At 43.4% G+C, this 55664-nt stretch carries 66 protein-coding genes, 3 pseudogenes, 1 riboswitch and 1 other annotated feature (2 of these 71 only partly in view); of the genes and pseudogenes, 42 read left to right on the forward strand and 27 right to left on the reverse strand.

Annotation, left to right across the window (positions count from 1 at the left end; translation table 11 throughout):
• Together RB160_RS17495 and RB160_RS17500 are read right to left on the reverse strand one after the other, a co-directional pair.
• Nucleotides 1–177 carry the start of a cytochrome-c oxidase gene (locus RB160_RS17495; protein ID WP_316571719.1) on the reverse strand. Its footprint begins 240 nt before the window's first position, so the window shows 177 of its 417 coding nt (coding positions 1–177); it begins with the start codon at nt 175–177; the stop codon falls past the left edge of the window.
• A 404-nt stretch (nt 178–581) separates the two neighbouring features.
• Entirely contained in the window at nt 582–2003 is a 1422-nt protein-coding gene (locus RB160_RS17500) for a S8 family peptidase (RefSeq protein WP_316571720.1), read from the reverse strand.
• A 156-nt stretch (nt 2004–2159) separates the two neighbouring features.
• On the opposite strand from RB160_RS17500, the gene RB160_RS17505 reads away from it, so the two are divergent.
• From RB160_RS17505 to RB160_RS17520, 4 genes are all read left to right on the forward strand, one after another.
• The gene (locus RB160_RS17505; protein WP_316571721.1) at nt 2160–2693 is read left to right on the forward strand and encodes a GNAT family N-acetyltransferase; all 534 of its coding nucleotides are present in this window, start codon (nt 2160–2162) and stop codon (nt 2691–2693) included.
• Between the two features lie 44 nt (nt 2694–2737).
• Nucleotides 2738–2957 (forward strand) — a binding site (T-box leader).
• Between the two features lie 49 nt (nt 2958–3006).
• The gene (locus RB160_RS17510) at nt 3007–3465 is read left to right on the forward strand and encodes an HIT family protein (RefSeq protein ID WP_316571722.1); all 459 of its coding nucleotides are present in this window, start codon (nt 3007–3009) and stop codon (nt 3463–3465) included.
• A complete protein-coding gene (locus RB160_RS17515) occupies nt 3458–4276 on the forward strand; it encodes a protein phosphatase 2C domain-containing protein (RefSeq protein WP_316571723.1) in 819 nt (272 codons plus the stop codon). The genes RB160_RS17510 and RB160_RS17515 overlap by 8 nt, the downstream gene beginning before the upstream one ends.
• Entirely contained in the window at nt 4277–4918 is a 642-nt protein-coding gene (locus RB160_RS17520; protein WP_316571724.1) for an HAD family hydrolase, read from the forward strand.
• Between the two features lie 88 nt (nt 4919–5006).
• On the opposite strand, the gene RB160_RS17525 is transcribed toward RB160_RS17520, so the two are convergent.
• Together RB160_RS17525 and RB160_RS17530 are read right to left on the reverse strand one after the other, a co-directional pair.
• A complete protein-coding gene (locus tag RB160_RS17525) occupies nt 5007–5519 on the reverse strand; it encodes a DUF2199 domain-containing protein (protein ID WP_316571725.1) in 513 nt (170 codons plus the stop codon).
• 181 nt (nt 5520–5700) lie between these two features.
• The gene (locus RB160_RS17530) at nt 5701–6318 is read right to left on the reverse strand and encodes a DoxX family protein (RefSeq protein WP_316571726.1); all 618 of its coding nucleotides are present in this window, start codon (nt 6316–6318) and stop codon (nt 5701–5703) included.
• A gap of 321 nt (nt 6319–6639) precedes the next feature.
• Between RB160_RS17530 and RB160_RS17535 the strand changes: the two genes are divergently transcribed.
• Complete coding sequence (locus RB160_RS17535; RefSeq protein WP_316571819.1) at nt 6640–7092, forward strand: MarR family winged helix-turn-helix transcriptional regulator; 453 nt, start codon at nt 6640–6642, stop codon at nt 7090–7092.
• Between the two features lie 38 nt (nt 7093–7130).
• Here the strand turns inward: RB160_RS17535 and RB160_RS17540 are convergent, their stop codons facing one another.
• The 7 genes and pseudogenes from RB160_RS17540 to RB160_RS17575 all read right to left on the reverse strand — a co-directional run bounded on the left by RB160_RS17540 (nt 7131) and on the right by RB160_RS17575 (nt 12670).
• Nucleotides 7131–7652: a CarD family transcriptional regulator gene (locus RB160_RS17540; RefSeq protein ID WP_316571727.1), complete on the reverse strand. Its 522-nt coding sequence runs from the start codon at nt 7650–7652 to the stop codon at nt 7131–7133.
• A 736-nt stretch (nt 7653–8388) separates the two neighbouring features.
• Nucleotides 8389–8583 (reverse strand): annotated as a pseudogene (locus tag RB160_RS17550) (Crp/Fnr family transcriptional regulator); the annotation flags it as partial.
• A 10-nt stretch (nt 8584–8593) separates the two neighbouring features.
• Nucleotides 8594–9094 carry a DoxX family protein gene (locus RB160_RS17555; RefSeq protein ID WP_316571728.1) on the reverse strand — a complete coding sequence of 167 codons (501 nt, stop codon included), beginning with the start codon at nt 9092–9094 and terminating at the stop codon, nt 8594–8596.
• Nucleotides 9095–9418: 324 nt separating this feature from the next.
• Complete coding sequence (locus RB160_RS17560; protein WP_316571729.1) at nt 9419–9919, reverse strand: DoxX family protein; 501 nt, start codon at nt 9917–9919, stop codon at nt 9419–9421.
• Between the two features lie 324 nt (nt 9920–10243).
• Nucleotides 10244–10744: a DoxX family membrane protein gene (locus tag RB160_RS17565; protein WP_316571730.1), complete on the reverse strand. Its 501-nt coding sequence runs from the start codon at nt 10742–10744 to the stop codon at nt 10244–10246.
• Between the two features lie 324 nt (nt 10745–11068).
• Nucleotides 11069–11569, reverse strand: a complete 501-nt coding sequence (locus RB160_RS17570) for a DoxX family membrane protein (RefSeq protein WP_316571730.1) — start codon at nt 11567–11569, stop codon at nt 11069–11071.
• Nucleotides 11570–12163: 594 nt separating this feature from the next.
• On the reverse strand, nt 12164–12670 hold the full coding sequence (locus tag RB160_RS17575; protein ID WP_316571731.1) for a GNAT family N-acetyltransferase: 507 nt from the start codon (nt 12668–12670) through the stop codon (nt 12164–12166).
• A 346-nt stretch (nt 12671–13016) separates the two neighbouring features.
• On the opposite strand from RB160_RS17575, the gene RB160_RS17580 reads away from it, so the two are divergent.
• Complete coding sequence (locus tag RB160_RS17580) at nt 13017–13535, forward strand: AAA family ATPase (protein ID WP_316571732.1); 519 nt, start codon at nt 13017–13019, stop codon at nt 13533–13535.
• A gap of 211 nt (nt 13536–13746) precedes the next feature.
• On the opposite strand, the gene RB160_RS17585 is transcribed toward RB160_RS17580, so the two are convergent.
• The gene (locus RB160_RS17585; RefSeq protein ID WP_316571733.1) at nt 13747–14289 is read right to left on the reverse strand and encodes a ribonuclease FAU-1 family protein; all 543 of its coding nucleotides are present in this window, start codon (nt 14287–14289) and stop codon (nt 13747–13749) included.
• 105 nt (nt 14290–14394) lie between these two features.
• Between RB160_RS17585 and RB160_RS17590 the strand changes: the two genes are divergently transcribed.
• The 4 genes from RB160_RS17590 to RB160_RS17605 all read left to right on the forward strand — a co-directional run bounded on the left by RB160_RS17590 (nt 14395) and on the right by RB160_RS17605 (nt 17416).
• Entirely contained in the window at nt 14395–14874 is a 480-nt protein-coding gene (locus RB160_RS17590) for a GNAT family N-acetyltransferase (RefSeq protein WP_316571734.1), read from the forward strand.
• 12 nt (nt 14875–14886) lie between these two features.
• Entirely contained in the window at nt 14887–15915 is a 1029-nt protein-coding gene (locus RB160_RS17595) for a hypothetical protein (RefSeq protein WP_316571735.1), read from the forward strand.
• Nucleotides 15916–15976: 61 nt separating this feature from the next.
• Nucleotides 15977–16693, forward strand: coding sequence for a nucleotidyltransferase domain-containing protein (locus RB160_RS17600; protein ID WP_316571736.1), 717 nt, complete (start codon nt 15977–15979; stop codon nt 16691–16693).
• Between the two features lie 18 nt (nt 16694–16711).
• The gene (locus tag RB160_RS17605) at nt 16712–17416 is read left to right on the forward strand and encodes a class I SAM-dependent methyltransferase (RefSeq protein WP_316571737.1); all 705 of its coding nucleotides are present in this window, start codon (nt 16712–16714) and stop codon (nt 17414–17416) included.
• A 79-nt stretch (nt 17417–17495) separates the two neighbouring features.
• Here the strand turns inward: RB160_RS17605 and RB160_RS17610 are convergent, their stop codons facing one another.
• On the reverse strand, nt 17496–17981 hold the full coding sequence (locus RB160_RS17610) for an acyl-CoA thioesterase (protein WP_316571738.1): 486 nt from the start codon (nt 17979–17981) through the stop codon (nt 17496–17498).
• 226 nt (nt 17982–18207) lie between these two features.
• Between RB160_RS17610 and pnuC the strand changes: the two genes are divergently transcribed.
• From pnuC to RB160_RS17630, 4 genes are all read left to right on the forward strand, one after another.
• The gene (gene pnuC, locus RB160_RS17615; protein WP_316571739.1) at nt 18208–18897 is read left to right on the forward strand and encodes a nicotinamide riboside transporter PnuC; all 690 of its coding nucleotides are present in this window, start codon (nt 18208–18210) and stop codon (nt 18895–18897) included.
• Complete coding sequence (gene nadR / locus RB160_RS17620) at nt 18894–19919, forward strand: multifunctional transcriptional regulator/nicotinamide-nucleotide adenylyltransferase/ribosylnicotinamide kinase NadR (RefSeq protein ID WP_316571740.1); 1026 nt, start codon at nt 18894–18896, stop codon at nt 19917–19919. The genes pnuC and nadR overlap by 4 nt, the downstream gene beginning before the upstream one ends.
• Nucleotides 19920–20196: 277 nt before the next feature.
• A complete protein-coding gene (locus RB160_RS17625; RefSeq protein WP_316571741.1) occupies nt 20197–20352 on the forward strand; it encodes a hypothetical protein in 156 nt (51 codons plus the stop codon).
• Nucleotides 20353–20504: 152 nt separating this feature from the next.
• Nucleotides 20505–21098: an NUDIX hydrolase gene (locus RB160_RS17630; protein ID WP_316571742.1), complete on the forward strand. Its 594-nt coding sequence runs from the start codon at nt 20505–20507 to the stop codon at nt 21096–21098.
• A gap of 23 nt (nt 21099–21121) precedes the next feature.
• Here RB160_RS17630 and RB160_RS17635 read toward each other — a convergent pair whose 3' ends face one another.
• Complete coding sequence (locus RB160_RS17635; RefSeq protein ID WP_316571743.1) at nt 21122–21682, reverse strand: AAA family ATPase; 561 nt, start codon at nt 21680–21682, stop codon at nt 21122–21124.
• 110 nt (nt 21683–21792) lie between these two features.
• Between RB160_RS17635 and RB160_RS17640 the strand changes: the two genes are divergently transcribed.
• Nucleotides 21793–22221 carry a hypothetical protein gene (locus tag RB160_RS17640; protein ID WP_316571744.1) on the forward strand — a complete coding sequence of 143 codons (429 nt, stop codon included), beginning with the start codon at nt 21793–21795 and terminating at the stop codon, nt 22219–22221.
• Nucleotides 22222–22262: 41 nt separating this feature from the next.
• Here RB160_RS17640 and RB160_RS17645 read toward each other — a convergent pair whose 3' ends face one another.
• Genes RB160_RS17645 through RB160_RS17655 form a run of 3 tightly spaced genes read right to left on the reverse strand, consistent with a single transcriptional unit; the run spans nt 22263 to nt 26403 of the window.
• Complete coding sequence (locus tag RB160_RS17645) at nt 22263–22712, reverse strand: NUDIX hydrolase (protein ID WP_316571745.1); 450 nt, start codon at nt 22710–22712, stop codon at nt 22263–22265.
• 49 nt (nt 22713–22761) lie between these two features.
• A complete protein-coding gene (locus tag RB160_RS17650) occupies nt 22762–24570 on the reverse strand; it encodes a S41 family peptidase (protein WP_316571746.1) in 1809 nt (602 codons plus the stop codon).
• 21 nt (nt 24571–24591) lie between these two features.
• Nucleotides 24592–26403 carry a S41 family peptidase gene (locus RB160_RS17655; RefSeq protein ID WP_316571747.1) on the reverse strand — a complete coding sequence of 604 codons (1812 nt, stop codon included), beginning with the start codon at nt 26401–26403 and terminating at the stop codon, nt 24592–24594.
• Nucleotides 26404–26637: 234 nt separating this feature from the next.
• Between RB160_RS17655 and RB160_RS17660 the strand changes: the two genes are divergently transcribed.
• Nucleotides 26638–27789, forward strand: a complete 1152-nt coding sequence (locus RB160_RS17660) for a DUF4317 domain-containing protein (RefSeq protein ID WP_316571748.1) — start codon at nt 26638–26640, stop codon at nt 27787–27789.
• Nucleotides 27790–28167: 378 nt separating this feature from the next.
• On the opposite strand, the pseudogene RB160_RS17665 reads toward RB160_RS17660, so the two are convergent.
• Nucleotides 28168–28677: pseudogene (locus RB160_RS17665) on the reverse strand (GrpB family protein); the annotation flags it as partial.
• Nucleotides 28671–29528 carry a cobalamin-binding protein gene (locus tag RB160_RS17670; protein WP_316571749.1) on the reverse strand — a complete coding sequence of 286 codons (858 nt, stop codon included), beginning with the start codon at nt 29526–29528 and terminating at the stop codon, nt 28671–28673. The gene RB160_RS17670 and the pseudogene RB160_RS17665, both read right to left, overlap by 7 nt.
• A 216-nt stretch (nt 29529–29744) precedes the next feature.
• Here RB160_RS17670 and RB160_RS17675 point away from each other — a divergent pair, with 216 nt between their 5' ends.
• Nucleotides 29745–30605, forward strand: coding sequence for an AraC family transcriptional regulator (locus RB160_RS17675; protein WP_316571750.1), 861 nt, complete (start codon nt 29745–29747; stop codon nt 30603–30605).
• Between the two features lie 286 nt (nt 30606–30891).
• Here the strand turns inward: RB160_RS17675 and RB160_RS17680 are convergent, their stop codons facing one another.
• On the reverse strand, nt 30892–31050 hold the full coding sequence (locus RB160_RS17680; protein WP_316571751.1) for a hypothetical protein: 159 nt from the start codon (nt 31048–31050) through the stop codon (nt 30892–30894).
• 224 nt (nt 31051–31274) lie between these two features.
• Nucleotides 31275–31538, reverse strand: coding sequence for a hypothetical protein (locus tag RB160_RS17685; RefSeq protein WP_316571752.1), 264 nt, complete (start codon nt 31536–31538; stop codon nt 31275–31277).
• A gap of 188 nt (nt 31539–31726) precedes the next feature.
• On the opposite strand from RB160_RS17685, the gene RB160_RS17690 reads away from it, so the two are divergent.
• The 6 genes from RB160_RS17690 to RB160_RS17715 all read left to right on the forward strand — a co-directional run bounded on the left by RB160_RS17690 (nt 31727) and on the right by RB160_RS17715 (nt 36420).
• Nucleotides 31727–32380, forward strand: a complete 654-nt coding sequence (locus tag RB160_RS17690; RefSeq protein WP_316571820.1) for a DsbA family oxidoreductase — start codon at nt 31727–31729, stop codon at nt 32378–32380.
• Nucleotides 32381–32550: 170 nt separating this feature from the next.
• Nucleotides 32551–32658, forward strand: a riboswitch (TPP riboswitch).
• Nucleotides 32659–32829: 171 nt separating this feature from the next.
• A complete protein-coding gene (locus RB160_RS17695; protein WP_316571753.1) occupies nt 32830–33822 on the forward strand; it encodes an ABC transporter substrate-binding protein in 993 nt (330 codons plus the stop codon).
• Nucleotides 33823–33835: 13 nt separating this feature from the next.
• Nucleotides 33836–34126, forward strand: coding sequence for a thiamine-binding protein (locus tag RB160_RS17700; protein ID WP_316571821.1), 291 nt, complete (start codon nt 33836–33838; stop codon nt 34124–34126).
• Complete coding sequence (locus RB160_RS17705) at nt 34126–34887, forward strand: ABC transporter permease (RefSeq protein ID WP_316571754.1); 762 nt, start codon at nt 34126–34128, stop codon at nt 34885–34887. The genes RB160_RS17700 and RB160_RS17705 overlap by 1 nt, the downstream gene beginning before the upstream one ends.
• Entirely contained in the window at nt 34884–35645 is a 762-nt protein-coding gene (locus RB160_RS17710; protein WP_316571755.1) for an ABC transporter ATP-binding protein, read from the forward strand. The genes RB160_RS17705 and RB160_RS17710 overlap by 4 nt, the downstream gene beginning before the upstream one ends.
• Nucleotides 35632–36420: a TatD family hydrolase gene (locus tag RB160_RS17715; protein WP_316571756.1), complete on the forward strand. Its 789-nt coding sequence runs from the start codon at nt 35632–35634 to the stop codon at nt 36418–36420. The genes RB160_RS17710 and RB160_RS17715 overlap by 14 nt, the downstream gene beginning before the upstream one ends.
• Nucleotides 36421–36474: 54 nt before the next feature.
• Here RB160_RS17715 and RB160_RS17720 read toward each other — a convergent pair whose 3' ends face one another.
• Entirely contained in the window at nt 36475–36888 is a 414-nt protein-coding gene (locus RB160_RS17720; protein ID WP_316571757.1) for an ester cyclase, read from the reverse strand.
• Between the two features lie 196 nt (nt 36889–37084).
• On the opposite strand from RB160_RS17720, the gene RB160_RS17725 reads away from it, so the two are divergent.
• Nucleotides 37085–37540, forward strand: a complete 456-nt coding sequence (locus tag RB160_RS17725; RefSeq protein ID WP_316571758.1) for a GNAT family N-acetyltransferase — start codon at nt 37085–37087, stop codon at nt 37538–37540.
• Between the two features lie 77 nt (nt 37541–37617).
• Here the strand turns inward: RB160_RS17725 and RB160_RS17730 are convergent, their stop codons facing one another.
• Nucleotides 37618–38454 carry a DUF2268 domain-containing putative Zn-dependent protease gene (locus tag RB160_RS17730; RefSeq protein WP_316571759.1) on the reverse strand — a complete coding sequence of 279 codons (837 nt, stop codon included), beginning with the start codon at nt 38452–38454 and terminating at the stop codon, nt 37618–37620.
• A 140-nt stretch (nt 38455–38594) separates the two neighbouring features.
• On the opposite strand from RB160_RS17730, the gene RB160_RS17735 reads away from it, so the two are divergent.
• The 13 genes and pseudogenes from RB160_RS17735 to RB160_RS17790 all read left to right on the forward strand — a co-directional run bounded on the left by RB160_RS17735 (nt 38595) and on the right by RB160_RS17790 (nt 48328).
• On the forward strand, nt 38595–39035 hold the full coding sequence (locus tag RB160_RS17735; protein ID WP_316571760.1) for an SRPBCC family protein: 441 nt from the start codon (nt 38595–38597) through the stop codon (nt 39033–39035).
• A gap of 30 nt (nt 39036–39065) precedes the next feature.
• Nucleotides 39066–39551 carry a UPF0158 family protein gene (locus RB160_RS17740; protein WP_316571761.1) on the forward strand — a complete coding sequence of 162 codons (486 nt, stop codon included), beginning with the start codon at nt 39066–39068 and terminating at the stop codon, nt 39549–39551.
• Between the two features lie 118 nt (nt 39552–39669).
• Nucleotides 39670–40362, forward strand: a complete 693-nt coding sequence (locus RB160_RS17745) for a hypothetical protein (protein WP_316571762.1) — start codon at nt 39670–39672, stop codon at nt 40360–40362.
• Nucleotides 40363–40378: 16 nt separating this feature from the next.
• On the forward strand, nt 40379–40909 hold the full coding sequence (locus tag RB160_RS17750) for an HXXEE domain-containing protein (RefSeq protein ID WP_316571763.1): 531 nt from the start codon (nt 40379–40381) through the stop codon (nt 40907–40909).
• Between the two features lie 181 nt (nt 40910–41090).
• Nucleotides 41091–41939: an aminoglycoside adenylyltransferase domain-containing protein gene (locus tag RB160_RS17755; protein WP_316571764.1), complete on the forward strand. Its 849-nt coding sequence runs from the start codon at nt 41091–41093 to the stop codon at nt 41937–41939.
• Nucleotides 41917–42327 carry an NUDIX domain-containing protein gene (locus tag RB160_RS17760; RefSeq protein WP_316571765.1) on the forward strand — a complete coding sequence of 137 codons (411 nt, stop codon included), beginning with the start codon at nt 41917–41919 and terminating at the stop codon, nt 42325–42327. Before RB160_RS17755 ends, RB160_RS17760 begins: the two co-directional genes overlap by 23 nt.
• A gap of 132 nt (nt 42328–42459) precedes the next feature.
• On the forward strand, nt 42460–42708 hold the full coding sequence (locus tag RB160_RS17765; protein WP_316571766.1) for a DUF1871 family protein: 249 nt from the start codon (nt 42460–42462) through the stop codon (nt 42706–42708).
• Nucleotides 42709–42854: 146 nt separating this feature from the next.
• Nucleotides 42855–43604: a phosphotransferase family protein gene (locus RB160_RS17770; RefSeq protein ID WP_316571767.1), complete on the forward strand. Its 750-nt coding sequence runs from the start codon at nt 42855–42857 to the stop codon at nt 43602–43604.
• Nucleotides 43605–43693: 89 nt separating this feature from the next.
• Nucleotides 43694–44305, forward strand: coding sequence for an FMN-binding negative transcriptional regulator (locus RB160_RS17775; RefSeq protein ID WP_316571768.1), 612 nt, complete (start codon nt 43694–43696; stop codon nt 44303–44305).
• A 55-nt stretch (nt 44306–44360) separates the two neighbouring features.
• Nucleotides 44361–44579: pseudogene (locus tag RB160_RS24055) on the forward strand (GNAT family N-acetyltransferase); the annotation flags it as partial.
• 159 nt (nt 44580–44738) lie between these two features.
• The gene (locus RB160_RS17780; RefSeq protein WP_316571769.1) at nt 44739–45578 is read left to right on the forward strand and encodes a DUF2935 domain-containing protein; all 840 of its coding nucleotides are present in this window, start codon (nt 44739–44741) and stop codon (nt 45576–45578) included.
• A gap of 270 nt (nt 45579–45848) precedes the next feature.
• Entirely contained in the window at nt 45849–46361 is a 513-nt protein-coding gene (locus tag RB160_RS17785; RefSeq protein WP_316571770.1) for a DinB family protein, read from the forward strand.
• Nucleotides 46362–46666: 305 nt separating this feature from the next.
• The gene (locus tag RB160_RS17790; protein WP_316571771.1) at nt 46667–48328 is read left to right on the forward strand and encodes a right-handed parallel beta-helix repeat-containing protein; all 1662 of its coding nucleotides are present in this window, start codon (nt 46667–46669) and stop codon (nt 48326–48328) included.
• A 90-nt stretch (nt 48329–48418) separates the two neighbouring features.
• Here RB160_RS17790 and RB160_RS17795 read toward each other — a convergent pair whose 3' ends face one another.
• Genes RB160_RS17795 through RB160_RS17805 form a run of 3 tightly spaced genes read right to left on the reverse strand, consistent with a single transcriptional unit; the run spans nt 48419 to nt 50982 of the window.
• Nucleotides 48419–49015 carry an NADPH-dependent FMN reductase gene (locus tag RB160_RS17795; protein ID WP_316571772.1) on the reverse strand — a complete coding sequence of 199 codons (597 nt, stop codon included), beginning with the start codon at nt 49013–49015 and terminating at the stop codon, nt 48419–48421.
• Nucleotides 49016–49051: 36 nt separating this feature from the next.
• The gene (locus RB160_RS17800) at nt 49052–50098 is read right to left on the reverse strand and encodes an LLM class flavin-dependent oxidoreductase (RefSeq protein ID WP_316571822.1); all 1047 of its coding nucleotides are present in this window, start codon (nt 50096–50098) and stop codon (nt 49052–49054) included.
• Nucleotides 50099–50136: 38 nt separating this feature from the next.
• Nucleotides 50137–50982: a VOC family protein gene (locus RB160_RS17805; RefSeq protein ID WP_316571773.1), complete on the reverse strand. Its 846-nt coding sequence runs from the start codon at nt 50980–50982 to the stop codon at nt 50137–50139.
• A 152-nt stretch (nt 50983–51134) separates the two neighbouring features.
• Between RB160_RS17805 and RB160_RS17810 the strand changes: the two genes are divergently transcribed.
• Nucleotides 51135–51446 carry a winged helix-turn-helix transcriptional regulator gene (locus tag RB160_RS17810; RefSeq protein ID WP_316571774.1) on the forward strand — a complete coding sequence of 104 codons (312 nt, stop codon included), beginning with the start codon at nt 51135–51137 and terminating at the stop codon, nt 51444–51446.
• A gap of 239 nt (nt 51447–51685) precedes the next feature.
• On the opposite strand, the gene RB160_RS17815 is transcribed toward RB160_RS17810, so the two are convergent.
• Nucleotides 51686–52513 (reverse strand): STAS domain-containing protein, encoded by an 828-nt coding sequence (locus tag RB160_RS17815; RefSeq protein ID WP_316571775.1) that lies wholly within the window; start codon nt 52511–52513, stop codon nt 51686–51688.
• A 281-nt stretch (nt 52514–52794) separates the two neighbouring features.
• Here RB160_RS17815 and RB160_RS17820 point away from each other — a divergent pair, with 281 nt between their 5' ends.
• The 4 genes from RB160_RS17820 to RB160_RS17835 all read left to right on the forward strand — a co-directional run.
• Nucleotides 52795–53796, forward strand: a complete 1002-nt coding sequence (locus tag RB160_RS17820; RefSeq protein ID WP_316571776.1) for a VanW family protein — start codon at nt 52795–52797, stop codon at nt 53794–53796.
• Between the two features lie 368 nt (nt 53797–54164).
• The gene (locus RB160_RS17825) at nt 54165–54524 is read left to right on the forward strand and encodes a hypothetical protein (RefSeq protein WP_316571777.1); all 360 of its coding nucleotides are present in this window, start codon (nt 54165–54167) and stop codon (nt 54522–54524) included.
• Nucleotides 54525–54634: 110 nt separating this feature from the next.
• Entirely contained in the window at nt 54635–55063 is a 429-nt protein-coding gene (locus RB160_RS17830) for a hypothetical protein (protein WP_316571778.1), read from the forward strand.
• Between the two features lie 169 nt (nt 55064–55232).
• Nucleotides 55233–55664, forward strand: the 5' portion of a protein-coding gene (locus RB160_RS17835; RefSeq protein WP_316571779.1) for a hypothetical protein. Its footprint extends 120 nt past the window's final position; only the first 432 of its 552 coding nucleotides appear in the window; its start codon is at nt 55233–55235; its stop codon lies off the right edge, out of view.

Raw genomic sequence — 55664 nt, forward strand, 5'->3', positions numbered from 1 at the left:
TGGAAAAAGGACATAGATGACGCCGAACAAAGCCATGGATGCCCAGCCTACTAGGTTAATATGGGCATGCGCCCCCGCTAGCCTATGATCGCCGATAATTTCCATCGTAATCCCCATTCCAACGCCAATCAAAAAGTAAAGAGCCGCAACTTTCAGGAAGAGAGTGCCGAATTTCACAGAAACCACCTCCTTATTAAGAATTGTTTACAGTTATAGTATACAAGATGAAGATAGTAAATATGAATGGCGCATTTTGAATATTCAGGCAATTCGAATCGACATTTTATGCAAAAAGTAAAATTGGCATCGGTTTGGGAGGAACCTGACGAGCGAAAATGAATAATTGGGACATTCAGATACGCTGGTGGTTCATTTATAAAGCCGGATGAACTTCTGACTCAATAGGGGCAAAAACCCAGAAAGCTGTCTGAAGCGGGTTGAACTTCTGACTCGATAGGCGCATAATTCCTGAAAGCTGTCAGAAGTAAGGTGGCCTTCTGACTCGATAGGGGAAAAAACCCGAAAAGCTGTCAAAGTCCAGCTCCAAAAAGAAACGGCCCGCTGCTCTAGCGGGCGCGTTTCTATCTATTGAACAAATTGATTAGCCAGCTTTGCGTTTTTGGCCTGCTTGGGGCCTGTTGTTTGCTTTCGCGTGCAATCTGTAGGGCACGATTCACATCAATCATTCCGCTTCCATATTGCGCGTCCCTTCCACGGATCCCAAGGTCGGCCGCGGATTTTTTAATAATGCGGATGACTTCCTTGTTCGTCAGCTTCGGGTTTTCCGAGCGGACCAGGCCTGCCAGACCGGCGACATGCGGGGAGGCCATTGAGGTACCGGATAGCGCGGCATACTGTTTTTTGAAATACGTGCTTGGGATGTATACCCCCGGAGCGGCGACGTCCACGTAGGTTCCATGATTGGAAAATTCGGCGAGCCTGCTATCCTGGTCGACGGCGGAAACAGCAATCACTTCAGGATAGGAGGCTGGGTAGGTCGGCTGCCGTGTATTGTCGTTCCCTGCTGCAGCGACAATCACAACATCTTTTTTATTGGCATAATCAATCGCTTCCTTTAAAACCTGGGAATGCTGATAGTTGCCAAGGCTTAGATTAATCACCTTCGCTCCGTTGTCAACTGCCCAATAGACTCCCTTGGCGATGTCAGATGTCGTGCCATACCCTTTCTTGCCCATCGCCTTTACCGGCATGATTTTGTTGTACCACGTTATCCCTGCAACCCCCCGGCCGTTGTTTGTCTCAGAAGCAATGATACCGGCGACGTGGGTACCGTGGCCATTGTCATCATCGGGATTGCTATTATCGGCAAGGACATTGTAGCCTGCGACAAGCCTGTTTTTTAAATCGGGATGGTCCAAATCAACCCCCGTATCGACAATCGCGATTGTGACCTTTTTAGAGCCACGTGAAATCTCCCAGCCATTCTCAGTCCCAATTACAGGAAGATTCCATTGATATTGTTCACGGTAAAAAACATCGTTCGGAGTGGGGACGGCATTTTGCATGAGAATGTAATGATGTTCCGCGAACTCCACATCTTTTCTTTTTCCAAAATAATTAATTAGCTTTTCGGCGTTCATGGTCCTTGACTTGAAAATATAAGTTGAATTGAATTTTTTCACAAGTTCACCGTTAATTTCGGCATTGATTCGCGTAATTTCCTCCGGTGCCGGGTGGCCGGTAAAATCGACGACTACTTCATTGTCGACAAAATGGCTCGTATCCCGTTCGTTATGATAAATTTTCTGGATAGAAGGATTGGTATCAAGGTATCGTTTAGTCTCTCCGCCATTCCAGACGTTGTCATACTCGGTAATCCGCAGCCTGTGGCCGTCGCGCTGCTGAATCTGCTGTAGATTCTGGCTTAATTGGGGCCGGGATGCCCCTTGGCGGTTCGTGTCGCTTTTATCAAGAAATAACACGCCACCCGCCAGCACAGCTATCGCGACAACACCGCCTGCAAGAAGATATTTATTAAACATGGAACAATCACCCCAATTTTTCTTGTATATGTATAGGGTGCAATCAACCGGCAAATTTAACGAAGGAAATTAATGGGTTTTGAAGAGTTTTTTGAAAAAAGGATGTATGTTTTGGGGTATTCGGGTATGATTGTGGAAAGAAATGGGGGAAGTTACATGTTTCCGGTACTTGAGACAGACAGGCTTATTTTGCGTGAAATAGTCAAAGAAGATGCCGCGGCCATTTTTGCGTGCTTTTCAAACGAAGACGTTGTCCGGTTCTATGGGCAGGAGCGCCTTGAAACAGTTGAACAGGCAGAAGGATTCGTAGAGTTTTTTGCGAAAAATCTTCTCGAAAAAAGGGGCATCCGCTGGGGAATCGAGCTCAAAGGCGCGAATGGGTTGATTGGGACAATCGGCTTCAATGCCTGGAGCCCTAAGCACAAACGCGCGGAAATCGGCTATGAACTCCATCCCGGCCACTGGCGAAAAGGCTATGTGTCGGAAGCGTTGCAGAAGGTCATTTCCTACGGCTTTGAAGAGTTGGGATTAAACCGGATCGGAGCGGTTGTTTTCCTCGAAAATGAAGTATCAAGCAACCTGCTTCTGAAGGCCGGTTTCCAAAAAGAAGGGATATTGCGCGATTATATGATCCAAAATGGAACTTCCTATGATACATATGTGTATTCACTTTTAAAAAGAAATAGTTGACAGATTTTTCGGTTAACAGTAAGATAAGTAAAAGTTTTCCATAGTGAAACGCACTGATGAGGAGCAGTAGGGGATTTTTTATTGTCAGAGAGCTGCTGGCTGGTGAAAAGCAGTCAATTTGATTCCCGAACTCGCCTTTGAGCGGCCAGGCTGAATATCTTAGGCCTAGACGGTTAACTCCCGTAATCGAGTCTTGAGAAGGTTTGCATATATTTTGGCAAACCAAAAAGAGTGGTAACGCGGCAAAAGCTTGTCGTCTCTTTACGGGGCGGCGGGCTTTTTTTATTTTTCAAAAGAAAAAGGGGGAAGTGTGATGCAGGAGGATTGCTTCATTTGCAAAAAGCACAAGGGCCTTATTCAAACGGCCGGGGAAATGATTTATGAAGATGACTATGTGTACGTTGGCCATATCGATAGCGGCGGGAAGCCGAATTACCTTGGCCACATTATGATCGATTTAATAAGGCATGCGCAAACGCTTGCGGATATGGAGCCGGAAGAAGCGCAGGCGTTTGGGTTAATCATGTCGAGGGTGAGCAAGGGCTTGAAGGAGTGCGAAGGAGCCGAGCATATTTATGCGGTTGTTTCGGGAAATGCCGTACCGCATCTCCATATGCATCTTGTGCCAAGGTATCCCGGCACACCGGAAGAGTATTGGGGGCCATTTGCCGTGTATGACTCGCCAAACGCACGGATGGGGAACAACAACGATGTCATACGGGTTTGCCAGCGCATCCGGTCGTTTCTAGAAGATGGTGGCAAAAATGACTAGCGAAATCAGCTGGGTTGGTAGCGAGAAAGATTTTGTTGACGAAATCAGCGTTGAAACGGTTGGCCCGATTGTCCTCGGCCGGTTTGGCGGAAATTCTTCTGCGGGCCAGTATAAAAATGAGGATGGATGCATTGCTTGGACGGACGCGGAAAATGGCTATGAATTCGTTGTCCTTCTTGATGCACACAGCTCAGCCGACAGCGCGGAACTGGTTGTAAGTGAATTTGAAAAACGAAAGGAAGAGATAAAGGAGATTTTGCGGCTGCCGGTGAATAGGACTTTCAGGGATTTGGAAAAGCGGATTCTTACCATCTTTCAGGATAAGGATTTTAAAAAAAGATGCAGGGAGCTTCGGGGCGAAACAGCGTGCCTGATTGCAGTTCGTAAAGAGAATTTTCTTTTGTGGTTTTCAATTGGTGACTGCATCCTTTATTTGCATCATCCGCAACTGGCCGCGTTACAGGAGTTACAGCAGAACCATCGAAGTTTTTATGAGTGGGTAGGAAAAGTGAATTCGTTCGAGCTGCCTGTTCCTTGCTACAGCACAGGGTGCAAGGAACTTAGGAAAGGGACTAACCATATCCTTCTGACCACGGATGGACTGGTTGAATGCCAGGGCTCGGGATTTGATCAACCCGAAAATGTTTTTGTACCTTTCCGGAATGCTGCGAATGATGAAGGTGTGAGAAGGCTGTTAACGACAGTTCAGGAAAAAAATGTCCGCGACAGTACTACAATACTTTCCTGGCTGATTGAAAATGAGACAGATGCAAGCGAGCCAAGCGATTCAGTTAACAGAAGGGATGGTTAATTGATGAAAGCGATAATTTTTGATTTTGACGGAACCCTCGCCGATACACTGCCGATTTGCTATTTTGCATTTCAGTCGGTTTTCAAGGAATACGATGGCCTGGATTTAACTTCGGAGCAGATAAAGGCGATGTTCGGCCCATCTGAAACGGGCATCATCCGCGAAAACCTTCTGCACGGTAGACATGATGACGCAATCGAGTTATTTTACGAAAAATACAGAGAAAAACATGATGAGTTTGTTGAGAAGAATGAGGAGATAAGCAGCCTCTTAAAGCAGTTGAAGAGCGAAGGCTACAAATTGGGAATCGTGACCGGAAAGGCGAAGAGGAGCCTCGATATATCGCTTCAGTGCCTGGGGATGGAAGGAATGTTCGATGTGGAGATAACCGGGGATGATGTTGATATTCCCAAGCCCCATCCAGAGGGGATTCATAAGGCGTTGGCCGAACTTGGCGTTTCCCCGGCAGAAGCGATTTTCCTCGGGGACAGCGATGCCGACATCCTTGCTGGAAAGAAAGCGAACGTTCATACAATCGGTGTACAATGGCTTCCAAATTACCAATCGCTTGAGTTTTCAGTACAACCGGATGAGGTGTTTACGAGTTTTCGGGAATTGGTGAATTTATTAAAAAAGGGCTGATTGAATTGGGTGCTTTTAGAAAAGAGGGTAAGGTCTTAACACCTCCTTAATTGGCAAAAGAGAGCATTGAAATCACTTTAATGCTCTCTTAATTATGTTGGTTAACACAATAGTATTCAGCTATTTCCTTAACCCGATCCAAGGTAATTCCATTTCGGAATTCGACAGCTAAAGGATGATCGGTTGGTTCTAATTCAATGAATGGCCGAATGCCATCTGGCCTAAAATGGATCATTGCTTTTAAGTTTACCGTATCAGGGTAAATGGATAATTCGGTAGAAAGCCAACCAAACATTAGTTCCAATAGTTCTTGTTTATCCCAGTATTCTTTTACTCTATTGAAATTCGCTTCACTTAAGGAAACCCAAACACCCCAAATTAAATGTTCATCAGTCCCGAGGATAGGGACTTCTATACATCCACGAATAAAGAAATGTTCTTTCTCCATTACGCATAAGTCGTCGTCCAGTTCAAATTTATCTTCCCGTTCTTCAGGACCAAAATAATAGTAATAGACAGGAGCAGGATTTCCGTAACTTCGCGGAAGTTCTTCGTGATATTGACCGCAGCAACTACAAGTATATCCCTCAATTTTTGCCACTTAATTCACCACCATTATTTCTTCTTAGGAAAGATTATAGCATTTATTAGAATATCGGTGATTCAACAATAAAAATGACAGACCAAAATGTTTATTGGTCTGTCAATGGGATGGTTACTTATTTGTATTTTATCCTTAAGGAGTTTCTTTAGGTCTCTTTTGCTACAGTTTGAACTCTAGGTTAATTCTGTAGTTGATGTTTATTTTTCAAAACAGTTTTGTTAATGAAAGGAAGTACGTAGCGGTCAAGGCCGTATTTGCCAGCATTGGCGCCAGCGACAAGGATGATGAAGCCCATCAGGATGTCAGTAGGGTTGTGGCTTACTGTGCCTGCAAGCATGAAGCTAAAGTTCATCACAAGGCCGAAGAACATTGCCGCACTAGTGAGGCAGCCGAGGATCAGGCCAAGGCCGACAAGGAATTCACCCCAAGGGATCAGGACGTTGAACAATTCGACGTTCGGAATCGCGAAAGCGTTCAGGAAGTCAACATACCAGCCGTAGACGATTCCATCCGGGCCTTTGACCGGGTTGGCGGCAGCGCCTTTCAAGAATCCTGCAGCATCAAAACCTCCAGTGATTTTGCCCCAGCCGGCAGTCAGCCACATGTAGCCAAGATAGATACGTAAGACAGCGAGAANAACCGGGTTAGCGGCGGCGCCTTTCAAGAAGCCGGCAGCGTCAAATCCGCCAGTGATTTTGCCCCAGCCTGCAGTTAGCCACATGTAGCCAAGATAGATACGTAAGACAGCGAGAAGTCCGGCGGCGACATTATTTTTTCTTAAGAAAGAGTTAAACATGGATAATTCCCCTTTTCGTTAAAAATTTAATTATGTTGTTTACACTGTTATCATAATCGGATTTTTAACGTATCGGTAGGGGGTTTCCAGTTTATTCAACAATTCGACAAAGCTTCTTGACAAAGATGTGACATTGGTCACAATTGATTTCATAAAAGCGGAAATGAACGCCTATTAATCATGAAAAGAGAGGTTGGCCCCAGCCGTATGGGGGGTACAACAAGCACTAGTACAAAAACTGCCCGCTTAAAGATGGATGCAAGATCGTTGTAAACCAGTTTGACAACCAATAATGGGTTTTGTATAGTAGGGGCGAAGATGATGAATGGAGTGATTCTCTTGAATTCAAACTCAGAATTGGAAAATTTGGATCTTATAGATTTAATCAGCGAACGGCATAGCTTGCTCCGGAGCATCTTGGGAAAAGCCTGGAACGACAATAGCGAGATTTATATTTCCAATTCCGAATGGTATATAATGGCCAGGATTTATAAAAAACAGCCGACTATATCGTATGTGACCAAGAATGTGGAAATTTCCCGCCAGGCGATCCATAAGTTTATCAAAAACCTTTCGGCAAAAGGTTTAGTGGAAATTAGGAATGCAGAAAACAACAGGAAAGAGAAATGTATCCAGCTAACCCCGCTAGGTGAAGAATGCTACGAAAAAATCGTAGACCTTAAGGCCCGGCTTGTAAACAAAATTGCAGAGAACATCGGTGCGGAGAAGGTAGAGGAACTTAAAAATCTTTTAAAGCTCGATTGGAAGATATAATTCATTTAAAATAAGACAAAAAAAGAATGCCATGAAATTTACAAGGGCACTCTTTTTTTAGCTGATTGCTTAACCAACTGTATTACCATATCATGTACTTTTTCAACTGTAGTGTCCAGCGATATAGCCAATTCTTTAAATAAGACGTGTTGGATATGTTCCAGCAGCTTGCGGTCTGATTCGTAAAGTTTTTTACCATGAAGTTCAGCATCCAGCTTTTTTTGCATCAGTGTCTTTACAACTTTGGCAATTTCCTTTCGATTACCCGTATTTACGATATCGTTATATTGCCTATAACGAATATTAGGGTTTTCTATCCATTTAACTCCTGGATATTGGAATGATTCAAGGAGTTCATTCGCCTCCTCTTTACTCATAAGTTCCAGCATAGCCACTTTATCGTTATCCACGGGACTGCTTATCGTTAAGTGGCCAATACTGTCAATGGGATGCAGTACATAGTAAGTCTTAGTAATGCCTGACACTGTTTTTTCACAAATATCATCAACCTTGCAAATGCCATGTGCAGAATAGATCATAAAGTCTCCAATAGAAAACATTTGCTCACCTCGGAATATTTGTCAACTAAGTTTATAATATCAGAAAATGAACACATTGTCAACTTGGTTGACTTTAAAGGGATTTTTTGATATGGTTTCCAACTGGCTAGTATACCAACCAGAAATGAAAAAATGCCTGCTATTGAAACTCAATAAGCAGGCATTTTTTATAAACTATTCAAGTTGTGATTGGGTTAGCTTTTATTTCATAGTTAGGCTGATAACCTACTCTTGAAGCCTAGTTTCTTTTTTGAAAACAGTCTTGTTGATAAATGGAAGCACATAACGGTCGAGGCCGTATTTTCCAGCGTTTGCACCAGCGACAAGTATGATGAAGCCCATCAGGATGTCAGTTGGGTTGTGGCTAACAGTTCNAGCGGCAGCGACTTTGTTTTCTCTTAAGAATTTGTTAAACATGGATAATTCCCCATTTCGTTATTTATTTAAATATGTTGTTTACACTGTTATCATAATCCGATTTTTAACATATCGGTAGGGGTTTTCCAGTTTATTCAACAAATAGACAAAGCTTCTTGACGAAGGTGTGACAAACATCACAGTGGAACTGTTTTTATATTGATATGGGGATGAAAGTAGATCCAAATCGGCCGGACTCGTGCAAAGCTAAGTAAAGTGCGTGAGTCCGTTAGCGCCATTTAGACTGGAGGACCTGGCGGAGTAAATAAAAAAGGCCTTCCGGTTGGAAGAGCCTTTTCTTCATTATTTTAGTATCAGTTTACTCTTGAAGCCTAGCTTCTTTTTTGAAAACAGTCTTGTTGATGAAAGGAAGCACGTAGCGGTCAAGGCCGTATTTGCCAGCGTTGGCGCCAGCGACAAGGATGATGAAGCCCATCAGGATGTCAGTTGGGTTGTGGCTAACAGTTCCGGCAAGCATGAAGCTGAAGTTCATCACAAGGCCGAAGAACATTGCNTAAATTAACCTACTCTTGAAGCTGGGCTTCTTTTTTGAAAACAGTCTTGTTGATGAAAGGAAGCACGTAGCGGTCAAGGCCGTATTTTCCAGCGTTTGCACCAGCGACAAGTATGATGAAGCCCATCAGGATGTCAGTTGGGTTGTGGCTAACAGTTCCGGCAAGCATGAAGCTGAAGTTCATCAAAAGGCCGAAGAACATTGCCGCACTAGTGAGGCAGCCGAGAATGAGCCCAAGGCCGACCAGGAATTCACCCCAAGGAATCAGGACGTTGAACAGTTCGACGTTTGGAAGGGCGAAAGCGTTCAGGAAGTCAACATACCAGCCGTAGACGATTCCGTCCGGGCCTTTGACCGGGTTGGCGGCGGCGCCTTTCAGGAATCCTGCGGCGTCAAAGCCTCCAGTAATTTTGCCCCAGCCAGCAGTCAGCCACATGTAGCCAAGATAGATACGTAAGACAGCGAGAAGTGCTGCTGCGATTTTGTTTTCCCTTAAGAAATTATTAAACATGGATAATTCCCCTTTTCTTAAAAAATTTAATTATGTTGTTTACACTGTTATCATAATCCGGTTTCCAACGTATCGGTAGGGGGTTTCCAGTTTATTCAACAATTAGACAAAGCTTCTTGACGAAGGTGTGACAAACATCACAGTGGGGCTGTTTTTATTCTGGTATGGGGATGAAAGTAGATCCGATGCTGCAGGACTCGTGTAAAACTAAGCTAAGCAAAGCGTGTGAGTGCGTTAGCGCCGTTTAAACTGGAGGAGCCTGGCGGAGTAAATAAAAGAGGCCCTTCCGGTTGGAAGAGCCTTTCTTCATTATATTAAATTAACCTACTCTTGAAGCTGGGCTTCTTTTTTGAAAACAGTCTTGTTGATGAAAGGAAGCACGTAGCGGTCAAGGCCGTATTTTCCAGCGTTTGCACCAGCGGCAAGGATGATGAAGCCCATCAGGATGTCAGTTGGGTTGTGGCTAACAGTTCCGGCAAGCATGAAACTGAAGTTCATCACAAGGCCGAAGAACATTGCGGCACTAGTGAGGCATCCGAGAATGAGGCCAAGGCCGACCAGGAATTCACCCCAAGGAATCAGGACGTTGAACAGTTCGACGTTTGGAAGGGCGAAAGCGTTCAGGAAGTCAACATACCAGCCGTAGACGATTCCGTCCGGGCCTTTGACCGGGTTGGCGGCGGCGCCTTTCAGGAATCCTGCGGCGTCAAAGCCTCCAGTAATTTTGCCCCAGCCAGCAGTCAGCCACATGTAGCCAAGATAGATACGTAAGACAGCGAGAAGTGCTGCTGCGATTTTGTTTTCCCTTAAGAAATTATTAAACATGGATAATTCCCCTTTTCTTAAAAAATTTAATTATGTTGTTTACACTGTTATCATAATCCGGTTTCCAACGTATCGGTAGGGGGTTTCCAGTTTATTCAACAATTAGACAAAGCTTCTTGACGAAGGTGTGACAAACATCACAGTGGGGCTGTTTTTATTCTGGTATGGGGATGAAAGTAGATCCGATGCTGCAGGACTCGTGTAAAACTAAGCTAAGCAAAGCGTGTGAGTGCGTTAGCGCCGTTTAAACTGGAGGAGCCTGGCGGAGTAAATAAAAGAGGCCCTTCCGGTTGGAAGAGCCTTTCTTCATTATATTAAATTAACCTACTCTTGAAGCTGGGCTTCTTTTTTGAAAACAGTCTTGTTGATGAAAGGAAGCACGTAGCGGTCAAGGCCGTATTTTCCAGCGTTTGCACCAGCGGCAAGGATGATGAAGCCCATCAGGATGTCAGTTGGGTTGTGGCTAACAGTTCCGGCAAGCATGAAACTGAAGTTCATCACAAGGCCGAAGAACATTGCGGCACTAGTGAGGCATCCGAGAATGAGGCCAAGGCCGACCAGGAATTCACCCCAAGGAATCAGGACGTTGAACAGTTCGACGTTTGGAAGGGCGAAAGCGTTCAGGAAGTCAACATACCAGCCGTAGACGATTCCGTCCGGGCCTTTGACCGGGTTGGCGGCGGCGCCTTTCAGGAATCCTGCGGCGTCAAAGCCTCCAGTAATTTTGCCGAAACCGGCAGTCAGCCACATGTAGCCAAGATAGACACGTAAGACAGCGAGAAGTGCTGCTGCAATTTTGTTTTCCCTTAAGAAATTATTAAACATGGATAATTCCCCTTTTCTTAAAAAATTTAATTATGTTGTTTACACTGTTATCATAATCCGGTTTCCAACGTATCGGTAGGGGGTTTCCAGTTTATTCAACAATTAGACAAAGCTTCTTGACGAAGGTGTGACAAACATCACAGTGGGGCTGTTTTTATTCTGGTATGGGGATGAAAGTAGATCCGATGCTGCAGGACTCGTGTAAAACTAAGCTAAGCAAAGCGTGTGAGTGCGTTAGCGCCGTTTAAACTGGAGGAGCCTGGCGGAGTAAATAAAAGAGGCCCTTCCGGTTGGAAGAGCCTTTCTTCATTATATTAAATTAACCTACTCTTGAAGCTGGGCTTCTTTTTTGAAAACAGTCTTGTTGATGAAAGGAAGCACGTAGCGGTCAAGGCCGTATTTTCCAGCGTTTGCACCAGCGGCAAGGATGATGAAGCCCATCAGGATGTCAGTTGGGTTGTGGCTAACAGTTCCGGCAAGCATGAAACTGAAGTTCATCACAAGGCCGAAGAACATTGCGGCACTAGTGAGGCATCCGAGAATGAGGCCAAGGCCGACCAGGAATTCACCCCAAGGAATCAGGACGTTGAACAGTTCGACGTTTGGAAGGGCGAAAGCGTTCAGGAAGTCAACATACCAGCCGTAGACGATTCCGTCCGGGCCTTTGACCGGGTTGGCGGCGGCGCCTTTCAGGAATCCTGCGGCGTCAAAGCCTCCAGTAATTTTGCCGAAACCGGCAGTCAGCCACATGTAGCCAAGATAGACACGTAAGACAGCGAGAAGTGCTGCTGCAATTTTGTTTTCCCTTAAGAAATTATTAAACATGGATAATTCCCCTTTTCTTAAAAAATTTAATTATGTTGTTTACACTGTTATCATAATCCGGTTTCCAACGTATCGGTAGGGGGTTTCCAGTTTATTCAACAATTAGACAAAGCTTCTTGACGAAGATGTGACAATGGTCACAAATCGAGAGGGGAATGTCCAAAACCAAGCCGAATGGATGAACACAAAAAGGCCGCAATCCGGGATTGCGGCCACACTATTTTTACAATGAAAAAAGCCTCTACCGGCTCGGGTACAGGCTTTCTCCATCCCCCTCTGTAGGGGAATTTGAGGAGTGAGACTTGCCCTATTCAGCAGTCAAACCCTGCCCCAATTTAGCAGCTACTGCTAAATATACCGTTGGCGAACACTTGCCGTCGCCCGAGAAAGCAAATCTTTCTCCAAAGTAGGCAATCACAACAACAGTCCGATAACCGATCCACATTAACATTCGTCAATGTACTGTTACCATCAACCTTCACATTTCCCGGTTATCCCTGTCCTGTGACGCTACATTACCTCTATACCCGGGAGGAAACCGCTTTAAACCACTTTATTAAAAAAATCTCGTAAAATGCGGTAATGATTTCCCCTTTAAAGTTTGTCCCAGGCATATGTAAGGAGTTTCGCTTTTCCGCCTGCGACTTCAATAACGTTTTCATCGAGGCGTCTTGCCCCAAGGGCTTCGTAGAACCTGCATGCCGCATTGTCCTCAAGCACTTTCACGATTGCACTCGTGAAGCCTTGCTGCCTGAACTCGTCAAGGAGCTGGTTAAGAAGCTGTTTTCCAAAACCTTTACCCTGATGCTTTTCATAAAAGTAAATTGATGTAACATCGCCGTCGTAGCCGGGGTATTCGCCTTCCTTTACAGGCGACCCATCCGCGAAGCCGACGATTTCTCCACCCAATTCTGCGACCAGGACGATACTCTCTACACGCGGAATGTTATTAAGCCACAATTCCTTCCGTTTCTCCACACTCAGCCTTTGCAAAAATCCTTCGTCCATAATGCCTTTATAAGTTGTTTGCCAGCTCTCGACGTGAACCTTTGCGATAGCTTCGGCATCCTCGACAGTTGCTTTTCGAATTGTGATATCCATATGTACCCCCATGAATGCCTAGTCGCCCCCAATCCTCGGTTCAATCACCGCTTCCGGTGCAAACCATGCCGAAACCCTGTCAGAAAGGGTCCACGCGTACCATACGAGTTCAAGCGATGCATTTACTGTTACCTCTTGTGAAACCAATAAATTGTTGGAAGCAGTTTCAACACAATCCCTCCAAATGAAATTTCCTGTTATAAATAGTAACATGGGAGTTATATACATTTAAAGAAAATTCAGACTAGTAGGGCTGGGAATGAATGATAATAGGTTCAAAGTGAACCTGAATTAAAAGATTGTGAGATGACAGGCCTTAATAAGAAACATATAGGCGGTGAGTGTTATGCAGGAAAGTGCTGTGAAAAAGATTCGCATCATAGGCTCTGTTGGAAGCGGGAAGACGACATTGGCGCGCAAGCTTTCTGAGGAATGGAATATCCCTTATTATGAACTGGACAATGTTGTATGGGAAAGGAATCCAGTTGGGGACAGAAGAAGAACTGAAGAAGAACGGGCGGAATACCTGGATGCTATTTTGAAGTCAGAGGCCTGGATTATTGAAGGCGTACATAATGAAGAATGGACAGCAGGGAGCTTTAGGGAGGCGGATGCTATTGTATTCCTCGACCCCGCATACTCAGTCAGGACATACCGGATTATCAAGAGATTCATAATGCAAAAACTTGGCCGCGAAAAGGCAGATTATAAAGTTACATACGAAATCTTCCTTAAAATGTTCAAATGGAACAAGTTTTTTGAGCAGAACGGGAAGCCGAATTTCTTTAAAAAGTACTCTATATATAAGGATAAAGTTATCGTAATCAAGAATAGAAACCAGCTGGAAGAGTTTATAGAGAAATGAAGACAGTTTTGAACTGGAAATCCTTGTGAAACTGTCTTCGTCGGGATTATGAAGACAGTTTTGAGTTCGCAACCCATGTGAAACTGTCTTCATGGGGTTTATGAAGACAGTTTTGAGCTAGAAATCAATGTGAAAGTGTCTTCATCGGGGTTTATGAAACCAGTTTTGAACACGAAACCTATGCGAAAATGTCGTCATTTATTATAAAAAACTACTCAAGCTTTTCCATAAGCAGGTCTTTGTGAGCACGTGATAATTTCAGCAATGGAAATTCACCCTTACTAAGTAACGATTTGAGATTCTCCGCTTCTGTCCAGGCCAGATCGTATTGATCTTTATTAATAAACCCTTTCGCCAAGGCTTCATCAAGTTCATCGGCATCTTTCAGAATTACTTCGCCGGATGGAAAAACGATGAGATCCAAATAGAGGTCATCGTAGAATGGCACTCCATTTTCAGCCGCATTTTGGAGGCAGATGTCAATGTACCACTGGACAACTTCACCGGAGGAATTGAACATCGTTGTAGCGGCATGGTTTTTTTCCTCAGGAAACTGCTGGAGCCAGAAGTAGCCGTTGTCTACAATGCATACCCGACCTGTTTCATAGTCGACTATAAGGGGGGCGGCCACTTCTACCGTATGAAGCAGAGTGACATAGCCTTTGAACTCCCGTGTATCCAAATAAGTTTGCGAATATCTACTTTTAGTGATGCGTTTCCATCCCGGCCGATTTCCGAACACTCGCTTTTGCATTTTTTCCCCCTGAAAAGTTTTACCTAATTATAGCATTGAAATGGTATTATTATAGATATATTTTCCAATCTACAGACCTTCAAATCAAAGAGGTGAGAGCAATCAATGGCGATACGAATAATGAACCCTGAGGATACAAAGCAGGTGCAGTATGTTGCCAAAACGAGCTGGAATGCGACTTACGAAGGGATAATCCCCCAAGAGATCCGGGAACGATTCTTAAGTACCGCATACAATGACGATAGGATGAAACAGCGGATGGAACGCTCTTTGATGCTGGTTGCCGTTGAGGATGGCAAAGTTGCGGGTTTTGCGAATTTCTCGCCTGTAAGGGATGGTGGAAAGGCGGAGCTTTATGCGATCTACCTTCTGCCTGAGGTTCAGGGAAAGGGAATCGGGACCGCGCTTTTGAATGAAGGAATCGCAAAGTTGGACGGAGTTAAAGAAATATACATAAATGTAGAACGCGAAAACGCCATCGGCAAGGCTTTTTATGAAGCGAAAGGCTTTAAGGTGGTAGAGGAATTGGAAGAAGATTTCGAGGGCCATATTCTGAAAACGATTCGGATGGTGCTGGAAGTTTAATAGGGGGAAGCTATGTTTTTAAAAAATGTAGAAATTAACAATGAAACGTTACGCTACTGGATGGAAAATAATTTTCCGAAAAGTGACCTGTTTTTCTTTACGAAGGAAGATCAATTAATTATTGAAGCGTTAGGCCCGAATGTGATGGCCATCCCGGTAAAAGAATTTTTCCCTGACTCGTTCTTCAATGATTTTAATACATTGAATATATATCAGTTGTGGCAAATCGATCGACAGGAGGCGGCGTTCGCTTGTGTCGCGCATCCGGGAGCGATCGCCTCGGTCAACAGCGAACTCCGGAAAAGAATTTTTCAAATTCAGAAGAAGCTGAACAGGGGACTGCTTTTCGAGTGGGGGTTGATTGAGCCATTCTTAAATGGACATGGAATGGAAGAGTTGCTTGAAATGCTGGCCCCATATGTTTTTGAATATGAGTCCAAGCAATACCTCGCTCTTCAGGCAGGAGTATGGACGGAGCTATCCACGGAATTTAAGCAGGCTTTTCTTGTCGGCATGGCCGGCCAATTCATCGATAATGTTGACATTAGCGAGGACCAAATAAACGAGTTTCGAATCGGATACCCGCATATCGCCCCGTATATCAATACGTTTTCGGCTGCAAACGGGGCAAACTGCCTCGCCGCTGTCCTTGCGGCGGTTGCGGGCGGCTCGGCCGAAACGGAATGGTTGATTTCGAAGTGGGTCGGCGGGCACGTTTTTGAGAATGGTTTGAAAGCAAATCATTATTATCACGAAGAGGGGGGCAGTGAAAACCTGCTGCCTGGGGATGTTTTTGTCTGGAAAAATTCAAATGGCATCCAGCATGCAGCCTACCATTTAAGGGACGGGTTTTTCTTCAACAAACACGGCCAGACGTTCATGAATCCGTGGCAAATCATTACGAAGGAAAAGCTGATTGATGTATGGGGCGAAGTGGGATTATGTGTATACAGGCAAAAGCCCCTTCAGGAAAATAAATCGGAAAAGAACTTCAGGAAAAATGAAAACAAGCAAGTTCACAAAGCTATACAAGAAGTATGAGCGGGCAATAAAAAAGATTTTGGAGATGTTTTTTACAAGACGGTAGGTGGGTGAAAAGGTTATGAAAGCAAACCCGGTTGAAGATGCTTTGAAGTTCATAAATGCCAAATACCCAAGCTGCAATGCTGCATTGCTTGCGGGCAGTGTGGTCCGGGGGGAGGCAAACGACACCTCAGATCTTGACATCGTCGTTTTTGACGGCAATCTCTTCGCTCCCTACAGGGAATCTTTAATAGATAACGGCTGGCCAATTGAACTGTTTGTGCATAACCTCACCTCATATAAGGATTTCTTTAAATCAGACATAGAGCGGGGAGTGCCTTCGCTCGTCAGAATGGTTTCTGATGGCATCGTCCTAAAGGGCCCGGACATAATCGCCCCTATAAAAGAAGAAGCGAAAAAACTTATGGAAAAAGGGCCGGAAGAATGGACAGAGGATTTGATCGTAACAAAACGTTACTTTTTAACCGACGCATTGGAGGATTTCATTGGCAGCACAAACAGGGCGGAATCCATTTTCATCGCATTGACTTTGGCAAATTTGGCGAGTGAATTTGTTTTGCGGGTAAACCGGAAATGGATAGGCAAATCAAAATGGATTGTCCGTTCCCTTAGGGAGTACGATGAGAAATTTGCGGAACGTTTCACCGAGGCATTCGACTGTTTTTACAAAACCGATCAGAAAGATAAGATTATCGAACTTGTTGACGGGATTATGGAACCATATGGCGGGCGTTTATTTGAAGGTTTTAGCCTTGGGAAAATTCCAGGCCTTTAATAGAGGGAGAGTGGCGGTTTGAGCAAGATTGGGTTGATTCGAGAGGCAGAGAAGATGTATCACGACTTTTGCTATGAAAACTATAAACTATTCGAACAGGGTTCCTGGCTTCATAAGCCAGTTCAAACCGTAATGGAATTAATTCCTTTTATAAAAGAAAAACAAAATTGTCGAGTTCTTGATTTAGGGTGCGGGGTGGGCAGGAACAGTATCCCGATAGCAGAGGAAATAAAAGAAACAAATGGCAAGGTCATCTGTGTCGATCTCTTGCCATCCGCAATAGAGAAATTAGATGCGTACCGAAAAGAGTTCAATGTCGAGAGTGTAATTGAACTGGAACAGGCGGATATTGCCGATTATCAAATAAAAACGGGAGGCTTTGACCTGGTCGTAGCTGTCTCAAGCCTAGAGCATGTTTCATCCGAGGGAAAGCTAGATAAAGTATTTAAAAACATGGCCTATGGAACGAAAAGCGGCGGCATCAACTGTATTATCATAAACTCGCAGGTGAGAGAACGAGATTTAAACACCGGTGAGGAACTGGATGCCATGATGGAAGTCAACCTTACCACCGAGGAAATGGAGAAAAAACTGAAATTAAACTATGAGGGTTGGGATGTTTTAAAGCATCTTGTAAAACCTCTCGAGTACACCATCGTACGCGGTGATAGAGAAGTGCTTTTAACCACAAATGCGGTGACGTTTGTTGTAAGAAAAGGGTAGAAGAATGTTTGTTATAAGTTTTTTTAAAAGAATAAGGGGCACCCATTCGGATGCCCCTTTACTCATTATCTTAACAAACCTACTGTTCGGTTTTCCTGGCCTGCTTTGCCGCTAGCCTGAGCTGGCGGCGTTCCAGGGACTGTTTGTATAATTCCTTTTCCTCATCCGTTTCAGGGATGACTCCGGGAACCGGCGTTGGCTTGCCAGAGCTGTCAACGGCGACCATTGTCAGGAATGAATCTGTGGTCAGCCTGCGCTGTCCTGTATCGGGATGCTCGCACACAACTTTCACGTACACGTCCATCGAAGTCCTTCCCGTTGAAATCACGAATCCCTCAAACGTGAGGATATCGCCTACTTTTACCGTAGACAAGAAATTGACTTTGTCAATAGAGGCAGTCACCACTTCTGACTTGCTGTGCCTCATTGCTGCAATTCCCGCGATTTCATCGATCATTGCGAGGATTTTCCCTCCGAAAATCGTTCCCATATGGTTCGTATCAGGCGGAAGGACAAGCTTCGTTTGAATTGTCCTGGAAACATTGGTGGAAAGGCGTTGTTCCATTGCATCGTCCTTCTTTCTTTTTAAAAATGTAAAAAGCCATCACGTTGCTATGATGGACCGGGCAATCCCTCTATCTAGTTTTAGAATAGTAGTAACCCATAACTCGACGCATATATTTAATGTAGTATACAATTTCTAGTATGCCTACTTTATAATTTTTTTTCCACAAATGGGCATGCTGCCTATTTGGCGATTTCCATTCAATCTTTTCGGGGGAGAGCTGGGCTTGTTAAAAGACTGGACGCTGTTTGAGAAAGTGTGGCTGGTTGTTTTTACAGCGGTGAATATCTCGGTGTACTTTGCCTGGAACAATACGCTGATCGGGCTGATCAGTTCGATCTCCGGGATGCTTTGCGTCGTATTAGTTGCGAAAGGAAAGATTAGCAACTATTATTTCGGCATCATCCAGACTGGTACATATGCTTACATTTCCTATGTCTACGGCCTGTATGGCGAAGCGATGCTGAACGCAGCGTTTTACTTCCCGCTGCAATTTATCGGCATTTATTTTTGGAAAAAGAACCAGATTGGCGAGGGAACAATCGGGGAAGATGTAGCCGTCAAACGCCTGAATAAAAAGCAGTGGGTCTGGCTCAGCATCTTCACTGTCGCTTCGTCCGCTCTGTATGCAGAACTTCTTTATATGATTGGAGGCCAGCAAGTTCGAATCGATTCAGTTGCGGTCGTTCTATCGATCATCGCGCAAATCTTGATGGTCAAGCGCTTCGCAGAACAGTGGGTGCTGTGGATTCTCGTCAACGTCCTTTCAATCGCTCTCTGGGCAATCACCTTGTTCAACACCGGCGGGAACGATTATATCATGCTCGTCATGTGGACCGCATTTCTGATTAACAGTATTTATGGATACATCAACTGGATCAGGATGTCGAAAATGCAGGGAGGTGCAGAGGCATGAGGGTTGGGATGTATGGCGGAAAATTTTATCCGATTCATATGGGGCACGTGTATGCGATGATTCAGGCAAGCGCGATGGTGGATGACCTTCATGTAATCGTGTCCTATGATGACCGTTATGAACGGGAAGTACTCGTACAGGGGGCGAAAATTGCCCATATCCCTTATTCCATCAGGCTGCGCTGGTGGACACAGCTGACGAAGGATATGCCCCATGTCCATGTTCATGCGGTCGAAGAAATCCAAACCGGGCAATTCTCCGACTGGGTAAAGGGCGCGGAGGCGATTAAAGCCGCAATTGGCAAGGAGATTGACACGGTCTTCAGCTCGGAACCTTCCTACAGCGGATATTTCGATAAGCTGTATCCTTCCGCCAGGCATGTTGTCATTGACCCGGCCCGCGAAACGTACGGCATATCGGGAACATTGCTGCGGGAGGATGGTCCCATCAAGCATTGGGAAATGCTGCCGGACATTGTTAAGCCCTATTTTGTTAAAAAAATTGTTGTTGTCGGCACGGAAAGCTGCGGGAAATCCATCCTGGTCCGCAATCTCGCTACCCTTTACAATACGGTATTTGTAGAGGAATATGGCCGGACCTTTTACGAGCAGATTAGCGTTGGTGAAGCAGTTACGATTCCCGGCGATTATCCACAAATCGCCTTCGGGCACAAGAATCTGGAAAACGAGCAGCTAAAGCAAGCCAACAAAGTTCTGTTCATCGATACAGAAGCGATTGTCACGCAATACTTCTCGATTGCCTATCTTGGAAAAAGGCAGCCAATCCTCGACGAAATAGCCAGGCTTCAGAATTATGATCTTTGGCTTTTCCTTGAACCCGATGTCAAATGGGTCGACGATGGCACCCGCTCCTTCGGCGAACGGAAAGTCCGTGAAAAAAACAACGCCATCCTGAAGGGATTGCTTCATGAGCACGGAATTTCCTATAAGGCCATTAGCGGTAATTATCAGGATAGGCTGAACGAAGCGATTCGGCTGGTGGATGAGTTGCTTTGGGGATGAGATTAGCGTTTCAAAACTTATTACAGAGAGCAGCTAATGGGTGGAACTGTATTGCCCCGAACAGCTGCTGTCCTTTTATGAACGGTTGCTTCAAAACGGAAGTAAACGGCAGCATGTGAATGAGACTCAACCCGTAAGGAGCAGGCAGCTGCTCCTTTTTAGATTAAGTCATTGCATTTGAACAGGGGAGAAGACAGTTCCACTGTTTAGTAACGGTAAATTGAATTGGAGATTATGGTATAATGGAGGAAATTCCTGGGCGGGGGTGGGATATCCTATGTATGTAATTGTTGACTTTATCAAAAATCTCTTTTTGGATATGTGGGCAATGGTAAAGGGATTCCTTTATGGCATACTATTGTTTTCCGTATTAATTTTGCTGGGCGGCGCCTTGCTGTATGGATTTCTTTATTTAAAAAACGTGGTGTTTTAAAGAGTGGCTGGCAGTTCATTCACATAGAAGTTAATGGTTAAACAGTCTTGGATGAGTCGATTCCCCTACAAGTCGTGCAGCAATTTTAACAAAAACTGTTTTGAAAAATGATTTGAATTGTAACTTTAATTGAGAGGTAAAAGGTACTATACATGACAACAGAAATCATTCGAATTTTTGATGCGGATATGAATTGCATTGGCGAAAAGGCGAGGGAAGAAGTGCACAGGACCGGGGACTGGCATGAGACCTTCCATTGCTGGTTTACGCTTGGGGAGGATGTTCTTGTCCAGAAAAGGTCCAAAGCGAAAAAGGATTACCCCGGCCTCTTCGATATCACCTCCGCCGGCCATCTAACGGCGGATGAAACGATCGAGGATGGAATTCGGGAGATTGAGGAAGAACTTGGGGTCAAACTCCAATTCAATGACCTGATTTCACTTGGTATTATTAAAGAAGAAATTAAGCTCGAGACAATATATGACCGTGAATTTTGCCATGTCTTCCTATATGAGTGCAACGAAATGCCGAAGTTCGCTCTTCAAGAGGAAGAAGTGGAAAGCATCCATAGAATTAGGCTTGAAGATGGGCTAAATCTTTTCAAAGGTGTAACCCAAACGATTGAAGTGACCGCGATTGACAGCGGAGGAAGCCAAATCGTGTCAAAGGATAGCTTTGTCGGCCACGATGCCTACTACATAGAAGTTTTTAAAAGGATAAAAGAATTGAAGGCCGAGCGCATGTAAAAAGGACCGGAGTTTTCCGGCCCTTATAAGTTAAATTTCTCTTTAATTAACGAGGCAGCTTCGACTGCGCTCAAATTCGTGTTATTCAATCGTAAATAATTCTCTCTAGTAATTTCCCCATCATGCGAATTCAAGCGGTATTTTTCCAATGAATCAAGCAAATTCGCTTCTGACCAGGCCAGGTTCCTTTTGCTCGGTTTTTGTTCAAGCCGGAGCGGCGTTTTATTGCGATGGAGCCTTTCCTCCAGGTCTGCCTCTAATTCGACGATATAAACGGTTGCGCCCCTCGATTCGAAAAGGGAACAGATCCGGTCGACATAATCCCAGTCAGCCTGGAGGTTGAATGCCCACACATAAGTAAAAATCAGCCCATCCAAATTACTCTTTGACACTTCTTCAAAGATTTCCTGGCGAAAAAGGCTCACCAATCGTTTCCCTTCCGGTGTGCTGTAATCAAAAAATTGATTAACCAGGTCAATCGTCATGTGATTATGGAAAAGCTTCAATCCAGATAATTTAGAGAGCTCATATCCAACTGTCATTTTCCCGACAGCCTGGGGTCCGATGATTAAGACGAATTTCATAGATCCTCCTATTTACGAAAAGAACAAATCGTTCTCATAAAATATTTCCTTTTCTATATTATTATAGTGGATTATTTATATATTTTCTTCATTTTAAAAGGGGGGCCATTATGGAGCCGAAAATGGTTGTTGAACTGACCGCATCGGGTGTTTTTGTCATTGTCCTTTTTGCCAGTATGTTTCTTTTGCCGTCAAGAAGAAGGCTATTTGGATTTACAGTTGTCTCAATCTTAACCATAGCTCTCATTGCCTTTTTCACTTTTCGGCCACTCTGGTATGATTTTCAGTATGTTAAAAAAAGTGCTATTTTGCATTCATATCTTGAAACCCAATACCCGGAAGAGGAGTGGCAAATCACCAGGCGGACAGGCAGGCATGATAATCCCAACCATTTAACTGTTATATTCAAAAACGAACCGAATTGGATGTACACGTATTTGGTCGGCAGGAATAGGAAAATTTGCCAGATTGGATGGACCCCTCCTGAGGGAGACCTTCCACGGAGTGGGCTGCATTATGACAAAGGAACCTGCAGATAAGGGCCCTTACTGGTCAAAGCAGTTATCATTTTCCGAAAAGCCTAGTGAATGAGGCTGGCTTGGTTCCCAATCCCTGCCCAAACTTCATCACACTCAAAAACCCCATGTTTTTCAAAATCGCTGACAATTCCAGGGGCAAGCAATGCTTTCACTTCATCCTTATCAGCCCAGCAGAAATCGGTATGTTCAGTGGATAGCATGACCGCATCCGATTCAGCCCGGCACAGATACGTAAGGATGGCGACCTGCCTGACAGGATTCGTGAGAATTGTTGTGGCAAAAAGCAATTTCCCGACCGCAACGTCCAGTCCTGTTTCTTCCGCAATTTCTCGAGCCAACGCATTTTCGAGTGTCTCCCCGAAATCCAGCTTCCCTCCAGGGCACTCCCATGTACCGCCGCCTGCCTCGTCATTGGCAGAGCGTTTCACAATCAATACTTTTCCATTGTTAACGACGATACCTTTTACCGCTACAACTATATTATTTTCCATGGTGAGAACACCTTTCTTGAAAAATTGAGAGAAGTAAATTTCCAAAAATCTATTCTTTGATCAATCTTAGTGCTTTAAATAAATCCTCATCAATTAGACTGCCGACACCCTGAAACGTCCTTGTTATATGAACATCGGGAATGATTCCGGAATGATATGTCGGATTTCCATCCAATCCGACTGTATTGGTTCCGGTCAGAGTACCACGGATATATGGAACAACTTGATACGTCTGCGTTTTTCCGTAGCTTCCTCCGGTAAGGCGGCCGACAATCGTCCCCAAGCCATGATCCTTTACATAACGAAGGAAATATTCCGGTGGGCCGACCGTTCCGCCGTTAGCTAAAAACATCATTTTTCCTCTGAATTTAGGCTGTACGGGGTCAATTGAATCTTGCCTTTCGGAAAAAGTGGCCTTTTCCTTGTGCGGGTAAATAACCTGCATAACCTGCTCGACCGGTCCTGAAAGTGTCCGGTCGCTTAAATGGCCGATAATTTCCCTATACAATGATTCATCGGATTTCATTGTGCGCATATCAAAAATGATACCTTTTGCCTTATCGAGAACGGGAAGATACAAAGTCCAAGTGTCTTTTATGTTCGTGGACAGATTGAAATAATAGATGCCATCTTCAATTTCCCAAAAATGGTCCAGTCGGTTGAACTCATCAACAGAGGCATATTCCCAGCTTGAGAGAGTTGCGGTTTTCTCCTGCTCTTCACGGGAATAGATGATTTCAGCCCGTTCCGAATCAAGGATAGAATCAATTGCCATCCACGTTCTGAATTGCGTCGATCCCGGCAGGTCTTGGGACAGGCGTTCCACATATCCGCGGGCATCAACGCCATTAATTGAGTCGATAATATCGCCAGCTATAAATTTCGTAGAATCTTTGGAACCTGTTACAACAACCTTGTCTTCCACGAGATCCAACATAACTGGAAGCCGCCTGTTGTTTTTCATTTGTTCCCTTAATGGTAAAATTGTTTGTCCGTCGTCCGTTTTCCTCATTAAAGAGGCCAGTGTTCCGAAATATTCCTCGGAGTTTTTATCATCTGCTGCAGCCTCAAGTGCGAGCCGCAGCTCCTGAGTTGGATTTATGGTAAATTGAACTGCAGAAGGATGAAAGTGAGCAAGGACATTCCAGGCCGAAATAATACCGGCATACCGGTAATTATCATTCCCGGCGTTCAATTCTTCTTTCAAATTCTGAAGATTGGCTTTCAGTTTCTCATAGCTTTCCCAGCTTTTTTTCGTGGTTCCGAGCGTTTTGCCGTTATCCACAAAGAGGATTAAAGGAAATTTAAATTGAATTGAATCCCCAAGCTCTCCTTCGTATGATTCCACAACTTTTGGATAGCTAGGAAATAGTTGCCCGTCATGAAATGTCAAGGAACCGTCCGCAAAAGTGGCCTCGACCCGCTTGCTTTTATAAAAAGAACTCTGAAGACCGGGCGGACCGTAGTGCTGCCAGGCAACAACCTTTCCGGTTGGCGCAACCTTCTTCTCCACAGGCGCCTTTTCTTCTTTTAAAAATAATGAAAGGGTAGGGGCAACGGGTAAAAATAGTTCTTCGAGAGCAGCCTTCAATTCCTTGTCATTCTTTGCATCCTTAACTTTGCCGACCCCATAAATCCCAAACCGGTTCCAATCAAGCTCGGCTGCTTCATCGCTCGGGTGAAAATAGCGGATGTACCCATAAAGCCTTCCGAATGCCTCCAAGTTGGTATAGAGGCGATCAGGAGGTTGCTTCTTTACCTTGACGGATGCCTGTTCCTCGGGGAAAAAATGTAACCCTACAATCGCAATACAGACAATGATACACAAACCAATGATTCGCAGCTTCGGCCTCTCCATCGCAGCCCCCTTATGGAAAATTTATTTTCCCTCGATTACTTCAATCGCCTTTTCCAAATACTCGTCGCTGCCGTTTCGCACACCGTCCATCGTCCGGAAAACATGCACATCTGGCTTTATGCCTAACTTGAAGGTGGATTTACCATTAGCGGAGAGCGTTTCCGTGCCTGTCATTACGCCTCTTAAAGTTCCGTTAATCGGGTACATTTGCAAATATCCGTGCGCACCCGCGGTGTTTTGGCCGACAATTGTTCCCAAGCCATTATCTTTTACATATCCAAGAATCGTTTCGGCTTGGGCTCTTGTGCCGCTATACGCAAGGAATACAGCCTTCCCCTTGAAGAGACGTGGTTCTGGGGTGAGTTCATTTTGAATTTCGTCGTATGTTGCTTTCCACTGATACGGGTAGACTGTTTGCATAATTTTTAAAATGGGCCCCTTAATCGGCTTATCCAGTAGCTGGGAGATAATTTTTCCCGTGATCTCCCCATTGGATTGGGAATTACGGAGGTCAAATACAATCCCTTTCGCCTTCCTGAGTGCATCGACATTTGCTTCAACCGCTCTCCGTGCGTCATCAGTCATATTAATATAATAAATACCTTCCTCGAGTTCTTTAAAAGTAACAGTCCGGTTGAATTCATCCATATAGCCATAGCGGCTTTGATCCACAGTGACATCCCGGTAAAGGCCGTCCCTCGTGATCCCCAGCTTCACTTCATCCATTTGAGTGATTAAATCAATTGCCCGCCAAATCTTGAACTGAGTGGAACCGGAAATTTTATTTATCTCTTTATCCAAATATTCTATCCAGCCAGCACCGTTTATCTTTTCGACGATGTCCCCAGCTTTCACATTTACCATTTCGTCAGCGGCTGTTACGACCAGCTTGCCTTCAATAATGTCCAGCGTGAAGGGTAGGCGCTCCCATGGTGAGTATTCGCTGATAAATGTATTTTCCGCCATCCCATCACCTGTTTTTTCTAAAAGAAATGCGAGTGTTTCTAAGTAGTCTTCACGTGTGCGGTCATCGGCGGCTTCCTTTAGGGCAGCGGCTAGGCTCTCTCTTATTTTACGAGCTGTAGTGGGGTCGGAAGGATGGAAGTGGGCAAGGATGTTCCAGGTGGTAATCACCCCTGCAAACCGGACATCCTCATCCTCGCTCGTCAGGTTTGGATCCATGCTCGCGAGTTCTTCTTTCAGCTTTACAAACCTGTTCCAGCTTTTCTCCGTAGTTCCGAGTGTTTTGCCGTTCTCGACATACAGGATGAGCGGCATGGAAAAACGAAGTCTCTCACTTAACGTACCATCGTGTTTTTGGCCAAGCACTGGATAATTTGCAAATAACATTCTCTCATCGAATGCATACGTGCCATCAACCAGGAAGGCGTGTACCCGGTTGCTCTTGAAAAACTGAGTGTCAGTCCCGGGTGGCCCGTAGTGCTGCCAGGCAACTACTTCCGTGGTCTTTTGCGGTGCTGGCGATTTAGGAGCCTTTTTTCCTTTTTCCGTAATCACAAGTGAAGGCGCAATTGGCAAAAATAATTCCTTCAGCACTTTCTGTAGCTCTTCGTCATCCGCCGCATCTTTTACCCGGCCTGCACCGTACACCGCAAACCGGTCCCAGTTGAGCCCGGCCGATTCGTCGCTAGGGTGGAAATAACGGACATATCCGTACAGCCGCCCAAACGCCTCTAGGTTTGCAACCCTGCGCTCAACGCTTTGCTTCTTTACAGTTGTGGCAGCTTCATCATCCGGCACGAAATTCAGGCCAACGATGGCCAAACCAATAATCAAAATCAAGCCAAAGATGCGGAGTTTCTTAGTGTCCATATTCTTGAAATCCCCCTGGTTTTCCCATTTCCTTAACTTCCATTATAGACCAATTGGGTGAGTCCGAGAAAAATTTTAAAGAATTTCCCAGGAACAAACTGGTTGGACAAGCATATAATGAGCAGGCAAAACTCTTAAACTTCTATCCATTTTGCTTTTTTATAAAATGGCCAACAATCTTGTAACGATACAAAAGCAGTGTTAAAATCAACTTTCTGAGAGAGGAGAATTCACTTGAACAACAAAGATGTCAGTACTGTTCGCAAGCAATTCAAAATAGACAATGATCGATTGAATATCACGGAAATTTTCAATGTTTATGTAAAAAAAGAAACGTCGGAAATCTATCATACGGAAAGCCACCCATTCGGGATGCTTGAACAGTTCCAGCAAGAGCTGTTTATGGACAACTTTAAGAAGGTTGTGGCGGGGCAGCTGGATTCCAAGCTGTTTGATTTGAAATTCAGGCGCGGGGAGGAAGGCAGCACCCAGACCATACTGTTCGATAGCCTGCATTATGCTGACAACGAGGCCTGGCAGGAAGCGATGCTCGCGATTGTCGCTAAATTGTTCGACGGGTTGGTTTATGAAATGGATACAGTTGTCACATTCATCCGCGGCGAATTCAAGGTTCCAACGAGAATGAGGAGTGCGGATTCCGAAGAGGGCGGAGATGATGAGGTGTATTCCCATAAATTCATCCTTTGCAGCCTGAACCGGACCGACCAGCCAAAATCAGCGCTCATCTTCGATTACATCGAGAAGGCGTTCAAGGCAAGCAGCGCGGTTGACCCGATTATCAACCTGTCGGCGCCGATGTTCGGCTTCCTTTTCCCGACATTCAACCAGGGAGTGGCGGATGTGAACCATATCCTTTATTCCGCAGGAAAGCCGAATCAGCCTTCACCGCATTTTGTTGAACATGTCCTGTCATGCGAGCCGATCAATACGGCAAAGGAAGAAAAGGACAACTTCGAACAGGTCCTGCAGACGATTATCGGCGAGAAGGTTGAAACGGACGTACTCGCAAACATCTACAGCGAAATCAACAAGGTAGTTGAGGAATCCGAGGAGACGGAAGCGCCGTTACTGGACTACCACGATGTTGAACGGATTTTGGCCGACAGCGGCGTAAAGGACGTCACATCCGAAAAAGTCGAGTTCGCCTTTAAAAACGTCCTCGACAATGAGAAAAAGGAAATCAAAGCAACTAGCCTTGTTCCGAAAACAATAAAAATCAATACGAAGGTTGCAACCGTGACAATCAGCCCCGAAGACTTGAGCAACGTCCGCTACGTGACCATCAACGGAAAACGCTGCCTGCTGCTCGAAGTCGAAGAAGACGCGGTAGTGGAAGGATTCCAGTTGGAGAATGTATCGTTGTAGTTTTTGAAAAATAATAAGCATGCCTATCCATTTAAGGGGAAGGGCATGCTTTTTCTTTGCGGGAGTGTTGATGGCCGAATGCCTCCATGATTCGGACAGCTTTTAGGGAAAAGCGCCGTTTAGTGTCCAAATGCCACCATGATTCGGACAGCTTTTTAGGAAAAGCGCCGGTTCGTGTCCGAATGCCATCGTGATTCGGACAGCATATAAGGAAAAGCGCCGGTTCGTGTCCGAATGGAACCGTGATTCGGACAGCATATAAGGAAAAGCGCCGGTTCGTGTCCGAATGGAACCGTGATTCGGACAGCAGTTAGGGAAAAGCTCCGGTTTGTGTCCGAATGAATCCATGATTAGAATAATCTTATTAATTATAGTTCTTAACCTAAATTTTTTTAGCGCTGACTTCACAAACTCTGTCTTATCATCCGCGTATTGATGTTTATCATGTTTGTTTAAACGAAAAAGCCGGGCTTTCAAGTTTTCATATGCTATACGGGCATCTTCGTTGTTTCGCAAGTAGTCCCTGAAATGCAACTGCTCCAGTAAATACTTGTTTCCCTTCTCATACATATGAATTTGGTGGGTCCTCGGTTCGCCTTTGTTAAAATAATGCCGGTCCGGCACCACATTTGTGCCTCTATACTGATAACCCAAAGCTTCCAAAGGGGAAACGCAATGCAAGCCATCGCCGAAATGCTCAATTTCTATCGCGATATCAAGGATTGGTTTCGCGCTCAAATGGGGGACAGCCGTGCTCCCGATATGATGGACCGCTACGATGTATTGCTCAATCATTTCTTCGATTAGAACTTTCTCTTTAAAAAACTCTTCTTCCCATTCATGTGTCCAGGGAACGAGGAAGACATCTCCACGCCGCAAGCCTAACATACACTCCGTCTCCTCACGATTTTTTTAAAAAATTTAAAATCCATTAACAAATCCTTTCCCTCCTCGTATGGCGGATAAATGTCGGGATGGAGGATATAGGCGATTTGCGCCAAGCCATTCAGCAATAAGGGAGAAGGCCTGCAATACAGCGGCTCATCAAGTATGTACAGCTGATCGTTCTGGATTGCCTCAATTTCTTCCCAGCCGGGTCGTTTCAAAATAACCTTTGGATTAACCTTCTTCTTGTGGATACCGACCCAAACAACACAAATCACTTCTGGATTTCGTTCCTTTACGTCATCCCAATCGGTTTGCACGCTAGCTTCAGGCCTGTCTTCAAATACATTCCGCCCGCCTGCAAGCCTGCTGATTTCAGTCAGCCAGTTTGCGGCACCCGGTGTGAATATTGGCTTTGCCCACCATTCCCAGTACAAGGATTTCGGCCTTCCTACCTGGTGGCTTAAAGACTCATAGAAAGAGAGAATCCGGTTGAATTTTTCAAAAAGCTGTTCAGCCTTTTCGGAAGTATTCGTAACCTTGCCGACAAAAAGGATGCAGTCGCCTACTTCCTTCAAAGTTTTTGGATTCGGAACAATCATGTACGGAATGTTGCGTTTTTCGAGTTCCTCGATGTTGCGTTCCATTCCCGGGACCGACAACGAGGCCAAAACTAAATCAGGCTGGAGAGCTTCAACTTTATCCATGTCGATGTTCAAATCAGGTCCAAGACGGGGAAGCCCACTGATTTCCGCGGGCCAATCGGAAAAATCATCCACACCAATAAGCGATGGCGCCAACCCTAGGTAAGCTGCCAGCTCAGTATTGCTCGGACAGATGGAAATCAGTTTCATGACAAACGCCCCCTTGCATGCTCTTCGTTACTCCTATTATAGTAAAATCATTTGCTTTGAGCGAAAGGTGATTCATTTTACAGGAAAAATACATCTTTTAGTCGAAAATAATCCAATGAGCAAAAACAACATTATTACCTGTTTTATATGAGCACAAATGAACAGGAACGCCTGGTTCACAGCTGATAGACTGTGTTTGAGAGGAGAGGGTTGCACATGGAGGGACTTCAAAGGATGCTGGACAGCATCGAGTATATGGAACGGAATTTGGACAACAATCTTCTGATTGAAGACATAGCGGCCGTAGCCTGTATGTCCAAATTTCACTTTCAACGGATGTTCAGTATGCTGACCGGTTTTACCGTCAGTGAGTATATCCGGAATCGCCGGCTCACATTGGCCGCGCAGGAGCTTGTTCATTCGAAAGCCAAGGTGATTGATGTTGCCATGAAGTACGGCTACGAAAGTCCGGAATCATTTACAAAAGCATTTCGGCGCATTCATGGAATCAGCCCGTCGGATGCCAAGAAAAACAGCCAATCCTTGAAGGCGTATCCAAGGCTCTCTTTTCAAATAAAATTGAAGGGTGATGTGGAAATGGATTATAGGATTATTGAGAAAGAAGCGTTTACGATAGTGGGGAAAAGTATCCGGACTTCAACCATTGGCGGGGAAAACAACCGGAACATAGCGGCTTTCTGGGTTGAAGCGAACGAGAATGGATTATCGAAGGAGCTTGTGAAAAACTGCGGCCAGCTTGGGTTAATCGGGGCTTGTGTTGAATTTGATAAAGATCAAGAAAACCTAACCTACATGATTGGTGCGGAAAAGAATATTAGCCAGCTTCCCGAGGACTGGGAGGAAAGGGAAATAACGGCAGCAACTTGGGCAGTTTTTCCGGTACACGGCGCCATGCCTACTGCGATTCAAAAGGTATGGGACAGAATTTTTTCTGAATGGTTCCCGGCAACCGGGTATGAGCATGCCGGCGGACCGGAAATGGAGGTTTATTGCAGCCCGGCTGACCCTTACTCCGAGGATTATTATAGCGAAATTTGGATTCCAATTAAGAAATAATGGATAGCTGCAACGATGTGGTTTTATGGGTCCAAGATATCTTAGCTGATACTTTTCCCCTTGATGCGGTAAAGAAAGCATTGATTGCACCTCAGCCGTCCAATTAACCAACGCCATTCATAGGCTTAATAAAATTTTTAAAGAAGCTGACGAACTGCTTTCCATACCAACGGTTAATAAGAACAAATAAAAACCCTTTAAGGTGATATTGTCACCTTAAAGGGTTTTTTAAATAGGAAAATGGTTAAACCAATGGCTGTTTTTTATAATATTCCATATTATAAAGTTATAATTTCATTGTGGCATACCGGTCTTCCTTGGCTGCCTTCTCTTTTTCCAGCAATTCCACCAGAGACTCAACCGTTTTCATGATTGATTCATGCGTCACATCGCGGCCAAGGATTGCACTGGCCCTCTGAATTAATTCATCTTTATTAACGTTCATAGCTTTTACCTTCCCATTCATATTGAATCGTTATACACCGTGACTGCCAACTCAATATCCTTTTTACAATGACATCCTTTAAGCTGAGGACAATGCAGGTGGTCCCCTGCCTGTTATAAAAACCATTCCCTGTCAGTATTATTTAGGATTGTTCAAATTAAATCAAGGTTATTTTCGACTATTTTCGTCTTTTTTCTGCAAAAGGGTAGTGTGCTAGCCAGTTTTCAGTCGTACATGGACAGAACCTTTTCAAGATCAGCGACCAATTGCTGGAGTTCATCCGGGGTTAATCGAATTGGCATTTGGTCATTCAACGTAATAATTTGACCTTCTGCTTCGTTCTCATGTTTTTTTAAATAGCGGTAAATGCTCGTTAATTGGTTTTCCTTCAGGACCGATTGGGTGTTCAAGTTTTTCACCTTTTGCAAGGAAAATTCATTCATCGATAGATCAAAATCGCCCGAAATGATGGAACCCTCTATAATCATCGATTCGCCCCCTTTAAGTTTGGGTTAGTTTTCCCCTTTGGAAAAGAAACAATGCCAAGGACCCATCGCAATCCGTACAAGCATTTTTGGTGTAAAATCCATGCCTAGCCTCTATACTAAAAAGAAAGATTGGAGGGATTTATATGCAGATTGAAATGTGGACAGACTTTGCCTGACCATTCTGCTATATTGGCAAAAAGCGTCTGGAGGACGCTATTCAGAAGATTGGACAACCGATAGAAGTTACGTACCGGTGCTTTGAACTCGATCCGAATGCGGCCCGGGATATTAAAGAGAACATGTACGAAATGTTAGCGAGAAAATATGGGATGAGCATCGCCCAGGCAAAGGCCAACTGTGATAATGTAGAGCGGATGGCGAAGGAAACTGGGCTAGAATATCATTTGGATTCAGCAATAATGACCAACACCTTTGACGCACACCGTTTAACGATGTTCGCCAAGACAAAGGGACTCATGAAAGAAATGACGGAAAGGATTCTCCGCGCCTATTTCACTGAATCCAAACATATTGGCGACCATGGAACTTTGGCGGAATTGGCGGTTGAAGTAGGGCTCGACAAGGAGGAAGTATTAAACATGCTTGCAAGCGGGGCTATGGCCGACGATGTTCGTGCCGATGAACAAACAGCGCGGCAGTATGGTATTTCCGGAGTGCCATTCTTCCTGATTAATAAAAAATACGCCCTCTCCGGTGCCCAGCCAACCGATGCGTTTGTCCAGGCATTGGAAAAAGTACTTGCTGAGGAAAAAATCGTCGTCTTAAATAACATGGGTGGAGACATGTGTGATGACGATGGCTGCGAAATTCCTAAGAAGTAGAGGGTTTCTCTTTATTTGCAGGACGGTAATTTAGTTTTCGCAAGGAGTAGAGGCTGCTAAAGGCCGATTCTTCGTATTAGGGAGTTGCAATCGGTCTTTAGAACCTTTTACCAGTCTCTTTTCTGGACGGCTCAACATTTTTCTTATATAGTAATGGTGACAATTGAAGCTTGGAAATGTAGGGGAGCCGGTGTTGCTGGCTGAGATAGTATCCAAAGATGCTGACCCTTTTACCTGATCTGGTTAGTACCAGCGTAGGGAACATCTTCTAGTAGACGTTTATTCGCCTATTATGGATTTTTTTATGCGCTCGGGAAAACCCGTGCGCTTTTTTATTTGTTTTGCTAGCAAACATATAAATCCTACTAGCCTATATGTACATACAATTTCTTAACCCGACCATCTTTTCCGCTTCATTGTCAAAAAAAAACAGATGAGAGGGGAAAATCATGAGAAAGTTGCTTATTGCATTATCCGCAGTTCTACTAACAGTGGGCCTTGCGGCATGTTCAGCGGACAAAAAGGAGCCAGGCACTGCAGAATCAATGAAGAAGGTCAAGATTGTCCTTGATTGGGCGCCAAACACGAACCATACAGGGATTTATGTCGCCAAAGAAAAGGGTTATTTTAAAAAACATGGTCTTGATGTCGATATTATCCTTCCAGGGGAGGCGGGTGCCGACCAGCTCGTTGCGTCCGGCAAATCGGAATTTGGGGTTAGCTATCAGGAGTCGATTACCCAGGCGAGAATCCAGGGTGTACCGCTTGTATCGGTTGCGGCTGTCATCCAACACAATACGTCCGGATTCGCTTCACCAAAAGCGAAAAACATAACATCTCCTAAGGACTTTGAAGGTAATACGTACGGCGGCTGGGGATCGCCAGTCGAAAAAGCGGTTTTGAGCCTGTTGATGAAGCAGGAAAATGCAGACGTAGACAAAGTGAAAATCGTCAACATGGGCGATTCCGACTTCTTTACGGCTGTAAAGCGAGACATAGATTTCGCATGGATTTACTATGCATGGACTGGGATTGAGGCGGAGCTGCGGAACGAACCAATCAACATGGTTTACCTGACCGATTATTCAGAGAAACTCGACTATTACACGCCTGTCATTGCCACGAATGAAAAAATGATTAAGAACGACCCGGAGACAGTGAAGGCATTCGTTGCGGCAGTTTCCGAGGGGTACGAATTTGCAATAAAGAATCCATCCGAGAGCGCTGATATTTTACTAAAAGCGGTCCCTGACCTTGATCCAGAGCTTGTGAAAAAAAGCCAGGAGTGGCTCGCGCCAAAGTATCAGGATGATGCGAAGCGGTGGGGCGAACAAAAGCTTGAAATATGGGAAAATTACAGCCAATGGATGTTCGAAAACGGCCTTCTAGAAAAGGAACTTGATGCCGAAAAAGCTTTTACAAATGAATTTTTACCGGAATAAGGAGGAGTAAATGATGGCGAACGCTCTAGTAAGTATCCAAATCATACCGAAAGCCGCGACGAGTGAGGAGACGATAAAGCTGGTCGATGCCGCTATTGAGGTAATCGACCAGGCTGGAGTGAAGTACGAGGTCCATCCGCTGGAAACAACGGTGGAAGGTGAACTTAGCCAGCTGCTTGGCGTCATTCAAAAGATGAATGAAAGAATGATTGAACTCGGAACACCGAATGTCATTTCACAAGTAAAGATCCTCTATCAGCCAGATGGCATTACGATGGACCGGTTAACGGAGAAGTACCGCTGATGAAAAGATTTGGGAATAAAGGGTGGAGCCCGATTGCGGTGCTCCTCCTTTTCTTCATGGTTTGGGAAGGACTGGCTTCCTTTTTTGAGATTCCGGCCTGGCTTCTGCCCGCCCCGACTGCGATTTTAAAAGAAGCCTTCGCCAATTACCAGCTGTTTTTGCCGGATGTGGGTGCAACGGTGATGCTAGCTGCTTCAGGCCTTTTGCTTGGGGCATCGATCGGCTTCATCATCGCGACGGTGCTGCACCTCGTACCGCCACTGAGGACGGCGATGTATCCCTTTTTAATCATCTCACAAAATGTTCCAATCATCGTCCTTGCCCCGCTGCTAGTGATTTGGTTTGGCTTCGGCTACTTGCCAAAGCTAATCATTATAACTCTTGTCTGCTTCTTCCCAATAACGATTGCCCTGTTGGACGGCTTCAGGAATGCGCCGAGGGAACTTGTCCATTATATGAAAATGTCCGGTGCGTCCTCATCGCAATTGTTTGCGAAGGTCCAGTTTCCGAATGCATTGCCGCAGTTTTTCTCCGGCCTGAAAATATCGGCGACGTACAGTGTCATGGGAGCAGTTATCTCCGAGTGGCTCGGCGCGGAAAAGGGGATTGGCGTCTTTATGACCCTTTCATCCTCGGCGTTCCGTACCGATCGCGTTTTTATCGCGATTTTTATAATTGTCATCTTGAGTATGCTATTTTACAGCCTCATTACTTTGCTTGAAAAAACATTCATCAAATGGGCACGGGAGGGAGAGCAATGATGGACCCGAAAATCAGGTTTGAAAATATAACCCATTCATTTAACGAAACCGGCCTTGTCCTCGATGGAATCTCACTCCACGTAAATGATGGTGAATTTGTTTCAATCATCGGCCCATCAGGAAGCGGGAAAAGCACTATTTTTCAAACGATTGGCGGTTTGCTGAAGCCGGAAGGGGGAGACATTTTTCTGGAGGAGCGGAGGATTAACGGGGAAACCGGAAACATTGCCTATATGCCACAGCAGGCCTCTCTGCTTCCGTGGCGGACTGTTTTAAAAAATGTCCTCCTCGCCCAGGAGCTTTCCGGCAGGACGGATGAAGCAGAAGCACGAACATGGCTTGCCAAGGTTGGACTATCAGGCTATGAAAATGCCTACCCGCACCAGCTCTCTGGAGGAATGAAGCAGCGAGTCGCGTTCATTCGGGCGCTCCTTTCTCCGCAGCCAATCATGCTGCTCGATGAACCGTTTTCCGCACTAGACGAATTTACACGGTTCGATATGCAAAAATGGCTCCTGTCCGTATGGGAAGAAAAACGGAAGTCGGTCCTATTCATCACCCACAATATCGAAGAGGCGCTGTTTTTATCAGATAGGATTGTGCTTTTGTCTCCGCGTCCAGCGAAAGTAATAAAAGAATTAAAGGTACCGTTCAATCGGCCAAGGACCGACCGGCTTCTTCTGGATGATTCCTTTTTACTGCTGAAACGCGAGATTTACGGTGCCATGAGAGAAGGGGACACGCATGAAGGTCATTGATGCGCATATCCATTTGGACAAATATACGGAGGATGAACGAGATCGGATCATCGATAGCTTAGGGGAAAATCAAATTGAGGCTTTGATTTCCGTTTCGATGGACCTCGCTTCCTGCAAGGAAAACCTGAGGCTGTTTGAGAACTGCCCGCGGATTCTTCCGACATTCGGCTACCACCCGGAGCAGCCGCTTCCTTCCCATGCCGAGCTCAACAAGCTGTTAAATTGGATTAGTAGTTATAGGGAAAAGATGGTTGCGATTGGCGAGGTCGGTCTGCCGTATTATATGCGTGCCGATTCCAAGAACGCCAATTTCCCGTACGAGGGATATGTAGAATTGCTTGAGCAGTTCATCCTATTGGCAAAAAAGCTCAACAAGCCAGTCATCCTGCACGCCGTTTACGATGACGCGCCAATTGCCTGCGGGCTCTTGGAGAAACACAGCATCGAGAAAGCCCATTTCCATTGGTTTAAGGGTGACAGGAAAACAGTTGAGCGGATGATTGCGAATGGGTATCATGTTTCGTTCACCCCAGATATTCTATATGAAAAAGAAACGAGAGAGGTTGCCGAGCAGTATCCTTTGCAGCTAATGATGGCGGAAACAGACGGACCATGGCCGTTTGAAGGAAGGTTTGCCGGAAAAATGACTCAACCCGCCATGGCCCATGACGTTGTGAAAGAGCTTGCATTGATAAAAGGAATTCCTGTTGAACAAGCCAGCTCCTTTCTTCATGCGAATACAAAACATTTTTACAAGCTTAAGGATATCTTTTGAAAAATAAAAAGAGACACCGATTCAAAATAATCTGTGTCTCTAATGTGTTTTCAATTATAGTTGAGAAGGATACACACCAAGCTGTTGGAACATGTCCAGAGTATTGAAAACAACCCGGTTCATTTTAATCTTTCCTTGCTCTAGTTCAAATAGGGAAATACCTTGGATCTCAGCAAATTTATTCGTTGGCGGTAATCCCATTAATGAAGCCGTGTTATTTCCGCTTCCTTTCCAAGAAAGATAAACGACATCTCCTTCTTCCGCCAGATGCAAGGTTTCGAATGTCAAGTCAGGAAAACCGTCCTGGAAGACACTCATATACTTTCGGAACGACTCCATTCCTTCAGAAGCAGGGCTGTTGTTTGAATAAAAGGTAAATTGTGGCGATACAAACTCAGCTGTGTGGTCGTAATTCCTTTCGTTTAACACTTCGTCATGGAAACGTTGAACAATTTCTTTTTTGGACATAGTATCTCCCCTTTCATTTTATGATATATGCACAAAAGTACATTTTATGAAAAATAGGGAGCCCATTTTAAAAAAAGTAAACAACCCGTGGTCAGTCTCCGCACACTAAGAAAAAATAACACTCCTATATTATTTTTCTCAACAGCCGATTTCGGCTAAAATAGAGAAAGATAATCAGAGAACGGAGCGCGCCGCCATGATTGTTCCACTGGACATAACGCATATACCGAAAATCCTTCAGGCCCAAAAAGAGCTTTATAGCATGAACTTCAGGAACATGGTGTTCAACAAGGAGTTCTACGACATGATCCTCTCTTGGTACCATGTAGCATTGGAAAACGAAGAATGGAAGGCCTTTGTTCTCCTCGTAAATGAAGAAGTTTCCGGGTTCTACCTGGCCCAGTACAAGGAAGGATCAGGCTACCTGTCGCAGATGTTCGTTTCCGGAAAGCTTCGGGGGCAGGGGTACGGCAAACACCTCCTCGACCATTTCGAGCAGGGAATGATGGAACCCGGCTATTATATCCTCCAGGCGAGCGGCATGAATGAATCTGCCGTCGCCTTCTACGAACGGAACGGTTACCAAATCCTTAGGCCTTATGAGGATGAAAACGGCGATCCTAGGTATTTAATGATTAAGTACAACTTTTAAGGGAAATCACTCTTTTCCATTTGGAAGGGGGGATTTTTTATGGCCGTATAGATGCTTTGTTAAACAAATTAGTCAACTTACATATTCATATACAGCTCATAAATCTCATCCGATTTCCGGGTTGTTAAATCTGTTAACGATACCCCATTTTGCAAAAGTGCGGTGATGATGATTAGGCCGTAATAGTAGCCGGATTTCACAGGTAAATGTCCGCCTTCATTCGCCATGAAGTATTTTTCAACAAGTGGTTGTGTTAAGGCTTGATCAAAGTCTTTCAAGATTTCATTTTCAATTTTATTAAAATTGGTTTTTAGTATTCGGTAATTTTCTTCGGAAACCATCAGTGCTTTTCCAAAATTGGCGTCGGTAAGTTCAGTTTGATTTACAATCAAAGGGGTTATTGTCGCGAGGCCTTCGGCGATTGCTAACTGTTTTACTGTTAGGCGTTCAGAACTCTGGGCTAAATTTAGTTTGTGAAACCGTACGAGATGATTGAATTCGTGTGGGATTAGTATATTCATATCCGAATTGGGAAGCCTCTCTAGGCCCAAATACAAAGATGGTTTTGAAGTAGGCGGCGCGGTTCCGTCAATATGGCCAAAACCCACGAGTAAAAAAACATCAAAATCCTCCTCGAATTTGAAAAACTCAGCACATCGCAATAAGGCTTCTTTGATTTTTGAGACAGGTTGCAAAGCCAGTCCCTTTTCCGCCTTTAACAGGAGTGAATCGAAATCAAGGGAATTGATTACAGGCTTTAACGCATCTAAATCAGCCATATAAATTGTCCGGAAAATGGCGTCGAAAACCTCCTGGTACTCCTCATAATAGTTGAACCACGCCTTGTACCTTTTTTCATCAGACTGAAAGCTAATTACTTCCTTAAACCGGTCCAAACCAATGTGAATATTCAAGAGCCATCCCCCTAAATGAATCATCGTATTGTAAATATTTAACATCGAGCAGTGAAAATCCTTCAATAAGGGTAAAATGGACAGGCGTAAAAAAATCTTTTATCCTTGAATTAACAAATTCAGAAAGGGGGAAGACTTGAATGGCCACTGAAATCAAATCAAAAATGAACATACATAAGCCAGCCAGTGAAGTATATGAAGCGTTTGTCGATCCTGAAAAAATGGCGAATTATTGGTTCTCATCCGGTACTGCGAGAGTCGAACAAGGAAAGACCATAACATGGAGGTACGATGAATACAACGCAGAAGGGGACATCAAAGTCCTTGAAACTGAAGAAAACCGGAAAATCGTCTTTTCCTGGGGCGGAGCAGGGGAAGAAACGCTTGTGACCATCCTCCTGGAACAGCAGGTATCAGGAAACACCATTGTCGAAGTGACTGAGTCCGGCTTTAAGGAAGACGACCCTCACCTGATCAGCAAATTGCTGGGCCAACAGCAAGGCTGGATTTACATGCTAACCTGTTTAAAGGCCTATCTTGAAAACGGAATTAAGACTCTGCGCGCCTCCCTGGTGCATTAAGTAGTATAACTTAAAAGGTAGTGAAATGGATTGAACAAACCTGTGAAGTTAAGGGAACTTATCGATGAAATGGACGTTCAGTTTGACGATGAGCAAGTTTTACTGAATAAGCGGACAGGAGAAATTGTAAGGTTGTCTGCGGACGACATCCGGCTAGCTGAAGAGGAAGACCTTGATGATGATTTACTCGATTGGCAAATCGAAGACCGTGAAACTGCGATTGAAATTTTGGATGACGAAGATAACTACATCCCACTCCCCAGCCAATATGATATTCACGAATACAGCATCATGGAAAGGTTTTGCTATTCGCTCGATGACAAGCGTAAACAGGACGCTTTGCTAAGGGCCATTAGCGGAAAGGGAGCATTCCGGAGATTCAAGGACAAAATTTTTGATTTAGGAGTCCGTGATGACTGGTTTGCTTACCGCGACAACGAACTGAAACAATTCGCCATTGAATGGTGTAAAGACCATGGTATAGAATTCATAGACGATGTTGAGGGCGGCCGCTAAAATTGGCTGCTCTTTCTTTTTAAGTTAAACAATGAATGCTGGGAGGAATTTGGTCTGCCAAGCTGAATATGTATAAAGAAGTAATCGGGAATAATTATTTTTTTGCTGGAGGATGAAGATGGTCAGTGAAGTTGTATCCGGTTTGATGGGAATCCTTTTTTACCGTGGGCCTGTGCTTAATTTTTCGGAGGAAGAGCGCAGTGAATTTGAAAAAATGTACTTGAGTGCCGCTACGGAAAATGCCGAAATCACCTACACTAGCAAGTACCCAAAACACCGTTTCATCCAGTACATCGCGGCAACAAAGCCAGTCATTCTTCACGGTTCGAATAACCGGGAAATCGGCGAATTTGAAGCTAGAAGGCAAACGTTGTACAACGGACAATTCGTCAATGCGGTATTCGGCACGAAGGATGGAATCTGGCCTTTGTTTTATGCCGTCCTTGATAAAAACAAGGTCAAAGGCGGGATCCGCAACGCCTGTTTGAAAGTGGAGGGCGGCCGCCCCCATTACTTTTACTCATTGAACAAGGAAACTCGCGATGCAAGTCCATGGACAAGCGGGATGATATACTTCCTACCCGGTGAAACCTTCCAGCGCGCCGGCAACGGGCTTGTTTCATTTGACGAGTGGGTAAGCAAAACCCCCGTGAAGCCGATTGCGAAAATTAGCGTCGAACCAGCTGACTTTTATTTTCTCGACAAGGTTTCCTGCCACAAAGACACGGAATCCATCGTTAAATCCTGGCTGCTCTATAAGTTCAGGGTAAAGCGAACAATTGGGCAAACAATCCATAAAATGACCAGTTGAAAGAGGTGTGGGAAAAATGGGATACAATGTTCAAACACTCATCTGGTTATTTCCAATCATGTTTGTCCTTCATGATCTTGAAGAGATTATTATGATTGAAAAGTGGATGAAAACAAACTCAATGGTTCTTTACAGAAAATTGCCAAAAAGTATTGCTGATAGAATCATTAAGCAATTTTCAATGTCCACAGCACAATTCGCGGTAGCCGTATTCGTTATCTTTGTATTTGTCAGTGGTTCTACCGTTATGGCAAACCAGTATATAATTCAAGGGTTGTTCGGTAATATTTACATTTTTACAATTATCACACTGACTTTCTTTCTGCATGCCTTCACTCATCTTGGCCAGTCACTCATCCTTCGTTCCATTACGCCTGGCGCAATAACATCCCTAATTGTCATCATTCCGTACAGTGTTGTTTTGTATCGTTCTTTATTAGTAAATGATGTAATAACCTGGGAAGTTATATTCGTAAGTTTACCCTTGTGTTTATTGGTGGTACCTGTTGCTTTGCTTGCGCATTGGATTGGGAAAAAGGTTGGGTAAAATGAAAAAAGATTTTATGTGTGCAGAGAGAGGACGAAAAATTATATTGCGTCCAGCCTAAACAATAGGGAAAGGTTAGATATGTGGAAACACTTTTAATTATTTCTTATTAAGTAAATGAGATACCGGTATAGAATCTTAAAAACTGGCAATTTGCCTGAAGATGGCGGTGGTAAATCGTATGGCGTATAGTTGGGATACTTGTTCCCCTGAGATAAAAGAATTTGTTTTCATTCTCACAAATAAGACCAAAGAAATAATTGAAGATAATTTCGTTGGTTTTTACTTACATGGTTCGCTGTCAATGGGAGGCTTCAATCCCCATTGCAGTGACATTGATATTTTAGTCGTCACTGATAGATCAATAGATATGGAAGCAAAAAGACGGTTGGCAGAACTATTTTTAACTCATTCAAACAACCCCTTTCAAGTTGAAGTAAGTTTTTTAAATAGAGAACAACTAAGGGATTTCGAGCATCCATGTCCTTTTGATTTCCATTTCAGTGAATATTGGAGAACCCGGTATGAGGAGGATTTGTCATTAGGGACATACATCCATTTAAATGCGGAAGTGAAAAAAGATCCTGATTTAGCGGCACACATCACGATAATCAACCAACGGGGAATATGTATTGAAGGAAGCCCTATTATGGACGTTTTTCCATCAATTCCTGAATCCTTCTACACATCCTCCATACTGGGAGATTTTAATGATTGTTTGGAAAATATTTTTGAGAACCCTGTTTATTGCACGTTAAATATGATTCGAGTTTATTGGTATCTTAGTGAAGGGATGATCTCCTCAAAGCAAGAAGCAGGAACCTGGGGATTAACTACACTGCCTAAAGAAATGAACCAAACACTCCAGAAGGTGATACATAATTACTCTCATGAGTCTGAAGCTTATATGTTTGAGAGGAATGAATTTGTAGTAATAAGAAGTTATTTTTCTGATAAAGTACAAAGGTTATGGAGTAAAAAGCATTTAATTGATGAAGGATGGAGAGATGAGACGAATCATGCAGAATAGGGAGAGAGCTTTTGCCGCCATTATAAAGGACGGGTGCATCTTAATGGTTCACGAAAGCAATGGCTGCAAAGATTTTTGGACTTTGCCGGGGGGCGGGCTAGAAAATGATGAAACATTTGATGAAGCAGTCGTTCGCGAGGTAAGGGAAGAAGTTAATTTAGAAGTGAAAGTGGTAAAACACTTGTTCACAGGTACATATGAATATGGCGTGGAAAAATGCTTTTTGGCTGAATTGATTAATCCGAATTCTGTCCCAACACTAGGTTTGGACCCGGAATTCCCAGCAGACCAGCAAAATTTAACAGAAGTAAAATGGCAGCCGATTAAGAAAATGGTGGATGATATACAAGTTTCAGAGGTTATAAAAGTATTGGGGATAAAGGTTTGATAAAATCAATTTCTTTAACTGTTTTGGATTCAGTCCAAACATCAGGGGATTAAATTGTTTGGCGCCATGAGTTGATTAATTCGGGAAAAGGCCCAACTAGTACCAAAAATACATCGCTAGGTGGTAATGATTATGGACGAGTATTTTCTTGTAAAAGAGGTAATTGACGAATGGGACCCAATCGGGTTGCTTGGAATGGGGTGTCCAGATGACGAATATGATCCCGAAATAAATGATATTGTAAAACGGTTAAGCAATATTACATCTGTTGATGAATTAGCACAGGAAATTCAAGAGGTTTTTCTAAAGTGGTTTGGCGAGAATTTATCAACGGGTGAATGTTTTTTAGCTGCTCAAAAGATATTGGAAAGAATGCCTTAAAATAACGTAGACGACTGTTCAATAAATGCTTTGAGGGTAAGAATCGATGGTTTCTGACGACGCCCATAGCAAGGATTCCAAAGATAGGGAGGCGAATAAATAATACTGGAGTTATTGTAGTTTATGAAAATTAAGGAGAGAAATTAATGAAATTAGGCACTCCGATAGCAATAGGAAATACTGCAAAAATCTTTCTCCATAATAACAGGATTTACAAGGTATTTAATGACTACTTGCCCGAAACGGAATCCTTTTTTGAATCTGAAAAGCAAAAATATGCTTATTCGTGTGGACTTCCTGTACCAAAAATAATAGATGTTACGAAAATAGATGGTAAACAAGCTATTATTATGGAGTTTATTAAGGGCCGATCAATAGGTAATATTCTTTCCGAAAACATGGACCAAGCAGAATACTATATGAATATTTCTGTTGAAATACAGCAAGTAATTCATAAGGTTGAGGCTTATTCAATTGAACATATGGCTGAAAAATTAAGCCGGCAGATTGAATCAGCTTATAATTTGGATAATAGGCATAAGTCAGCTTTAATCCGAAGATTAAATAGTATGACATTCAAGAGTAGGCTCTGTCATGGAGATTATCATCCTTATAATTTAATTATGTCAGATAACAACGTAACAATAATTGATTGGGTGGATTCCAGTGCAGGCGATATACGTGCTGACGTTTACCGGACATATCTTTTACTTTCTCATGTTTCAAATGAATTAGCAGAGATGTATTTGCGCCTTTATTGTGAGAAAAGTGGTCTGGAAAAAGCTGAAGTGTTGCAATGGGCTCCAATATTAGCGGCGGCGAGGCTATCGGAAAGTGTTCCTTCTGAGGATTCAAAACGTCTTTTAGACATAATAAATCAATCGTGTCCAATATAAATGAAATTGACTAAGTACATAGACAATAAATTATTAAAAAATTCACCGAAAAGTTAGTAGAAATTGTTTTTTTGAAAGGCGGGCTTTATTTGTATATCCCGAAACACTTTAAAGTTTCAGATGCAGAAGAAATTTGGAGTTTCGTCAAAACCCACTCTTTTGGGACACTTGTATCAACAGAGCAAGGGAAACCAATAGCCACTCATTTGCCTTTTGGTTTAAAGAAATTGGGTGATGATTACTATCTTACTGGGCATATGGCTTATGGAAACCCTCAGTGGCGAACGCTGGAAACCATTGGAGATGTCCTTGTTATGTTTCAGGGACCGCATGCCTATGTTTCCTCCTCCTGGTATTCGCACGAAAATGTACCGACTTGGAACTACCAGGCTATCCACATGTACGGCAAAGCAAGTATTTTAGAAAAAGAAGAGCTTGTAGAGGAATTAACGGCCATGCTGGAAAAATACGAACACCACCGTGAAAATCCAGTGCTATGGGATAAGCTTTCCTCTGAACTTTTAGAAAAACAATTAAAAGGGATTGTTGGATTTAAGATTAAAGTGGAGGACATCCAGGCTTCATATAAACTAAGCCAGAATCGGAATGAAAGGGATTATTCAAACATTATTGAAAAATTGAAGAATGAAGGAAATTCAAATGCAATTCAAATTGCGGAACAGATGGAAAAACTAAAATAACAATTCGACATACGGAAGGGTTCAAGATTATGGGTTTCATTTTAGGACAGGAAAAAAAGTAAGCAGATTAAACGATTTATTCGTACTTCCAGAATACAGACACACAAAGGTAGCAACAAATTTATTTTTGATTATAAAAGAATGGGCCAGGGAAAATCAAACGACTTGGTTACAGTGGAATTCAAGTCCAAATTCAATTGGTTTTTACAAGAAATTAGGACTTAATCCGATTGAAGTAAATCAGAATTATCCACCCTTTGAGGTGGAATTTTAAAATGGATTATTCAACAAGGTTATTCGGATTTATGTTGGGCTGGACTTATTCTAAAATCGGCTAATGCAGCAAATTAGCGAACGAGAGTTCTTTAAGGCATATTCAATTGACCATGTAAATATGAATAGAGGAAAAGGAGTATTTCTGGGAGGTTATTGAATGAACGGGGATGAAACAGCCTTACATGCTGATACCGGTGTTACATCCGGATTGTTTGTTGAGCGCTCTTTAAATGAAATTCGTTTTTGGGCTAGGATCATGAAAGAACATTCCTTATTTCTTCGTTTGGGTTTTAGAGCAGAAGATACTCAACTAATACAAGAGGCTAATCAATTTTATCGCTTGTTTGAACGCATCGAACAAACTGCACATTCCCTTAATAATCAAACAGACCCCGAACAAATAAGAAGATTTAATTCAGAGGTACAACAAGCTGCAACTAATATTTTCGTATTTAAACGGAAAGTATTAGGACTAATTCTCACATGCAAATTGCCAGGGGCAAATAATTTCCCACTATTAGTTGACCATACAAGCAGGGAAGCAAATTATTTTAGAAAACGATTAATTGAATTAAATGAAGGAAAACTACAAGCGCTCCCAGATGCCATTATTAAAGAGAATGTCTTCTTCTTAAGGATTATGGCAGACCATGCCAAATTTATTGGCCATCTCCTTGATCCTTCAGAAAGGAAACTAGTTGACTTGGCACGGAATTTCAGCAATGATTTTGATCAATTGCTTTATCAAGCAAGGGACTTAGATTCTATGAGACCACAATCTCAAACAGTTCCACTTTTAGATCAATTCCTTGATCAAAATCGGGTTTCGGTCGTATCTCTTAGGAGCTTCAAGAAAACAGCTCGTGATTTAATTGAGCAATGTAAAATAAAGAGCATTATTCATCCTCTATTAGCAGACCACGTTTTCCGGGAAGCCGATAGGTTCCTAGAAATTATTGATATGTTTGACGCACATCTTACAGGCGGTAAGCAATAACATAGATAACAGCTGAAAAACATTTATATACGGGTGCTTTAGTCCAAGGAAGGATTAAGGCACCTTTTTGTTGAATCCTTATTGGCAACAGGGCAGAAACTGAGAAAATGGAAGATATTTCTTTCTTTTTTGTGGGAGGTTAGTTTACCAATAAGGGGGATAAGAGTGTGAATTCTACTATTAAAATAATACTCAAAGAATACTTTTCACCGAAGAGAATATATACAGGATAGGAACCTAGATATTTACTTTGGTGAAGGGGGAATTTCAATGAGTAATTTAGTAAATGATAAACTGAGTGAAACCAGAACGAACTTAGTTCATGAGATTACTTTATTAAGTTATACTCAATTTAATGATCGGCTTGATATGGATAAGTGGAGTATCGCACAAATTTGCCATCACTTGGTTTTAGTTGAACAGGCAACAATTAAGGCTATTGCATGGGGATTAAAACAGGTCGATAATACTAAACCAGAACGTCAAAACGTTCATCTTATCTTGGATCGAACGAAAAAGTTTAAAGCTCCCGAAATTGTTGAACCAGCTTCAGAACCATTTGAAGTTCAGTCAATGTTTGACTTATTAAACGATTCGAGAGGAAAATTACTGGCTTTCCTTAGTACTATAGAGGATAAATCGCTATTGGGAGAAAAATCATTTAAGCATCCTGCCTTAGGTGAATTACCGCTTGACCAATGGATTGAACAGATCTATTTGCATGAACAACGACACATAGAACAAATAAAAGAAATGAAAATACTTCTAGATATAACGAACTAAACTTTTGATTAATATTGAGTAATATTCGAAGCATTCGATGCGACATTGCAACGAGTGCTTTTTTCTTTTCCCGGAACTTTCGTGAATTCCCGGAGAATCCGTTGCCAAGAAGCTAAGTGTTGTGAGGTTTCCAAAAATATGGTTTATTAAGCCATTAATTGTGCCCTTTTACCCATATATAAATACCTAAAATGGTATATAATGATCTAAATGGTGATATTTTACCATGCTAAAAGAACTAATTGAATTTTCTGTATATTTTTTTTACGAGGATTAAAATGGGTTCGTTATAAAGGGGTAAGAAGATGCCGCAACAAAAAGTTCAATTTCTAAGTATGGTTATCATTGTCATGCTTTTTTTCTTGTTTGTTCCTACTGTATTAGCAGGGACTAACCTACTATTTTTGGACAATAATAAGAATGGAATAGATGATTATTGGGAAAAGAAATATGGGCTGGATCTAACCAACAAGCTGACTGCTTCCGAAGATCCGGATAAAGACGGGTTAACTAATTTGGTCGAATACAAGTTGAACCTTAATCCGAAATCAAGTGATACTGATAAAAATGGAGTTCCAGATGGGTTTGAGGATTATGACAATGATGGGCTATACAATCTTGCAGAGGTAAAATTGGGGTTTAATCCGAAAGTACCGGATATTGATAAAACCAAAATAATAAATGTAGTAGATATGGCTGATAAAAATATGGCCAAAAATGAATCTAGTATGACAGACCAACTACATAACGCTTTAAAGCTAGGAGCGGGTAAAGTTATCGTTTTGCCATCTGGTAGCTCATTTAAAATCAGCGGCTTGGTAGTACCCGACAATACCACTATAGTTGGGTATGGATCAAAACTATACAACGATAAAAAACACCAAACGCTTTTGACAATTGGCAATGGGGTAAAGATATATGGGATTGAACTCCAGGGTGCGGGCAATAAAAAAGCAGATGCAAAGGGAGTTGGAATAAAGATTCGGGGGACAGATGCAGCTAACTATGTCCAAAATATTGTTATAGAAGATTGCATAATCCATGATGTTGGGTTTTATGGTATTATGGCAGAATTTGCAGATGCGGTAACTATTTCAAATACAGTTATCCGTGATGTTGGTTTTGCTGGCGTAGGCGGATTGTCAGTCCGTAATATGCATATTAACAAGAGCCATATAAAATCAATCAAACCGGGAAACAAAGGAAATGCATATGGAGTCTTTTATTCGCGAAAGGGTGCTGAGAGCAACGTAAAGGCACACCCGAGGAGCACAAATAGTTCGGTGACGAACAGCATCATTGAGGATATTCCGTTATGGGAGGCCCTTGACACTCATGGCGGAGAAAATATTACGTTTAACAATAATACGATCCGAAATACAAAGGTTGGAATTGCATTTGTAAACGCAACAGGAAAAGGTGGGAAGGAGCTTTTTGGTTCCCAAAAGTGTACGGCAAAAGGCAATCGAATTGAAGGAATCGGTAAGGGATATGGGATCGTTGTTGCTGGAACGCCATCTGAAAATAGTAGAGGCTGTACCATTGAAGGAAACCATTTAATAGAGGCGGGCCAGCAGGGAAACAGTATCTCTGGTGCAATCCAGGCTTCCTATACGAGAGATTTGGTTATAAAAAATAATACATTGGTAAATTCCTACGCAAATGGCATCCATCTTTATACTTATAATCAGCAGTTTACAGTAACAGGGAACAGAGTGGAGGATGTACAGGATTCTTCGTATAAAGTGCCTTCTGCGATTGCCTTTCGTTCAGGCAATAATAGCGGTACGATTACTGGAAATAGTCTTATCAAAAAAAATGCAAAATTAAATCGCTACGTATCTATTCGTGGAATCAATATAACGACCAAAACAAATATGAAACTTGTTTTAGGCAAGAATACAAATAACTATGTTCTTCCTATAGCAGGAGGAACAGGTAGCCATGTAAAGTATATTTTAAAATAAACCTTTATTATCATTATGCATTAAACTATAAAGTATATTTAAAAATATAAAAAGAGCGGGCCTAAATCCCGCTCTTTGTCTATCAAACTATTATCGAACTGTTTTCAGTGCGCCGCTCCAAGATACAACTTCATCAAGCATGGCGTTGACGTTTGTAAGGTGAAGCTCCTGTGGCTTGAACTCTGATCCATTTTCAAAATCAGTGAACAGGGACAGAGTTGGATGCGTGCGGACATCGGCGATTTTCAGTTCGCCGCAAATGCCGCGCAAATGTTCTGCAGCACGTGCTCCGCCAGTTGATCCGTAGCTAACGATTCCTGCTGCCTTGTTGTACCAAGCTTCACGCGCGAAATCGAGAGCATTTTTTAATGCGCCTGAAATGCTGTGGTTGTATTCTTGAACGATGAACACGAATCCGTCAAGGTTTGCAAGCTTTTCGTTCCATGCCGCGATTCCTGGCTCTGTTCCATCAGTTGTTCCTAGGAATGGTAGGTTGAAGTCTGCGATATCCACGATTTCATAGTTTGCGTCGCCGCGCTTGTCAGCGATTGATTTCACCCATTCGCCTACCTGTGGGCTTACACGGCCTTGACGTGTGCTTCCCAAAATAATTCCGATGTTCAATTTTTCTGCTGCCATTGTAGTTTCCTCCTTTGATATACCAAACAATTTAGTGAAAAAACCCATTTTCTGCACCGCCTTAATAATGTCTAGTTGTAGCTTCTAGTTGCTTTCCTTACTTGTTTCCCTTCGGACAATCGGAGCGACCTGCGTTGCTAGCAGTTCGATACCCTCAGCGACCTTTTTGAATGGCAAACCGCCAATATCAATCTGCGCCAAAAAGCGGGTATGGCCAAACAATTCGTACTGATAAAGAATCTTTTCCACTATCTGCTGCGGACTGCCGACGAACAACGCCGTATCCGGGCCAGCCATGCGATCGAAGTCCGCCCGTGAAATAGTGCCGCCCATCCCACGCTGGCGATTTACATAGGACCAGTAATTGGAGTAATAAGGATAATATTCATCCATTGCTTGCTGGGTCGTTTTTGCAATGTACCCATGGCCCGTGATTCCAACGTTTAGTTGCTCGGCAGGGTGCCCGGCTTCGATACCGGTTTTCCGGTATAGGTCAACAAGCGGTTTAAACCGTTCCGGCATTCCTCCAAGGATGGCAATCGCCATGCCCACTCCAAGCCTGCCGGCGCGTGCAGCGCTCTCAGGCGAACCGCCTACGCCAACCCAGATAGGGATTTCCTTTTGAACGGGACGGGGAGCAATTTCCATATTCCTCAATGGAGGGCGGAATTGGCCGTTCCACGTAATGCGTTCGTTCTTATTCAGCTTTAAGAATAGCTCGATATGTTCGGTGAATAGGGCGTCATAATCATCCGTGTCATATCCGAACAAAGGGAAGGATTCAATAAACGCACCCCTGCCCGCAATGATTTCCGCGCGGCCATCGGAAACAAGATCGAGTGTTGCGAAATCCTCGAACAGCCGCACCGGGTCGACCGTGCTCAAAACAGTCGTTGCGCTTGTCAGCTTGATCTTACTCGTGGTTTGGGCAATCGCAGCTAGCACAACGGGAATGGAAGAAACAGCATAGTCAAGGCGGTGGTGCTCACCGACCCCGAATAAATCAAGTCCCGCTTCCTCCGCTAGTTTTGCGGCTTCGATAATGTCCTTAATTCTTTGCCGGGCGCTAATGGTACTACCGCTAAAAGGCTCGGGTCCGATGTCGCCCAAAGTATAAAGGCCAATTTCCATCATAGTTGTTTTCTTCCCTCCGTTAGAACTGCTTTAAATCAAACCACGAGGATAATCCGGTTTCCGGATGGATCCTCGGTCGCGAAACTGCCAGCTTCTTCAGTGACATCCGCTCCAATTGCCTTCAAATTCGCCACAACGGCGGCCCTTGATTCCTCGTTAGGAAGAACCAGCGTATAGGACTCGAGCCCGGGGCTGTTTTTATCCGGCCTCGGAGCTCCGACGCCATTCCATGTGTTCAATCCAATATGGTGGTGGTATTTAGCTGTCGAAATAAAGAGCGCCTGGCTTCCGAAACGGTTTACAACCTCGAACCCAAGCCCCTTTGTGTAAAATTGCTCCACTTTAGGAAGCTCGGCTACATGCAAATGGATATGCCCCATCACGGTTTCAGAAGGGAGGCCTTCCCATTTTTGAATGCCGCCGGAAAGAAGGCCGGCGAAGTCCAGTGGGTCAACAGTCATGGCGACTTCATCACCAGACCAGGTCCATTCGGAAGGGTCGCGGTCGATATAAATCTCAATACCGTTTCCATCCGGATCAGATAAATAAAGAGCCTCACTGACAAGATGATCGGATGAACCAATCCGCTGGCCAATTTTCATAAAATGCCCAACGATGCTTGCCAGGTCGGAGCGATTCGGCAGCAACAGGGCAAAATGGTAAAGCCCGGTCGTCCCAGCTTGCTTCGGCCTGACAGCTTCCGGCTGCTCTATCGTTAAAAGAACGGTCTTCCCATCAGCGGTAAGGCTTGCTTTTCGTTCAGACTGATTCAAAACTTTAAAGCCGATAACCTCTTTATAAAAAGAAATGGAACGTTCCAAATCCTGCACTTTCAAATTTACCTGCCCAACGAATGTTGCCGGTTCACGGTGAAAATTCATGTTTGACACCTCCTTGTTTGTTTTATTAGTAAGTTACTTTATGTAAGTAATTATATTTTTAAAATTTAATTACGTCAAGTATACTTAATTGTATAAAGTAATTTAATTTTTTTTTAAAACGGGTATAATGGAGATTAAAGGAGCTGATCAAGTTGGATAAATCTATTTGCCCCAAATTCGAAAAAGCCATGGGCCTGCTGAGCCAGCGATGGACAGGATTGATCATTTACCAGCTCCTGTCGGGGCCGCAGCGCTTTTGCACCATTGAATCTTCCATCGGCGTCAGCGGGAGAGTCCTCTCCGAAAGGCTGAAGGATTTAGAGAATGAAGGAATCGTCAACCGCCAGGTCTATCCAGAAACCCCTGTCCGCATCGAATACTCGCTGACCGAAAAGGGTAAAGCATTGGAACCTTTGATGAAAGACATCGAACGCTGGTCTGACAACTGGCTGAAAACAGAATAACCACAAATTCATTTAAAAAAGGATACATACGGGAGCGGCAGCTTGCCCCAGTTTGTATCCTATTTGTTTTTTAAAGTATGCCCCGGTTTATTCTCTACTATTTAAAACCTGAATCCAGATAAATTCTTTCGGTTATGAGTGATACCTTTTCAGGATTTGGCCCTGCGTCACTTAACAGAACTTTAAACAAGCCATCGTTGGCAATAAAAAAGTACATTCGCGGGAATGTACTTAAAAGGTTAGATTTTTGCCTGAAGGTATTTAACAGCGTTATGGAGGCTTGCAAACGTAGAAATACCGCTCGCCTTGATGCCGAGGCTGATCATCGTCTGGGCGATTTCCGGGCGGATGCCGGTCAAAATGGACTGGATGCCAATTAATTTCAGTGCATCAATGACTTTAAATATATGGTTAGCAACCATCGTATCAATTATCGGAACGCCGGATAAGTCAATGATCATGTGGCTTAACCCAAGGTCCGCCCCTTGTTTCAAGGCCTTTTCCATCAGTTCCTGAGACCGCTTCGTATCGATATCCCCAATTAACGGGAGGATTCCAATTTGTTCGGTTATTCTGACAATCGGTATGGACAGCTCTATCGAAGTCAGCTCGGCTGCCGTGATCCGGGCGGCATATGTATTTGAATACGATACGCTGAGCCAATGTACCGCACGGTCAACAACGGAATCGAAGCGTGATATAATTTCATAAAACTCAGGAATCGACAAGTCTGCCTTCAAGGATTCCTTCTTAAGAATCTCGCCAATTGAATTCCGGTAAAACCGAACCTCCTCAATCGCCAAATCCAACGGAAGGTCGAGGTTGACTAGAAGGTTGACCCCCTCGGATCCCCAAGCCTGCAAATGCCGATACGTCTTTTCCAAGCTATCAAAAATGGAACGGGCAAATATAGCAATCAAGTTTTCCCGCCATTCCTTTAACGATTCATCCACTTTATTTGAATATGTATTCAAATCTGCATCAAACCGTTCGCGGGCGAGAATTTCCTTCTGGCTTATTATGTGTTCGGCCATTTCCTGTAGGCAAATTTCTATCGTAGACCTCAAACTTTCAACCACCTTTCAGTTTCTTTTAATCTAAAAATAGTATACAAGCTGAATATCAGAATGGACATAAGAACTTTTGTAATTTTATGTCAAATAACTGTGGTTATTCTTTGGGAAAATCCTTTGGCAAAACGGAAAATGTATGCTTCATTCAAAAGGTTTTGGTAAATATTAGTGTTTCCATAAACTTGAAGGGATACCTATAATAGATAATGAATATAATACTGAAGTGTTTCTTTTCTGAAATGAAAACAAATTTCCGGGTTGGGGGAAGCGGTTTTATGCGGACAAAGAGAGTAACATTCTTGTTGATCAGCAGTTTAATAGGCTTGGGTGGATGTTCAAGCCAGGTGGAAGTGGTTAAAAAAGCGGAGCCAACAGCGGTCAAAGCAGCGGACACAACGGAACCACAAAAGGCGGAAGAGCCTGCAAGGAAACCCGTGGAAAAACCAGCCGCAGCCGTCGTTTATATAAAAGATCCAAAAGTAAGCAATGCCATCTATGCTTTTATTCCAAAGGACATGGGCTATGGCACGGATAACGAGCGATATAAAAAGGAACTTGAAAAATGGGCGAGGGATCTGGCAGTAGGGAAAGATGGGCAACCCGGCTATGACCAGCGCGGCTCGCTCGACAGAATGGACGCAAACGGGAATATCATTAAAGGGGAACCGCGTGTCATTCTTGAAGAGGCAGAATTGGTGGAAAAGGTCCTGCAAGTTTCCGAAAAAGGCGGGGATGTTGTTCTGCCTGTCTATACAACTGAAAACACTTACGAGCCTGCGGATGCGGTACATTTAACCGAGGAACTGGTAGCTTCGTATACAACCAAATTTGATAGCAAAGTTGCCGGCCGGGCGAAAAACATCGAGCTGTCCGCTCAGGCAATCAACAACGTGCTTGTCGGGGTGGGGGATATCTTTTCTTTTAATACAATGGTCGGTCCTAGCGACGAGGCGCATGGCTACCAGCCCGCCAAGGAAATCGTCAACAAGAAACTGGTCATGGGGATAGGCGGAGGCATTTGCCAAACATCCTCGACCCTCTTTAACGCGGTCGATCAGTTGGGAGTCGAATACGTGGAGAAGCACAACCATTCACTAAGCGTAGGATATGTTCCGGCTGGAAGGGATGCGACCGTCTCATACGGGGGACCCGACTTCCGTTTTAAAAATACAAGCGGCGCCCCGTTCATCATCAAGGCGATTTACGGAAAGGGCACGCTTACCGTAGAAATCCGAACTGCCAGCAAATTTAAGGGGATTATAAAGAAACGGGTGTGACTTCATTTGAAAACCGTTTTCCTATTCGGATCGGGTGCGGTTTTCTAATACAATAACTTAACTAACTCGCCAATTAGCAGTCCCATTCGCAACTGAATAGGACTGCTTCTTTTTATTGTTCAAAGATTTTTAGTGGTAAATTTGCACTATAATTCGGATCCCTTTCAGCACGATGACAAAAGTTATTGTCATCGTAGGAATTCATATGCTAATTGATAAGCGAATTAATGTTCTCGAAAATTTAGGCGGTCTTCAGATAATTATGTTAAAGCCAAAAGAGAGCTTATCGAACAATCGGGGCAGGTTCAATAAGTATTGTGAAAAATACCAATTTGTAAAAATAATAAAAAGCTAAATGGGGGGCTACAATGAAAATGTTTTTGTTATCAGTTATTGGTGTTCTATCCCTGCTATTAGGTGGATGCTTTGCCTATCAACAATCAACAAATGAAACAGAGTCCACCCAAAAAGTAATGGATGTAAGAGAAGTAGCCTGGAATTCACTTTCTAATAATGAAAGAGAAGAAGTAATAGGAGGTTGGAAGGACGCTGAGGTTAATACAATAATCGTGGACGACCGTAGATTCGGATTAAATGACGCTACCTATATTGGAAAAGAAGTTACGATGGTTACTTTCCGTTCGAAGAAGAGTGAGGTATTGGGAAATATAAGCAAACTTGTAGATGAGAATACTCAAAAAGTTATCGGAGGAGCTTATCGAGAATGAGTTGGCCCCTCTTATTGAACCAGGCAGGATAGTTTAAGAAAAGTTCACTTTCATAAGAAGGTAAAATCCTTATGAAATGGTAAAATTGAGAAAAACAACTGGGGGACAAAATGGATAAAAAACTGGTATCACCAGGTATACTAAAACCGTTATTTTTCCTATCTTTAATTATGTTTCTTCTCGTAGGTTGCAGTGACGAAAACCCTTATGAAGTTGTTAAATCGGAAAGTAAAATTACAGAACTGAATGACCAATTACAATTAGAATGGCAATACAATATTAGCAATAATAGTGATGAAGATTATTACATTACATTGATTTTTCCATCCTACATTCAAACAGCTCTTGTTACCAAAATTGAAATAGTAAGATTGCCTGCAAATTCCTCTACTTCTGGTGTAGTAGTTGTAAGTGCTAAAAAGTCAGGAGCCGAAATGTCGGAAGAAACTATTGAGTCAATAAAGAATGGCAAACTTCCGTTTGTAGAACAAATTTTAATAGGAAAAAAAATAAGTTTAAAACCTGAATATCATAATTGAAAATGAGGGTTTAATACACATTTTATCCGACTTTTATTGTGCTAACGGGGCAGTTTAAAGAGAAGGATTTTAATGCGTATTGAAGAAACGGCGAGTGGAAGAGGAATTTCACTAATTATTGCTGAATATTCTATCTAACAAATATCGTATTGGTTTAGGAGGTTTGATAATGTTCGATAAACGGAAAATGACAGAAGCATTAAAAAAAGCGTCGGAGGAAGACCTAAATATGTCTAAGGATGAAATAAACTATTTAGTAAACTTATTAGAGGCTACGGATAAGTTAAAACAAAATTGGAATAGTGAAAAGTTTATGGAAGAGTTTGAAGAACAATACCAAATGCTTGAAATTGATTTTAAAAAGGAAATGATTGAAAAAGCCGTAATAATTTACACCAAGCTAATAAAGCAGATGAAGATAAAAAGTGAAGTTCGTTTTATTTCTTTAAAGATGAAATCGTACGAATACCCCTTCCCGCCTTTGGTAACCATTGCAACTGAAAATGAGGAATTAAAGTTGGAAACTGAATTTATTGAGCGTAAAGAATTGCATTATGAGTTCGATGCCATTTCGGCAGAATGCAACCTTAACTATAAGGAA

Origin of the sequence: Neobacillus sp. YIM B06451, from assembly GCF_032667185.1 — a bacterium.
Taxonomy (GTDB): Bacteria; Bacillota; Bacilli; order Bacillales; family Cytobacillaceae; genus Bacillus_D.

Coding starts and splice junctions, on each gene's coding strand:
- RB160_RS17500 (WP_316571720.1), bottom strand. CDS start 2,003: ATGTTTAATAAATATCTTCTTGCAGGCGGTGTTGTCGCGATAGCTGTG.
- RB160_RS17505 (WP_316571721.1), top strand. CDS start 2,160: ATGTTTCCGGTACTTGAGACAGACAGGCTTATTTTGCGTGAAATAGTC.
- RB160_RS17510 (WP_316571722.1), top strand. CDS start 3,007: ATGCAGGAGGATTGCTTCATTTGCAAAAAGCACAAGGGCCTTATTCAA.
- RB160_RS17515 (WP_316571723.1), top strand. CDS start 3,458: ATGACTAGCGAAATCAGCTGGGTTGGTAGCGAGAAAGATTTTGTTGAC.
- RB160_RS17535 (WP_316571819.1), top strand. CDS start 6,640: ATGAATGGAGTGATTCTCTTGAATTCAAACTCAGAATTGGAAAATTTG.
- RB160_RS17540 (WP_316571727.1), bottom strand. CDS start 7,652: ATGTTTTCTATTGGAGACTTTATGATCTATTCTGCACATGGCATTTGC.
- RB160_RS17555 (WP_316571728.1), bottom strand. CDS start 9,094: ATGTTTAATAATTTCTTAAGGGAAAACAAAATCGCAGCAGCACTTCTC.
- RB160_RS17560 (WP_316571729.1), bottom strand. CDS start 9,919: ATGTTTAATAATTTCTTAAGGGAAAACAAAATCGCAGCAGCACTTCTC.
- RB160_RS17565 (WP_316571730.1), bottom strand. CDS start 10,744: ATGTTTAATAATTTCTTAAGGGAAAACAAAATTGCAGCAGCACTTCTC.
- RB160_RS17570 (WP_316571730.1), bottom strand. CDS start 11,569: ATGTTTAATAATTTCTTAAGGGAAAACAAAATTGCAGCAGCACTTCTC.
- RB160_RS17575 (WP_316571731.1), bottom strand. CDS start 12,670: ATGGATATCACAATTCGAAAAGCAACTGTCGAGGATGCCGAAGCTATC.
- RB160_RS17580 (WP_316571732.1), top strand. CDS start 13,017: ATGCAGGAAAGTGCTGTGAAAAAGATTCGCATCATAGGCTCTGTTGGA.
- RB160_RS17585 (WP_316571733.1), bottom strand. CDS start 14,289: ATGCAAAAGCGAGTGTTCGGAAATCGGCCGGGATGGAAACGCATCACT.
- RB160_RS17590 (WP_316571734.1), top strand. CDS start 14,395: ATGGCGATACGAATAATGAACCCTGAGGATACAAAGCAGGTGCAGTAT.
- RB160_RS17595 (WP_316571735.1), top strand. CDS start 14,887: ATGTTTTTAAAAAATGTAGAAATTAACAATGAAACGTTACGCTACTGG.
- RB160_RS17600 (WP_316571736.1), top strand. CDS start 15,977: ATGAAAGCAAACCCGGTTGAAGATGCTTTGAAGTTCATAAATGCCAAA.
- RB160_RS17610 (WP_316571738.1), bottom strand. CDS start 17,981: ATGGAACAACGCCTTTCCACCAATGTTTCCAGGACAATTCAAACGAAG.
- nadR (WP_316571740.1), top strand. CDS start 18,894: ATGAGGGTTGGGATGTATGGCGGAAAATTTTATCCGATTCATATGGGG.
- RB160_RS17625 (WP_316571741.1), top strand. CDS start 20,197: ATGTATGTAATTGTTGACTTTATCAAAAATCTCTTTTTGGATATGTGG.
- RB160_RS17630 (WP_316571742.1), top strand. CDS start 20,505: ATGACAACAGAAATCATTCGAATTTTTGATGCGGATATGAATTGCATT.
- RB160_RS17635 (WP_316571743.1), bottom strand. CDS start 21,682: ATGAAATTCGTCTTAATCATCGGACCCCAGGCTGTCGGGAAAATGACA.
- RB160_RS17640 (WP_316571744.1), top strand. CDS start 21,793: ATGGAGCCGAAAATGGTTGTTGAACTGACCGCATCGGGTGTTTTTGTC.
- RB160_RS17645 (WP_316571745.1), bottom strand. CDS start 22,712: ATGGAAAATAATATAGTTGTAGCGGTAAAAGGTATCGTCGTTAACAAT.
- RB160_RS17650 (WP_316571746.1), bottom strand. CDS start 24,570: ATGGAGAGGCCGAAGCTGCGAATCATTGGTTTGTGTATCATTGTCTGT.
- RB160_RS17655 (WP_316571747.1), bottom strand. CDS start 26,403: ATGGACACTAAGAAACTCCGCATCTTTGGCTTGATTTTGATTATTGGT.
- RB160_RS17670 (WP_316571749.1), bottom strand. CDS start 29,528: ATGAAACTGATTTCCATCTGTCCGAGCAATACTGAGCTGGCAGCTTAC.
- RB160_RS17675 (WP_316571750.1), top strand. CDS start 29,745: ATGGAGGGACTTCAAAGGATGCTGGACAGCATCGAGTATATGGAACGG.
- RB160_RS17680 (WP_316571751.1), bottom strand. CDS start 31,050: ATGAACGTTAATAAAGATGAATTAATTCAGAGGGCCAGTGCAATCCTT.
- RB160_RS17685 (WP_316571752.1), bottom strand. CDS start 31,538: ATGATTATAGAGGGTTCCATCATTTCGGGCGATTTTGATCTATCGATG.
- RB160_RS17695 (WP_316571753.1), top strand. CDS start 32,830: ATGAGAAAGTTGCTTATTGCATTATCCGCAGTTCTACTAACAGTGGGC.
- RB160_RS17700 (WP_316571821.1), top strand. CDS start 33,836: ATGGCGAACGCTCTAGTAAGTATCCAAATCATACCGAAAGCCGCGACG.
- RB160_RS17705 (WP_316571754.1), top strand. CDS start 34,126: ATGAAAAGATTTGGGAATAAAGGGTGGAGCCCGATTGCGGTGCTCCTC.
- RB160_RS17710 (WP_316571755.1), top strand. CDS start 34,884: ATGATGGACCCGAAAATCAGGTTTGAAAATATAACCCATTCATTTAAC.
- RB160_RS17715 (WP_316571756.1), top strand. CDS start 35,632: ATGAAGGTCATTGATGCGCATATCCATTTGGACAAATATACGGAGGAT.
- RB160_RS17720 (WP_316571757.1), bottom strand. CDS start 36,888: ATGTCCAAAAAAGAAATTGTTCAACGTTTCCATGACGAAGTGTTAAAC.
- RB160_RS17725 (WP_316571758.1), top strand. CDS start 37,085: ATGATTGTTCCACTGGACATAACGCATATACCGAAAATCCTTCAGGCC.
- RB160_RS17735 (WP_316571760.1), top strand. CDS start 38,595: ATGGCCACTGAAATCAAATCAAAAATGAACATACATAAGCCAGCCAGT.
- RB160_RS17745 (WP_316571762.1), top strand. CDS start 39,670: ATGGTCAGTGAAGTTGTATCCGGTTTGATGGGAATCCTTTTTTACCGT.
- RB160_RS17750 (WP_316571763.1), top strand. CDS start 40,379: ATGGGATACAATGTTCAAACACTCATCTGGTTATTTCCAATCATGTTT.
- RB160_RS17755 (WP_316571764.1), top strand. CDS start 41,091: ATGGCGTATAGTTGGGATACTTGTTCCCCTGAGATAAAAGAATTTGTT.
- RB160_RS17760 (WP_316571765.1), top strand. CDS start 41,917: ATGAGACGAATCATGCAGAATAGGGAGAGAGCTTTTGCCGCCATTATA.
- RB160_RS17765 (WP_316571766.1), top strand. CDS start 42,460: ATGGACGAGTATTTTCTTGTAAAAGAGGTAATTGACGAATGGGACCCA.
- RB160_RS17770 (WP_316571767.1), top strand. CDS start 42,855: ATGAAATTAGGCACTCCGATAGCAATAGGAAATACTGCAAAAATCTTT.
- RB160_RS17780 (WP_316571769.1), top strand. CDS start 44,739: ATGAACGGGGATGAAACAGCCTTACATGCTGATACCGGTGTTACATCC.
- RB160_RS17785 (WP_316571770.1), top strand. CDS start 45,849: ATGAGTAATTTAGTAAATGATAAACTGAGTGAAACCAGAACGAACTTA.
- RB160_RS17790 (WP_316571771.1), top strand. CDS start 46,667: ATGCCGCAACAAAAAGTTCAATTTCTAAGTATGGTTATCATTGTCATG.
- RB160_RS17795 (WP_316571772.1), bottom strand. CDS start 49,015: ATGGGTTTTTTCACTAAATTGTTTGGTATATCAAAGGAGGAAACTACA.
- RB160_RS17800 (WP_316571822.1), bottom strand. CDS start 50,098: ATGGAAATTGGCCTTTATACTTTGGGCGACATCGGACCCGAGCCTTTT.
- RB160_RS17805 (WP_316571773.1), bottom strand. CDS start 50,982: ATGAATTTTCACCGTGAACCGGCAACATTCGTTGGGCAGGTAAATTTG.
- RB160_RS17820 (WP_316571776.1), top strand. CDS start 52,795: ATGCGGACAAAGAGAGTAACATTCTTGTTGATCAGCAGTTTAATAGGC.
- RB160_RS17825 (WP_316571777.1), top strand. CDS start 54,165: ATGAAAATGTTTTTGTTATCAGTTATTGGTGTTCTATCCCTGCTATTA.
- RB160_RS17830 (WP_316571778.1), top strand. CDS start 54,635: ATGGATAAAAAACTGGTATCACCAGGTATACTAAAACCGTTATTTTTC.